The 57671-nt window shown below is 69.7% G+C and carries 51 protein-coding genes and 1 riboswitch (2 of these 52 running past the window's edge); of the genes, 37 read left to right on the top strand and 14 right to left on the bottom strand.

The window, feature by feature from the left end:
• The 8 genes from AB0F17_RS12855 to AB0F17_RS12820 all read left to right on the top strand — a co-directional run.
• Positions 1-10368: the 3' portion of a hemopexin repeat-containing protein gene (locus AB0F17_RS12855; RefSeq protein ID WP_358020788.1), read on the top strand. The gene continues 2670 nt to the left of window position 1, outside the view; only the last 10368 of its 13038 coding nucleotides appear in the window; its start codon lies beyond the left edge, outside the window; its stop codon occupies positions 10366-10368.
• An 8-nt stretch (positions 10369-10376) separates the two neighbouring features.
• On the top strand, positions 10377-10889 hold the full coding sequence (locus AB0F17_RS12850) for a DUF305 domain-containing protein (RefSeq protein WP_358020785.1): 513 nt from the start codon (positions 10377-10379) through the stop codon (positions 10887-10889).
• 91 nt (positions 10890-10980) lie between these two features.
• Positions 10981-11682, top strand: a complete 702-nt coding sequence (locus AB0F17_RS12845) for an FCD domain-containing protein (RefSeq protein ID WP_358020782.1) — start codon at positions 10981-10983, stop codon at positions 11680-11682.
• A gap of 17 nt (positions 11683-11699) precedes the next feature.
• On the top strand, positions 11700-12947 hold the full coding sequence (locus tag AB0F17_RS12840; protein ID WP_358020779.1) for an extracellular solute-binding protein: 1248 nt from the start codon (positions 11700-11702) through the stop codon (positions 12945-12947).
• A gap of 112 nt (positions 12948-13059) precedes the next feature.
• The gene (locus tag AB0F17_RS12835) at positions 13060-13905 is read left to right on the top strand and encodes a sugar ABC transporter permease (protein ID WP_358020776.1); all 846 of its coding nucleotides are present in this window, start codon (positions 13060-13062) and stop codon (positions 13903-13905) included.
• The gene (locus AB0F17_RS12830) at positions 13902-14711 is read left to right on the top strand and encodes a carbohydrate ABC transporter permease (protein WP_214641998.1); all 810 of its coding nucleotides are present in this window, start codon (positions 13902-13904) and stop codon (positions 14709-14711) included. The genes AB0F17_RS12835 and AB0F17_RS12830 overlap by 4 nt, the downstream gene beginning before the upstream one ends.
• Positions 14711-17722 (top strand): glycoside hydrolase family 38 C-terminal domain-containing protein, encoded by a 3012-nt coding sequence (locus tag AB0F17_RS12825; RefSeq protein WP_358020772.1) that lies wholly within the window; start codon positions 14711-14713, stop codon positions 17720-17722. Before AB0F17_RS12830 ends, AB0F17_RS12825 begins: the two co-directional genes overlap by 1 nt.
• The gene (locus AB0F17_RS12820) at positions 17719-18951 is read left to right on the top strand and encodes an enolase C-terminal domain-like protein (RefSeq protein WP_358020769.1); all 1233 of its coding nucleotides are present in this window, start codon (positions 17719-17721) and stop codon (positions 18949-18951) included. The genes AB0F17_RS12825 and AB0F17_RS12820 overlap by 4 nt, the downstream gene beginning before the upstream one ends.
• Here the strand turns inward: AB0F17_RS12820 and AB0F17_RS12815 are convergent.
• Positions 18948-19856, bottom strand: coding sequence for an aminoglycoside phosphotransferase family protein (locus AB0F17_RS12815; RefSeq protein WP_358020766.1), 909 nt, complete (start codon positions 19854-19856; stop codon positions 18948-18950). The two genes, AB0F17_RS12820 and AB0F17_RS12815, sit on opposite strands and share 4 nt — an antisense overlap.
• A gap of 66 nt (positions 19857-19922) precedes the next feature.
• Positions 19923-20519 (bottom strand): TetR family transcriptional regulator, encoded by a 597-nt coding sequence (locus AB0F17_RS12810; RefSeq protein WP_358020763.1) that lies wholly within the window; start codon positions 20517-20519, stop codon positions 19923-19925.
• Between the two features lie 95 nt (positions 20520-20614).
• Here AB0F17_RS12810 and AB0F17_RS12805 point away from each other — a divergent pair, with 95 nt between their 5' ends.
• The 6 genes from AB0F17_RS12805 to AB0F17_RS12780 are packed head-to-tail and all read left to right on the top strand — an operon-like array spanning position 20615 to position 24801.
• A complete protein-coding gene (locus AB0F17_RS12805; RefSeq protein WP_358020760.1) occupies positions 20615-21478 on the top strand; it encodes an oxidoreductase in 864 nt (287 codons plus the stop codon).
• 39 nt (positions 21479-21517) lie between these two features.
• Positions 21518-22129, top strand: coding sequence for a TetR/AcrR family transcriptional regulator (locus AB0F17_RS12800; protein ID WP_358020757.1), 612 nt, complete (start codon positions 21518-21520; stop codon positions 22127-22129).
• Entirely contained in the window at positions 22126-22800 is a 675-nt protein-coding gene (locus tag AB0F17_RS12795) for a VC0807 family protein (RefSeq protein WP_358020754.1), read from the top strand. Before AB0F17_RS12800 ends, AB0F17_RS12795 begins: the two co-directional genes overlap by 4 nt.
• Positions 22797-23165 (top strand): DUF6069 family protein, encoded by a 369-nt coding sequence (locus tag AB0F17_RS12790; protein WP_358020751.1) that lies wholly within the window; start codon positions 22797-22799, stop codon positions 23163-23165. The genes AB0F17_RS12795 and AB0F17_RS12790 overlap by 4 nt, the downstream gene beginning before the upstream one ends.
• Positions 23166-23209: 44 nt before the next feature.
• The gene (locus tag AB0F17_RS12785) at positions 23210-24175 is read left to right on the top strand and encodes a GlxA family transcriptional regulator (RefSeq protein ID WP_358020748.1); all 966 of its coding nucleotides are present in this window, start codon (positions 23210-23212) and stop codon (positions 24173-24175) included.
• Between the two features lie 2 nt (positions 24176-24177).
• Positions 24178-24801: a DJ-1/PfpI family protein gene (locus tag AB0F17_RS12780; protein ID WP_358020745.1), complete on the top strand. Its 624-nt coding sequence runs from the start codon at positions 24178-24180 to the stop codon at positions 24799-24801.
• Here the strand turns inward: AB0F17_RS12780 and AB0F17_RS12775 are convergent.
• Genes AB0F17_RS12775 through AB0F17_RS12765 form a run of 3 tightly spaced genes read right to left on the bottom strand, consistent with a single transcriptional unit; the run spans position 24790 to position 27736 of the window.
• On the bottom strand, positions 24790-25560 hold the full coding sequence (locus tag AB0F17_RS12775) for an SDR family oxidoreductase (RefSeq protein ID WP_358020742.1): 771 nt from the start codon (positions 25558-25560) through the stop codon (positions 24790-24792). The two genes, AB0F17_RS12780 and AB0F17_RS12775, sit on opposite strands and share 12 nt — an antisense overlap.
• Positions 25557-26570 (bottom strand): DUF4432 family protein, encoded by a 1014-nt coding sequence (locus AB0F17_RS12770; protein ID WP_358020739.1) that lies wholly within the window; start codon positions 26568-26570, stop codon positions 25557-25559. The genes AB0F17_RS12775 and AB0F17_RS12770 overlap by 4 nt, the downstream gene beginning before the upstream one ends.
• Positions 26567-27736, bottom strand: coding sequence for a DUF4185 domain-containing protein (locus tag AB0F17_RS12765; protein WP_358020736.1), 1170 nt, complete (start codon positions 27734-27736; stop codon positions 26567-26569). The genes AB0F17_RS12770 and AB0F17_RS12765 overlap by 4 nt, the downstream gene beginning before the upstream one ends.
• Before the next feature lie 167 nt (positions 27737-27903).
• Here AB0F17_RS12765 and AB0F17_RS12760 point away from each other — a divergent pair, with 167 nt between their 5' ends.
• Complete coding sequence (locus AB0F17_RS12760; protein ID WP_358020733.1) at positions 27904-29295, top strand: serine/threonine-protein kinase; 1392 nt, start codon at positions 27904-27906, stop codon at positions 29293-29295.
• A 25-nt stretch (positions 29296-29320) separates the two neighbouring features.
• Here the strand turns inward: AB0F17_RS12760 and AB0F17_RS12755 are convergent, their stop codons facing one another.
• A complete protein-coding gene (locus AB0F17_RS12755; protein WP_358020730.1) occupies positions 29321-29518 on the bottom strand; it encodes a hypothetical protein in 198 nt (65 codons plus the stop codon).
• A 152-nt stretch (positions 29519-29670) separates the two neighbouring features.
• On the bottom strand, positions 29671-30132 hold the full coding sequence (locus AB0F17_RS12750) for a hypothetical protein (protein ID WP_358020727.1): 462 nt from the start codon (positions 30130-30132) through the stop codon (positions 29671-29673).
• Positions 30133-30389: 257 nt separating this feature from the next.
• On the opposite strand from AB0F17_RS12750, the gene AB0F17_RS12745 reads away from it, so the two are divergent.
• From AB0F17_RS12745 to AB0F17_RS12725, 5 genes are all read left to right on the top strand, one after another.
• Complete coding sequence (locus AB0F17_RS12745; protein ID WP_358020724.1) at positions 30390-32000, top strand: ATP-binding cassette domain-containing protein; 1611 nt, start codon at positions 30390-30392, stop codon at positions 31998-32000.
• A 93-nt stretch (positions 32001-32093) separates the two neighbouring features.
• The gene (locus AB0F17_RS12740; RefSeq protein ID WP_358020721.1) at positions 32094-32894 is read left to right on the top strand and encodes a hypothetical protein; all 801 of its coding nucleotides are present in this window, start codon (positions 32094-32096) and stop codon (positions 32892-32894) included.
• 172 nt (positions 32895-33066) lie between these two features.
• Positions 33067-34500, top strand: coding sequence for a sigma factor-like helix-turn-helix DNA-binding protein (locus AB0F17_RS12735; RefSeq protein WP_358020718.1), 1434 nt, complete (start codon positions 33067-33069; stop codon positions 34498-34500).
• Positions 34501-34510: 10 nt separating this feature from the next.
• Positions 34511-35182, top strand: a complete 672-nt coding sequence (locus AB0F17_RS12730; protein WP_358020715.1) for a hypothetical protein — start codon at positions 34511-34513, stop codon at positions 35180-35182.
• A 54-nt stretch (positions 35183-35236) separates the two neighbouring features.
• Positions 35237-36358 (top strand): NlpC/P60 family protein, encoded by a 1122-nt coding sequence (locus AB0F17_RS12725; RefSeq protein WP_358020712.1) that lies wholly within the window; start codon positions 35237-35239, stop codon positions 36356-36358.
• A gap of 118 nt (positions 36359-36476) precedes the next feature.
• Here the strand turns inward: AB0F17_RS12725 and AB0F17_RS12720 are convergent, their stop codons facing one another.
• A complete protein-coding gene (locus AB0F17_RS12720; RefSeq protein WP_214641977.1) occupies positions 36477-36971 on the bottom strand; it encodes an inorganic diphosphatase in 495 nt (164 codons plus the stop codon).
• Positions 36972-37043: 72 nt separating this feature from the next.
• On the opposite strand from AB0F17_RS12720, the gene dacB reads away from it, so the two are divergent.
• The 11 genes from dacB to AB0F17_RS12665 all read left to right on the top strand — a co-directional run bounded on the left by dacB (position 37044) and on the right by AB0F17_RS12665 (position 46752).
• Complete coding sequence (gene dacB / locus AB0F17_RS12715; protein WP_358020708.1) at positions 37044-38465, top strand: D-alanyl-D-alanine carboxypeptidase/D-alanyl-D-alanine-endopeptidase; 1422 nt, start codon at positions 37044-37046, stop codon at positions 38463-38465.
• A 149-nt stretch (positions 38466-38614) separates the two neighbouring features.
• Positions 38615-39691 carry a zinc-dependent metalloprotease gene (locus AB0F17_RS12710; RefSeq protein ID WP_358020705.1) on the top strand — a complete coding sequence of 359 codons (1077 nt, stop codon included), beginning with the start codon at positions 38615-38617 and terminating at the stop codon, positions 39689-39691.
• Between the two features lie 4 nt (positions 39692-39695).
• The gene (gene tilS / locus AB0F17_RS12705) at positions 39696-40691 is read left to right on the top strand and encodes a tRNA lysidine(34) synthetase TilS (protein WP_358020874.1); all 996 of its coding nucleotides are present in this window, start codon (positions 39696-39698) and stop codon (positions 40689-40691) included.
• An 11-nt stretch (positions 40692-40702) separates the two neighbouring features.
• Positions 40703-41254 carry a hypoxanthine phosphoribosyltransferase gene (gene hpt / locus AB0F17_RS12700; protein ID WP_358020702.1) on the top strand — a complete coding sequence of 184 codons (552 nt, stop codon included), beginning with the start codon at positions 40703-40705 and terminating at the stop codon, positions 41252-41254.
• Positions 41255-41480: 226 nt separating this feature from the next.
• Complete coding sequence (gene ftsH / locus AB0F17_RS12695) at positions 41481-43475, top strand: ATP-dependent zinc metalloprotease FtsH (protein ID WP_358020699.1); 1995 nt, start codon at positions 41481-41483, stop codon at positions 43473-43475.
• Positions 43472-44050: a GTP cyclohydrolase I FolE gene (gene folE, locus AB0F17_RS12690; RefSeq protein WP_214641972.1), complete on the top strand. Its 579-nt coding sequence runs from the start codon at positions 43472-43474 to the stop codon at positions 44048-44050. Before ftsH ends, folE begins: the two co-directional genes overlap by 4 nt.
• Positions 44051-44169: 119 nt before the next feature.
• Complete coding sequence (folP, locus tag AB0F17_RS12685; protein ID WP_358020871.1) at positions 44170-44976, top strand: dihydropteroate synthase; 807 nt, start codon at positions 44170-44172, stop codon at positions 44974-44976.
• Positions 44973-45416, top strand: a complete 444-nt coding sequence (locus AB0F17_RS12680; RefSeq protein ID WP_358020696.1) for a nuclear transport factor 2 family protein — start codon at positions 44973-44975, stop codon at positions 45414-45416. Before folP ends, AB0F17_RS12680 begins: the two co-directional genes overlap by 4 nt.
• A complete protein-coding gene (folB, locus tag AB0F17_RS12675) occupies positions 45406-45771 on the top strand; it encodes a dihydroneopterin aldolase (RefSeq protein ID WP_214641970.1) in 366 nt (121 codons plus the stop codon). The genes AB0F17_RS12680 and folB overlap by 11 nt, the downstream gene beginning before the upstream one ends.
• A gap of 25 nt (positions 45772-45796) precedes the next feature.
• Complete coding sequence (folK, locus tag AB0F17_RS12670; protein ID WP_358020692.1) at positions 45797-46300, top strand: 2-amino-4-hydroxy-6-hydroxymethyldihydropteridine diphosphokinase; 504 nt, start codon at positions 45797-45799, stop codon at positions 46298-46300.
• Positions 46297-46752: a DUF3180 domain-containing protein gene (locus tag AB0F17_RS12665; RefSeq protein ID WP_358020689.1), complete on the top strand. Its 456-nt coding sequence runs from the start codon at positions 46297-46299 to the stop codon at positions 46750-46752. Before folK ends, AB0F17_RS12665 begins: the two co-directional genes overlap by 4 nt.
• Here AB0F17_RS12665 and AB0F17_RS12660 read toward each other — a convergent pair.
• Genes AB0F17_RS12660 through AB0F17_RS12645 form a run of 4 tightly spaced genes read right to left on the bottom strand, consistent with a single transcriptional unit; the run spans position 46737 to position 49522 of the window.
• Positions 46737-47054, bottom strand: a complete 318-nt coding sequence (locus tag AB0F17_RS12660) for a type II toxin-antitoxin system PemK/MazF family toxin (protein WP_358020686.1) — start codon at positions 47052-47054, stop codon at positions 46737-46739. The two genes, AB0F17_RS12665 and AB0F17_RS12660, sit on opposite strands and share 16 nt — an antisense overlap.
• Positions 47051-47251 (bottom strand): hypothetical protein, encoded by a 201-nt coding sequence (locus AB0F17_RS12655; RefSeq protein WP_358020683.1) that lies wholly within the window; start codon positions 47249-47251, stop codon positions 47051-47053. Before AB0F17_RS12655 ends, AB0F17_RS12660 begins: the two co-directional genes overlap by 4 nt.
• 22 nt (positions 47252-47273) lie before the next feature.
• Positions 47274-48380 (bottom strand): acyltransferase, encoded by a 1107-nt coding sequence (locus tag AB0F17_RS12650; protein WP_358020680.1) that lies wholly within the window; start codon positions 48378-48380, stop codon positions 47274-47276.
• Positions 48377-49522 (bottom strand): NADH-quinone oxidoreductase subunit D, encoded by a 1146-nt coding sequence (locus tag AB0F17_RS12645; protein WP_358020678.1) that lies wholly within the window; start codon positions 49520-49522, stop codon positions 48377-48379. The genes AB0F17_RS12650 and AB0F17_RS12645 overlap by 4 nt, the downstream gene beginning before the upstream one ends.
• Before the next feature lie 121 nt (positions 49523-49643).
• Between AB0F17_RS12645 and AB0F17_RS12640 the strand changes: the two genes are divergently transcribed.
• A complete protein-coding gene (locus AB0F17_RS12640; RefSeq protein ID WP_358020675.1) occupies positions 49644-50234 on the top strand; it encodes a DoxX family protein in 591 nt (196 codons plus the stop codon).
• Positions 50235-50236: 2 nt separating this feature from the next.
• Here the strand turns inward: AB0F17_RS12640 and AB0F17_RS12635 are convergent, their stop codons facing one another.
• Positions 50237-51532, bottom strand: coding sequence for an aminotransferase class V-fold PLP-dependent enzyme (locus AB0F17_RS12635; protein ID WP_358020672.1), 1296 nt, complete (start codon positions 51530-51532; stop codon positions 50237-50239).
• 42 nt (positions 51533-51574) lie between these two features.
• Positions 51575-51690, bottom strand: a riboswitch (SAM riboswitch).
• A 101-nt stretch (positions 51691-51791) separates the two neighbouring features.
• On the opposite strand from AB0F17_RS12635, the gene AB0F17_RS12630 reads away from it, so the two are divergent.
• Both AB0F17_RS12630 and AB0F17_RS12625 read left to right on the top strand, forming a co-directional pair.
• Complete coding sequence (locus AB0F17_RS12630; RefSeq protein ID WP_358020670.1) at positions 51792-52517, top strand: TerC family protein; 726 nt, start codon at positions 51792-51794, stop codon at positions 52515-52517.
• A gap of 9 nt (positions 52518-52526) precedes the next feature.
• A complete protein-coding gene (locus tag AB0F17_RS12625) occupies positions 52527-53717 on the top strand; it encodes a cytochrome P450 (protein ID WP_358020667.1) in 1191 nt (396 codons plus the stop codon).
• Here the strand turns inward: AB0F17_RS12625 and AB0F17_RS12620 are convergent.
• On the bottom strand, positions 53714-54676 hold the full coding sequence (locus AB0F17_RS12620; RefSeq protein WP_358020664.1) for an SAM-dependent methyltransferase: 963 nt from the start codon (positions 54674-54676) through the stop codon (positions 53714-53716). The two genes, AB0F17_RS12625 and AB0F17_RS12620, sit on opposite strands and share 4 nt — an antisense overlap.
• 282 nt (positions 54677-54958) lie before the next feature.
• Between AB0F17_RS12620 and AB0F17_RS12615 the strand changes: the two genes are divergently transcribed.
• From AB0F17_RS12615 to AB0F17_RS12605, 3 genes are all read left to right on the top strand, one after another.
• On the top strand, positions 54959-55849 hold the full coding sequence (locus AB0F17_RS12615) for a DUF2520 domain-containing protein (protein WP_358020661.1): 891 nt from the start codon (positions 54959-54961) through the stop codon (positions 55847-55849).
• On the top strand, positions 55840-56676 hold the full coding sequence (panC, locus tag AB0F17_RS12610; RefSeq protein ID WP_358020658.1) for a pantoate--beta-alanine ligase: 837 nt from the start codon (positions 55840-55842) through the stop codon (positions 56674-56676). Before AB0F17_RS12615 ends, panC begins: the two co-directional genes overlap by 10 nt.
• 79 nt (positions 56677-56755) lie before the next feature.
• Positions 56756-57671 carry the start of an L-aspartate oxidase gene (locus AB0F17_RS12605; RefSeq protein WP_358020655.1) on the top strand. Its footprint extends 1685 nt past the window's final position, so 916 of the gene's 2601 nt are visible here — the first part of the coding sequence; the start codon lies at positions 56756-56758; its stop codon lies off the right edge, out of view.

Raw genomic sequence — 57671 nt, 5'->3', positions numbered from 1 at the left:
GGCTTCGAGCTCCCGGGGCTGGAGGACTACGCCACGGAGCTGTTCTTCCTGCTGCACCCCGTGGCCAAGGAGCTCGCCGCGGCGGTCAACGAGATCACGGACACGCTGCAGGAGCAGGCCGGACAGCAGCAGGCCGCGTTGTGGGCGGTGCTCGCCGACTCGTTCGGCGTGCCCGCGGCGACGGCCGAGGCCATCTGCGTCGCGGTGACCGGCGGCGTGCGGGAGTCGCTCGACGTGCTGGCCGCGCCGGCGCTCGTCGCGGCCGTGGAGACCGGCGAGGTCACGGCCGTGCCGCCGGATCCGCACTTCCGGCAGGCGTACCGGCGGATCCGGCGCTTCGCGGTGCTCGCGGCGAAGCTCGGCCTGGACCCCACCGAGGTGGCCGTGTCCTTCCAGGACCAGGACCTGGTCGGCAAGTACCCCGAGCCGCTGGTGCTCCCGCCGGGGCTCGACCGGTTCGACGCCCTGCTGGAGAGCTCCGACGGCACCATCTACCTGTTCGGCGAAGGCGGCTACTGGACCTACGCGCGGGCCACGTACGCGCCGGCCGACCCGCGGCCGAAACCGCTCACCGAGCTGTCAACCCGGTTCACCGGCCTGACGGGCGTGGACGCGGCGTTCACGCACCCCGACGGCACCGAGTGGATCATCGGCCACGGCGGCGACGGCGTCTCACACGCCTTCGTCAGGGAGCGGGGCGGCACCCGCTGGGCGGCGAAGGAGCAGGTCTGGGGGAAGGTCAGGAACAACTTCGACGACCCCCGGCGGATCGACAGCGCGTTCGTGGACGAGGACGGCAAGACGTATCTCTTCTCCGGCGACCAGTACGTCCGCTACACGACCACCGATTACACGGTGGTCGACGAAGGCTATCCCCGGGGCATCGACGAGTGGTGGGAGGGGGAGGGCCACGACACCCCGCTGCCTGCGGCGTTCAAGAAGTCGGTCGACGCCTCCTTCCAGGACCGCGACGGCCGGATCCACCTCTTCGCGGGACAGCGTTACCTCGCGGTCGGGGGCGCGGACCAGGCGATCGCCGACCGGTGGGGGCGGGTCCGCAACACCTTCGACGGCGCGGAACAAGTGGACGCGGCCTACGCCGACGCGAGCGGCTACCACCTGTTCGCCGGCAACCAGGTCATCCGCTATTCCGGCAGCATCGAGAACGACGACGTCCGCGTGGACGACGGCTACCCACGGCGGATCGAGTCGCGCTACCCCGGCATCCCCGGGCAGTTCGAATCGGGCGTCGAGGCGGCCTTCGCCGACGGGGACGGGGTCGTCCACCTGTTCAAGGACGGCCGGACGGCCAAGGGCGACAGCGCCGCCGTCCCGACGGCCGAGCGCTGGGGCGTGCCCGCGCCCGTGCTGCCCAGCGGTACGGTCGACGCCGCGTTCACCGGGCTGGACGGGAAGACCTACCTGTTCAGCGGCGGGAGATACCTCAGATACTCCGGCGCCGACTACTCCGTCGTGGATCTCGGCTACCCGCGCGCGATCGCCGCCGACTGGGGCGGGCTGCGCGAGGTGGGCACCTCGTTCGTCATGGACGGCAAGACGTACCTGTTCGGCACCGGCGGCGAGCTCTTCGACGTGCCGCTGGAGCAGGAGGGCGAGCTGAACGCCGGCCGCCTGTCACCCGCGCTGCGGCGGCGGTTCGTGGAGCACGGACTCACCTTCGCGGACGGCGTGACCGTCAGCGGCACGGCCACGGACTGGCACGTCGTCACCGAGCAGCGGATCGACGTCACGCTAGTCCGCGAGGCGCGGCGGATCAGGGTCCAAGCCGACGCGGGCCACTTCTACGTCCGCTATTCGACCAGGAACTACGCCACCCCGGACCCCGGCTATCCCAAGCCGGTAGCCGACAACTGGTGGAACCTGCCCGCGACGCTGGCGGACGACCCCGCCTTCACCACGATCGACGCCGTCTTCAGCGCCGGGGACGGCCAGACGTACCTCTTCTCCGGTGACCGTTTCGTGGTGTTCGACCACCGGCACCGCTGGTGGTCCGAGCCCCGCACGCTGCGGGAGCACTGGGACAGCATCCCGTTCGCCAGGGTCGACGCCGCCTTCGTCGGCAAGGACGGCAGGACGTACGTGTTCTCGGGCGACCGGTACGCCCGCTACTCGACCGGCGACTACACCAGGATCGACGACCGTTATCCGGCCACCGTCTCGGCGTTCTGGGGCAACGTGGTCAGCAACCTGGCCAGGACGGGCCGGGTCGACGCCACGCTGGTCATGGACGCGACGGAGCTGGTCGAGGGCGTCGAGGTGACCCGTACGTACACGTACCTGTTCTCCGGGAACCAGTACGTACGGTACGAGGGCCACGACTACACGACCGTGCAGGAGGGCTACCCGCGCGCGCTCGCGGACCTGTCCCGGGAGCCGAGGCTGGGCAGGCTGAGCGTCCCGCTCGACGGGGTGGACGCGGCCTTCGCCGACCGGCGCAACGTCTACCTGTTCAGGGGCACGTGGTGCCATGTCGTCTCCAGCGAGCTGTACCGGCGCTACGACGACCTCCCGCAGGTGAGCTGTGCCTTCATCGAGGACGGCTCGGTGCTGGTCGAGGGGCCGGACGGCTGGCGCCGGTTGTCCGCGATCGAGGGGACGGCCGTCACGGCGACGCCGGTCCGGCCGCGTATGCTGCGCCCGGTGCCGGAGGAGTTCAGGACCGGGCTGGACGCCGTCCTGGAGGGCGCCGACGGCAACACGTACCTGTTCAAGGGCCAGACCTGCGTCAACACCCACCTGAACCGCGCGTACCCGCTCACGGAGGAGTGGGGCAGACCCCGTAACACGATTTATCAGGACAACGCGGTGGATGCGGCGTTTGTTGGCCAGGACGGGAAGACCTATCTGTTCAGCGGCGATCAGTTCGTCGTCTACACCGGCACCGGCGACACCATCGACGGGGACCCGCGGCCCATCGGCGAGCACTGGGCCGGGCTGACCGGCGTGGCGCTCGCCTACGTGCGTGACGGCAAGACCTATGTGTTCGAGCCGCCGGATGACGACGGCATGCTGCGCTACCTCGTCTATTCGGGGGAGGACTACCGGCAGCCCGACGACGGCTACCCCATGGTCACGGACGCCGGCTTCTGGGAGATCCCCGCCGCATACCGAGACGATGACGTCACGGTGCCTGACGCGGTGCTGTTCGACGGCGACACCATGCTCCTGCTGCACGGGGAGCGGTGCGTGCCGTTCGACGAGGCGACCCGGCAGTGGTCGTACCCCCGGCCGATCGGGCGGATCTGGCCGGACTTCGGCCGTGGCCTGGAGCCGGGCGACGCCCTCAGGACCGCGTTCACCGCGGCCGACGGCGCGACGTACTTCTTCTTCGAGGACAGTTATGTCCGCCACGCCGACCACGCCTTCTCGCCGCCCGCCCCGATCCGCGACCGGTGGGGCCGCGCGCTCCACCCCTTCACCACAGTCGACGCCGCCTGCGTGTGCGGGGACGAGACCACGTTTTTGTTCTCGGGCGACCAGTACGTCCGCTACACCGGCTCCGAATACCGCTACGTGGACCCCGGCTACCCGAAGAAGATCGTCGGGAACCTGCGTCAGGAGGAGGCGTTCACCGGCCTGACCGAGGCCTTCGACGAAGCGGTCACGGACCGGGCGCTGGACGCGGTGCTCGCCAACCGGCGCAACGTGTACCTGTTCGTGGCCGGCGCCTGCCACGTCGGGTCCGCGACGGCCGAGGCCGACTACGACCTCGAACTGCTCGGCAGCGTGCGCAACACGCTCGTGGAGCGCCAGAAGGTCGACGCGGCACTGGTCAGGGGCCCGCACACGTTCCTGTTCTCCGGCGATCAGTACGTCCGCTATTCGGGCACCGAGTACGACACCGCCGATGACGGCTACCCCCGGACGATCGACGGCTCGCTCAGCGCGGATCTGGATCTCCCGGCCCTGCCCGACGCGTTCGCGGACGGGTTCGACGCGGCCTTCCGGGGGCTCGACGGCGGAACGTACCTGTTCAAGGGCGCCCGATACCTGCGTGCGGACCGGACCGAGCCGGACCAGCCGGTCAACAGCCTGTGGGGCAAGGTGGGCAACGCGTTCGCCGACGGGCAGGGCATCGACGCCGCCTTCGCCGCGCCGACCGGCGAGCTGTACGCCTTCAAGAACGCCCAGTACATCCGATACCAGCCGGGCGACCTGGAATACGTCGCCACCGGCTACCCCCGGACCGTCAAGGACGACTGGGGCGACCTGCCCGCCGCCTTCGAACAGGCGGGACCCGACGGCGCCTTCGTCTTCGAGGGCCGGACGTACCTGCTCAGGGGCGACGAGTACGTCCGCTACTCGGGCGCCTACGACGCCGTGGACCGCACCTTCCCGCAGCCGATCAAGCACCGCTGGTCGGACACCGCCGACTACCGGCTGAGCGATCTGCGGACCATCGCCGGCTTCGTCGAGCTGGCCCGCTCGCGTCCTGACGGCCTGGCCGCGTTCCTGCTGAACGGCCCGGCGGCCGTCGAGGACCCGTACCGCTACCTGGCGGACCTGTTCGGCTGGGACGCCGACGAGCTGCGGTGGGCCAAGCGCAACGCCGCCCTCCTGATGGCGGGCACGCCGGAGGAGGACCGCTTCGAGATCGAGTTCGTGCTGAAGCTGGTCGAGGTGTTCGAGGTCGCCGGCACGTTCGACACGGGACCGTCCACGCTCTACACCGACGTCTGGTCCCGCGTCTTCGGCGCGACCGCCGCGCCCGAGGCCGCCGACACCGCCCTGTACGGCCTGCTCGAACGGATGTACGCCCCGCAGGACTGGGCCACGCTGTCGGGACGGCTCCACGACGAGCTGAACCTGCTCAAGCGTGACGCCCTGGCCCCGTCGGCGATCACCCGGCTGGACGGCTTCAGGTCCACCCGCGACCTGTACGAGAAGTACCTGATCGACGCGGACATGGGCGGGGCCGGCCGGACCTCGCGCATCAGGGAGGCCATCGCGGCCACGCAGCTCTTCGTGCACCGCTACCTCCTCGACCTGGAGCCGGTCACCCTCCCGGCGGGCCGGGACGAGGACGAGGTCAGGCGGCGGCTGAAGACGTGGTGGGGGTGGATGAAGAACTACCGGCTCTGGGAGGCCAACCGGAAGGTCTTCCTCTACCCCGAGAACTACCTGCGCCCCGAGCTCCGCTCCGGCAAGACGCCCGCGTTCGAGGAGCTGGAGAGCGACCTGCTGCAGGGCGAGATCACGCAGGAGACCGTGCAGCGGGTCTACAAGAAGTACCTGGACGAGTACACGGAGGTCTCCAGGCTGGCGATCGCCGGCGGGTACGTCTACCCCGAGGACGGGGCCGACGAGGGCACCCGGCGGCTGGTCCTGTTCGGCCGGACGAGGACCGAACCGCGGCGCTACTACTACCGGGGCGCGGAGTTCAGGGACGGCGAGAAGCTCTCCGCCACCTGGGAGCCGTGGCTCAAGGTGGACGTCCAGATCGACGCCGAGCGGGTGCACCCGGTGCACGCCTTCGGCCGCGTGTTCGTCTTCTGGACGGTCGTGGAGACGGTCGCGCCCGCGAACACGTCCCGCACGGCCATCGTGGCCACGAAGACCGGCGACACCCAGCACGTCAAGGCCCCGGAGACGCCGCACCGCGTCAAGATCTACTACTCCTTCCGCAACCTGAACGGGGAATGGGGTGCCGCGCAACCGCTGGCCGCCGACGACGTCAAGCAAGGGCGGATCACCGAGGTCCGGCTCTACGTGCAGGCGTCGAGAACGGTGCCGGGCGGGCCGGACGGCCTGCACGACTCGATCGTCGTCACCTGCTCCTACAAGGTGGTGAAGCTCGCCGACCCCGCCGCGACCGGGCCGGAGGCCGAGCGCGAGGTGACCGTCTCGGACGGGTCGGCGTTCGCGCTCACGCCCGAGCTGTACGCGGTCAAGGCGGACGGCGTGGACGAGCCCCCGATCGCCGTGCGACTGGACAGGATCTTCGCCGAGCCCGGTACCAGCTCGGTCGACGAGGCCGGGGCGGTCCGGTTCAACATGCCGGCCGGGACCCAGGACCGGCCGTGGCTGAGCGTCGACCACAAGGGCGGCAGCTTCCTGTGCCGGCCGGTGACCGCATCGGAGGAGGAGGACGAGCCGCTCACGCTGAGCGGCAACGACGACGGGCTGCCGAAGTGGAAGCGGATCGACGCCGCGTTCGAGCTGCGCGGCGGGCCGCGCTGCTTCTTCGACAACACGCGCAAGATCTTCAAGCTCGGCACCCAGGCCATGAGCCTGACCAGGGACCGGTGGGGGATCGTCGGCACCGGCCTGCTCAGGAACGGCGTCGTCGACGCCGTCCTCGTGCGTGGCGGGCACAGCTACGTGTTCTCCGGCTCCGAGTACTACCGGTATTCGGGCGAGCCGTTCGGGCCGCTCGACACCGGATACCCGAAGCAGATCGCGACCAACGCCGAGAGCCTGCCGAACTGGCAGAAGGTGGACGCCGCGTTCACGCTCGACGGAAAGGAGTACTTCCTCTCCCTCGACCAGAACGAGTACGTCGACTCATCCAACCTCCGCGACCGCAAGCGGATCGACCGCCGCTGGCACCTGCCCAAGGGCACCACCATGGACTCGGCCTTCGTCCAGGACGAGCGCCTCTACGTCTTCGCGGGTGACCAGTACATCCGCTTCATCGCCGACCACCCCGACGAGGAACTCCAGCCGCTGAGCGAGAACACGGAGGGCCTGCCCCAGAGCGGCCCGGTGGACGCGGCGTTCTCCTACCAGGACGGCGCCTACTTCTTCGACAACACGGCGGGCACCTACCTCGCCCGGGACGGCCGGACCTACGAGAGCAGGGAGCTCGGTCGCATACCCACGGCCATCACCACGACCGGGACCGTCGACGCCGCTTATCTCGATGGCGGCAGGCTCTATCTGACCAGCGGCCTGGAGCTGGTCCGCTACACGCTCCCCGAGGACGGAACCGTTCCCGACTTCATCGACGACGGCTACCCGAAGGAGATGAAGCGTCCGGTCCACGCCGTGATCCAGCGGAACCGGCAGCGGTACGTCCTCGGCGCGAGCGAGTACGCCGTTCTGGAGCCCAAACAGGAGCCGACGGGAGAGCTGGTGTACCGGCCGGTCCCCGGCAACTGGGGCGGCCTGCCCGTCGGGTTCCAGCCCAAGTTCACCGGCGCGCTCGACGGCGGCAAGCTGTACCTGTTCCTCGGCGACGAGTACGCCGCTTACCCGTCGGATTCGACGATCCAGCGGCCGTACGAGTTCGCCGGGCTGCCGCACGAGATCGTCCGGCTGACGTCGAGCACGGCCTACCGGCTGAACAAGGAGCTGCTGACCGGTGGCGTGGCGGCCCTGCTGGCCCCCGAGACGCAGGAGATGGACGAGCTGCCCGCGTTCAGCGTCACGGATTCCGACGCGACCACCATCAAAGTGGTCGAGGCACAGGTGGCCGCGATGCCGACCAGCTCGCACCTCGACTTCCAGAGCGCCAACGGCCTCTACTACTGGGAGATCTTCTTCCACGCCCCGCTGCTCATCGCGCAGGCGCTGAACAACGCCCAGCGCTTCGAGGACGCGCGGATCTGGTACGAGTACGTCTTCGACCCGACGGAACGGGCGAGGTACTGGCGGTTCCTGCCGTTCCTGGCGATTGACGTACAGGCGCTGGTCGACCGCTGCCGCGCCGAGCTGGGCCTCGCCGGCTCGGACGTCGCGACCCGGCTCGAACCGACCCTCGCCGGGCTGGAGGCGCTGGTCCCGGTCTTCCAGCAGGTCCGCGGCCTCGAATCGGGGGAGGAGGATTTCCTGGCCGAGCTCGCGGGCGACCGGCTGAAGGAGATCGGGAAGACGCTGGCGGCCCTGCCGGGGACGTCCGGCCTGCGGGAGCGGATCGCCATGATCGCCTCGCTCCGGCGGCAGTACGACCTCATGGGCGACCGCGAGAAGCTGATCACGGCGTACATGGACGATCCGTTCGACCCGCACGCGATCGCGGAGCTGCGCCCGGCCGCCTACCGCCGCGCCGTGGTGATGGCCTACATCGACAACCTGCTCGACTGGGGCGACCTGCTCTTCCGCCAGTACACGGCGGAGAGCGTCGACGAGGCCAGGATGCTCTACATCTTCGCCTATGACCTGCTCGGCGAGCGGCCGGACAGCCTCGGGCCGCGCCCGCTGCCGGCCACGCGGAGCTACGACGACCTCGGTCAGCTCGCGCTGGACGAGCTGGACGACGACCTGAAGGCGCTGACCGCCGGGGGAGAGCTGCTGACCGGGCCCGGCGAGGTGCACGAGAGCGTCGCGAGCCCCTACTTCTACGTGCCGGAGAACAGCGTCTTCTTCGACTACTGGACCCGCGTCGAGGACCGGCTGCGGAAGATCAGGCAGTCGCTCGACATCATGGGCGTCAGCCGGCCGCTGCCGCTGTTCGAGCCGCCGGTCGATGCCATGGCGCTGGTCCGCGGCGCCGCCTCCGGAGTCCCGCTCGACCAGCTCGCGCAGGGCGTGACGGCGCCGGTCCCGCACTACCGCTTCGCCTTCGTGTTCAGGAAGGCCCAGGACCTCGCCGACAAGGTACGGCAGTTCGGCAACGACCTGCTCAGCGTGCTGGAGCGGCGCGACGCGGAGGAGCTCGCCCTGCTGCAGAACCGGCAGGAGGGCACGATCCTGGCCCTGACGCGCGGTATCAAGGAGGCGCAGATCGACGCCGCCACGGAGAGCCTGGCCGAGGCGGAGGCGAGCAGGGATGGCGCGACCGCGCGGGTGCAGCACTACGAGAAGCTGATCGCCGACGGGATCTCGCAGCTCCAGAAGGACCAGCTCGACCGGATGAAGCGGGGCTCCGACGCGCACTTCGTCGCGGGCGGCCTGAAGATCGGCGCGGCCATCGCGCTGGGCGCGCCGCAGGCACTGCTCGGCCCGTTCATCTTCGGTACGGAGTGGGGCGGCAAGCAGGTCGGTGACGCGCTCGACAAGGTGGCGGAGGTCTCCTCGACGCTGGCCGAGGGATTCAGCACGCTCGGCGAGCTGCTCGGCGTGCGGTCCGAGCAGGAGAGGGCGGCCCAGGACTGGAGTCTCCAGCTCGGCATGGCCAGGAGTGACGTGACCCAGCTCGGCCACCAGGTGGCCGCCGCCCAGCTCCAGGTGACGATCGCCAGGCGCGAGCTCGACGTCGTGACGCAGGAGATCGCGAACCAGGAGTCGGTCGCCGCGTTCATGGCGGACAAGTTCGCGGGCGCCCAGCTCTATCACTGGATGGCCGGGCGGATGTCCGGGCTGTACTTCCAGACGTACAACCTGGCGTACGAGATGGCGCGGTCCGCCGAACGGGCCTTCCAGTTCGAGCGGGGGGTCACCAACGGCGACGGCGGCTACATCCAGCCGAGGTACTGGGAGAGCCTGCGCAACGGCCTGCTCGCCGGCGACAGTCTCGGCTTCGACCTGGAACGGCTCGGCAGGGCGTACGTCGACACCGACGGCCGCGGGATGGAGATCACCAAGAAGGTGTCGCTGCTGGACCTGGACCCGCTCGCCCTGCTGGCCCTGCGGGGCGAGGGCCGCTGCGAGTTCGCGCTGACGGAGGCGCTGTTCGACCGGGACTTTCCCGGGCATTTCCGGCGCCGGATCCGGACGCTGTCGGTAGCGTTCCAGGGTGCGGACGGGCCGCTCGGTGTCTACGCGACGCTGACGCAGCTCGACAGCAAGACCGTATTGGCGGCCGACCCGAAGGCGGTGAAGTTCCTGCTCGATCCGAAGGGCGCGCCGCCGGACACGCTGCGCGCGGACTGGCGCTCCGGCCAGCAGATCGCGCTGTCGGACATCGAGGAGTACAAGGAGAACAACGGGCTGTTCGAGCTGCGCATGGACGACGACCGCTACCTGCCGTTCGAGGGCACGGGCGCGATCTCGCGATGGCGGCTGCGGCTCTCGGGCCCGGCCCCGGCCGACCTGGGCGACGTGGTCGTCACCGTCAAGTACACCGCGGACCAGGGCGGGGACGCCTTCGCGAACGCGGTCAAGGGCATGCTCAAGCCGTATCCGGCGGCCCGCTACTTCGACGTGGCGCGCGAGTTCCCCGGTGAGTGGGCGGAGTTCCAGGAGGGCGAGGACGACCGGCTCGTCCTGTCGTTCACGCAGGACCGGTTCCCCGCCATGAGCGGGCGTCAGATCACCGGCATCTTCCCCAGGTACGAACTGGCCGGGAGCGGTTCGGTGCGCTTCCTGCTCAACGGCGACAAGAGGCTCGCGCTCAACGACGGCAAGCTCCTGCGCACCGTGGGGCTCAGCGTCGGCGGGAACCCGTGGACCCTCGTCCTGGAGGGCGACAAGACGGTCCTCACCGATCTCGGCCTGGTGCTCACGTATCGGGCGAGCGTCCAATGAGGCACCTCATGGCGGTCTTCGCCCTGCTGCTGATCGCGGCCTGCGGGAGCTCCCCGCCGGCCGCCGATCCGGTCAACGCCGAGGACGTGATGTTCGTGCAGATGATGGTCCAGCATCACCGCCAGGGCATCGAGATCGCCGGCGTGGCCGCCGGCCGGGCGACCACGCCGGAGGTGCGGACGCTGGCGGCGGCGATCGAGAGCACGCAGCAGGACGAGGTCGAGATGATGCTGCGCTGGCTGTACGAGTGGGGTCAGCCGCTGACGGCCGCGAAGGGAGCGCACGACCACCACGGCGGGATGCCCGAGACCGACCGCAAGCAGATCGCCGCGCTGCGCAGGTCGAAGAGCTTCGAGCGGGACTTCCTCAACCTGCTGATCGCCCACCAGGACGACGCCGTGCAGCTGGCCACCGGCGAGGAGGCCGGCGGCGCCAGTCCCAGGGTCAAGACGTGGGCCGGTCAGGTGGAGACGTCCCGGAGGGGTCAGGTGAAAATGATGCTGGACCTGCTCAAGCGCTGAACCTCATGGCGGAGCCGCGCATCCCCCCGGAAAAATACTCGCCTCATCAGACGATGGACGGCAGTCGCCGCGAGTGATTAGATGACTTGATATGTCCGAGGTAACGCGGCCAAGCCTTTCCGACGCTCTGACCGAGCGCATGCTGGAGCTCATCCGTACAGGTGGGCACCGGCCGGGCGACAGGCTGCCCTCGACCAGGGAGCTCTCCCAGCGTTTCGCCGTCACCACCCCGACGCTGCGTGAAGCGCTGCGCAGGCTCGAGGCCACCGGGGCCATCGAGATGCGGCATGGTTCCGGCATCTATGTCGGAGCCGACATCGAGCGGCTCGTGCTCCCGAACCCCAACATGCGGGACATGCGCGGCGCCCAGCTCCTCGAGCTTCTCGGCGCGCGCATCGTCATCGAGCCGCCGCTGGCCGCACTGGCCGCGGGGCGCGCGACCGGCGAGGAACTGGCCGCGCTCCAACGCGTGCTCGTGGACGCCGCCAGGCACCTGCGCGGCCAGGACGCCGAACTGCACGACGCCAACATGACCTTCCACCGGGCGACCGCCCGGCTGGCGGGCAACCGCGTGCTGCACGAGGTGGTCGACTCGCTGCTGACCGTCCACGGTCCCGAGCAGCGGGAAATACTGCAGATCTTCGACGACCGGCGCCGTGACTACGACGAGCACCTGGCGATCCTGGAGGCCATCGAGGCGCGTGACGCCGCGGCGGCCGAGGAACGGATGCGCGCTCACCTGGTGGACGTCAAGACCGTAATAGAGCAGAGGCTGCAACACCCCCCCAAGTGAAACAAGGAGGCCGGGGCATGATCCGGTCACGCGTTGCCACGCTCGGCGTGGCAGCCCTCTTTCTCGCCGCCTGTGGCGGCAATACCGAGGCGCCGCAGAAGAAGTCCGAACTGTCGCTGTACAACGACAAGGGCGCGTGGAGCAAGTACTTCGACGAGATGGGCGCTCTGTCGAAGCAGCAGATCAGCTTAGGCATGAAGCCGGTCGGCTACACCGATTCGGCCCAGTACCAGGCGTTCATCAAGGCGTCGTTCCGGACGAACGTCAAACCCGACCTGTTCACCTGGCAGACCGGGGGGATGCTCGAAGAGATCGTCAAGCAGAAGCAGGTGGCCGACACCACCTCCATCTGGCAGGAGGCGATCAAGGCCGGCGATCTGTCACAGGACCTGGCGCCCTATTACACGGTCGGCGGCAAGCAGTACTGCGTGCCGATGAACGTCGCCTACTGGGGCATGTTCTACAACAAGAAGATCTTCGACAAGTACGGCCTCCAGCCGCCCACCACGTGGGACGAGCTGGTCAAGGTGGCCGACACCCTGAAGAAGAACGACGTCAAGGCCTTCTACCACACCAGCGTGCTGTTCTCCTTCGTCTGGTTCGAGCAGCTCATGGCCGGCATGGACCCCGACCTGTACGACCGCCTGTCCACGGGCAAGGCCAAGTACACCGACCCCGGCGTGGTCCAGGTGATGGAGAAGTGGAAGCAGCTCATCGACGCCGGATATTTCATCAACCCTGGTGACAAAACCGACCCGGGGGATGTGATGAAGAACGGCAAGGCGGCGATGATCTCCTTCGGCACCTGGTTCAACACCAGCATGACCCAGCGCGACCTGAAGGCCGGCACCGACTACGGCTTCTTCGCGATCCCCAACGTGAACGCCGCGCTGCCCAAGACCTCGATGATCTTCGAGAGCGGCCCGCTCTGCTCGCTGACCAAGGCGGCCGACCCCGAGGCCAGCCAGAAGTACCTCAAGTGGTGGACCACGCAGCCGGCCCAGGACAAGTGGGCCACGACCCGCGGCGACGTCAGCGCCAACCCCAAGGTGACGATCAAGGACGAGGCGCTCGGCCAGGTCACCAAGGACGCGGGCAGCGGCAAGTACCGCCTGGTCAACCGCTACTTCGAGGCCACGCCGCCGCCCATCCTGACGGCCGCGCTCGACGGCTTCAGCAAGTTCGTGACCGAGCCCGGCACCTACAAGGAAGTCCTCGACACCATCCAGAAGGCCGCCGACGACTACTGGAGCACGCACCAGTGAGCCGGCGAGGGAGCGCCGTCGCCTGGAGGAGGAGCGGCGGGAGCGAAGCGACCAGAGCGACGGGGGAAGGCGGCGGCATTGGGCGACCGAGCCCGCCTCACGGAGTGAGGCCATGAACAGGCGCGCACCTATGCTCGGCCGTTTCCGGCACGGCTATGTGGCTCCCGCTGCTCTGCTCGTCGCCGGGTTGCTCTACGTGCCGTTCCTCTGGACGGCGTACCTGAGCTTCACCAGCTATGACGGACTCGCGCCACCCGAGTGGGTCGGCCTGCGTAACTTCGGCAAGCTGCTCCAGGACCCGGCACTGATCACCTCGCTGGGCAACACGCTGCTCTGGGTGGTCGGCACGATGGCGCTGCCGGTCGGGCTCGGCCTGCTGGTGGCGGTGCTGTCGTACGACATCAAGGGCGGCGTCTGGTACCGGGTGCCGTTCATGCTGCCCTACGCGCTCAGCGGCGCCGGGCTGGCCATGGTGTGGAGCCCGATCCTGTCGCACGACGGCATCGCGAACCTGCTGCTCGGCGTCGACACCGCGTTCCTGCAGAAGGCGCCGCACAACACGATCGCCATGCTGCTGGTCTGGACCTGGCAGCAGCTCGGCGTCAACACGCTGCTGTTCGTGGTCGGGCTGCAGTCCATCCCCAAGGCGCCGATCGAGGCGGCCCGGCTCGACGGGGCCTCCGGGTGGCAGCTGTTCCGGCATGTCATCTGGCCGCTGATGGCGCCGCTCACCGCGGTCGTGGTGGGGCTGGCGCTGGTGGCGAGCCTGAAGACGTTCGACATCGTCTGGGTACTGACCCAAGGTGGCCCCGGACGCAACTCCGAGACGCTCGCGGTGACCATGTACAAGGACACGTTCGTGGCCAGCCAGTACGGGTACGGCGCCTCGGTGGCGGTCGTGCTCACCGTGGTCACGGGGCTGGCGTCCTACCTCTACCTCAGGAGGCAGGTGCGATGATCCGGCGTGCCGTACTGATCGTGCTCGGCCTGATCTGGCTGGGCCCGACCTACCTGCTGCTCGTCAACGCCGCGCGGCCCGCGGCGTCGTACGACCCGTCGAAGGCGTGGCAGCCGTCCGGCAGCTTCGCGCTGTTCGACAACATCTCCCGGGCCCTGGACAGCGCGAACCTGTCCGACAGCCTGGCCAGCACCGCGCTCTACAGCGTCGTGTCGCCCGCGCTCGGCGTGCTCATCGGGGCGCTGGCCGGGTACACCATCGTGGTGCTCCGGCTGCGGCACGGCTTCTGGTGGTTCCTGCTCATCTTCGGCGGCACGATCTTCCCGTCGCAGATGCTGCTCGTGCCGCTGTTCGTGGGCTACAGCGATCTCGGGCTGTACGACACCAGGGGCGGCCTGCTCCTGGTCTACACGGCGATCAACGTGCCGCTGGCCGCTTTCGTGCTGCGGAACTTCTACAGTGGAGTGGCGTTCTCGATCTTCGAGGCGGCCCGCATGGACGGCGCCACCACCTGGCGGATCTTCTGGCGCATCTACCTGCCGCTGTCGGTCAGCGCGCTGGCGGCCGTGTTCATCCTCGAGTTCACCTTCATCTGGAACGACCTGATCTTCGGTCTGACACTCACGCAGACCGAGGACGTACGGCCGGTGATGACCGCGCTGGCCGGGCTGATGACCGACGTCTACGCGGGCACCCCGGTGCCCGTGGGCCTCGCGGCGGGGCTCATGGTCTCGCTGCCGACGGTCCTGCTGTTCCTCGCCACCCAGCGGCTGTTCGCCCGTGGCCTGTCTCTAGGGAGTGTCTGATGACCAGCCGGTTGCTGCAGCGGAGCCTCGGCTCGCCCGACTACGACGGGATCAGGCAGGCGCTGCGCAACGACACCTCGACACCGGTGGTCGGCGTGCGCGGCGCGGAGGTGCGGGTCGCGGTGCTGCCGCTGTTCACCCATGACGGCCGGCAGGCGGTCCGGGTGTCGAGCACCGTGCCGCTGACGCACGTGCTGGTGGGCGAGGACAGCGCCTCCGGCACCGACGTCACGCTGCTCGTGCCCGAGGTGACCGCGCCGCGCGTGCTGACCCTGGAGTCACGCGACGACGCCGGGCTCGTCGGCTCCGCGGAGATCACGATCACCCCGCAGCGCAAGTGGAGCGTGTTCGTCGTCCATCACTCGCACCTCGACATCGGCTACACCGACCCGCAGGGCACGGTGCTCCGCCACCACCTCGACTACCTCGACGCGGCGCTCCGGCTGGCCGAGGAGACCGCCTCCTGGCCGGACGACGCCAAGTTCAGGTGGACGGTCGAGTCGTCGATGCCCGCGCTGAAGTGGCTCGACGCCCGGCCGGCCGACCAGGTCGAGAGGTTCGCCGCGCTGGCCCGCGCCGGCGTCATCGAGGTGACCGCGCTGCCGTTCCAGTTGCACACCGAAGCCTGCTCGACCGAGGAGCTCTACCGGCAGCTCCGCTTCACCACGCGGCTCAAGGAGAAGTACGGCTTCGCCACCAAGTCGGCCATGCACACCGACGTGCCGGGCGCGGTCGTCGGCGTGATCGACGCGCTGAACGCCGCCGGGGTGCGCTACCTCGCCGCGGCGCACAACTGGGCCGGGCGGTCCGTGCCGTACCTGCACGGGGGCGACAAGCTGACCCGGCCGTTCCGGTGGCGGGCGCCGAGCGGCCAGGAGGTGATCGTCTGGTTCACTGACACTCCCCACGGCATGGCGTACATGGAGGGCAACACGGTCGGGCTCACCGACTCCTACGAGCTGGCCGACGACCTGCTGCCGAGGTACCTGTCGGCGCTGGCCTCGCGCGGCTACCCCTACGGTCCCGGCACGTTCGGCTGGCAGGGCCCGGACGCGCCCCGCGAGCCGTACGAACTGGACGTCCTGCACCTGCGGGTCCAGGGCGCGCACGCCGACAACGCCGGACCGTCGATCGTGCCCGCCTCCATCGCCCGCCGGTGGAACGAGCAGTGGGCCTTCCCCCGGCTGCGGTCCGCGGTCAACAGCGACTTCTTCGAGCACGTCGAAGAGCGCTACCACGACCGCCTGGCCGTGCACGAGGGCGACTGGACCGACTGGTGGGCCGACGGGCTCGGCTCCGGCGCGCGTCCCCTCGGGTACGTACGCCGGGCGCAGTCGGCGCTGCGGGTGGCCGAGACGCTGCACACGATCGCCGGCGCCGACGCGACGGAGCAGATCGACGAGGCCTACGACAAAGTGGCGCTGTTCAACGAGCACACCTGGGGCGCGGCCAACCCCTGGGAGGACGCCGAGGAGGCGGGCGACTCGGGCGGGCTGCAGTGGACCCGCAAGTCGTCGGGCGCCTACGACGCCCAGGACGACGCGGCCGACCTGCTGCACGCCGCCGCCCGCCGGTTCGGCGCCGCGCTCTCCGACCGCGGCGCCGCCGACCCGTCGGCGCTCGCGTCCTTCGCGGTCTTCAACCCGGGGACGGCGAGCAGGACCGACGTCGTACGCGCGTTCCTGCCCCGGGACGTGGTCCAGACGGACATCCCGATCGCCCTGGTCGACGCGCGCACCGGCGAGACGGTCCCGCACCACGAGGAGTTCGTGGACCCGGCCGACTGGCCGACCAGGCCGATCGGGCGGCACCTGCACGCGGTGGTGCCGGAGGTCCCCGGCTACGGCTACGCGCGGATCGACGTCGTCAGGCGCGAGAGCCAGGCGCCCGATCCGGTCGAGCCCGACCTGGGCGGGGTGATCGAGAACGAGTTCTACCGGGTCACCTACGACGTCAGCGAAGGCGTGATCCGCTCGATCTTCGACAAGGCGGCCGGGCGGGAGCTGGTCAACGACGGCGCCGCCGCCGGTTTCGGTCAGTACGTTTATGATCGATATGCCACCGCCCCGCACTTCAACCACTTGTCCGGGCATGTCGGGGCGCACGACCGGACCCTGCTCGGTGACCGGGCGATCGGCAGGAACGCCACGATCGTCAAGGCACAGCGGACCGCCGTGGGCGAGAAGCTGGTCGTCGAGCTGCAGGGCAAGGGCGTCGACTGGCTGCGCACCACGATCGAGCTGCACAACGGCGTCGCCCGCCTCGATCTGACCTACCAGCTCGCCAAGCAGGGCACGCCGGCCAAGGAGGCCGTCTTCCTGGCCTTCCCGTTCGCCTCGGGCTCCGCGACGGCCTGGGAGCTGACCGGCGGCGTCGGCGGGCCGGACGTGCCGCGGGTGCCGGGCTCCGCCGAGTACATGCTGCCGATCAGGCACTGGATCGCCTTCGAGGACCCCGAGCTGACCGTCGCCTGGGCCACGCTGGAGGCGCCGTTGGTGCAGCTCGGCACTATCCACATGCCGTACGCGCCGTTCCCGCCGACGCTGGAGGAGGAGCCGGGCACGGTCTACTCCTGGGCGCTGAACAACATCTGGGACACGAACTTCCCCTCGCAGCAGCAGGGGGAGACCACGTTCCGCTACTCGATCATGTCGGCCCCGGGGATCGAGGGCAGGCGGCTGGGCACGCAGGCGGCCGCCGGACTGACCGACCAGTTCGTCGGCGCGCTGCTCACCAGCTCGCCCGACGCGGTCAGGTCGTTCGTCTCGGTCGACCACCCCGACGTGCTGGTCACCTCGCTCGGGCAGAAGGGCGGCAACGAGATCGTGGTACGGCTGCAGTCGCTCGCGCCCGAGCCGGTCGAGGTTACGGTCCGGCTGCCGGGGCTCCGCCACGCATCGGTGAGTGCCGGTTTGGAGCGGGAACTGAGATCATTGGTGGTTTCGGCGGAATCGGTCAAGGTACGGCTGCCCGCGTGCGGTGTGGCCGCTATTTGGGGGACGTGCGAGTGAAGATCGTTGACATTCGGGCCACCACGGTCGCCGTTCCGCTGGAGGCGCCACTCCGGCACAGCAACGGCGCCCACTGGGGCCGGTTCGTCCGCACGATCGTCGAGGTCGAGGCCGACAACGGGCTGGTCGGCCTGGGGGAGATGGGCGGAGGCGGGGAGAGCGCCGAGGCGGCGTTCAGCGCGCTCATGCCCTACCTGAGGGGACACGATCCGTTCCAGTTGGAGGCGCTGCGGTTCAAGATCGCCAACCCGACCGCGTCGCTCTACAACAACCGCACCCAGCTCCTGGCGGCCATCGAGTTCGCCTGTCTCGACCTGATCGGGCAGCAGCTCGGCGTGCCCGCCAGTGACCTGCTCGGCGGGCGGCTGCGCGACTCCGTGCCGTTCGCCTCGTACCTGTTCTATCGGTACGCGGCGGAGGGCTACACCGAGGTACGCACGCCCGACCAGCTCGTCGAGCACACCAGGCAGCTCAAGGCCGCGCACGGGTTCACCGTGCACAAGCTCAAGGGCGGGGTGTTCCCGCCGGACTTCGAGCTGGAGTGCTACCGGGCGCTCGCGGCGGCCTTCCCCGACGACCGGCTCCGCTACGACCCGAACGCGGTGCTGTCGGTGGCCGAGGGGCTGCGGTTCGGGCGGGCCATCGAAGGGCTGAACAACGAATACCTGGAGGATCCGGTCTGGGGGCTCGAAGGGCTCAGGGCCATCCGCGAGCAGGTCCGGGTGCCGCTGGCGACCAACACCGTGGTCGTCAACTTCGAGCAGCTCGCCTCCAACGTGCTGCGCCGGGCCGCCGACGTGGTGCTGCTCGACACCACGTTCTGGGGCGGGATCCGGCCGTGCGTCAAGGCGGCCGGGGTGTGCGAGACCTTCCAGCTCGGGGTGGCCGTGCACTCCTCCGGCGAGCTGGGCATCCAGCTCGCGACCATGCTGCATCTCGGCGCGGTCCTGCCCAACCTGACGTACGCGGCCGACGCCCACTACCACCAGCTCCGCGACGACGTGATCGAGGGCGGCAAGCTGGCCTACGCCGACGGAGGCATCGCGGTGCCGACCGGCCCGGGGCTGGGCGTCCGGCTCGACAAGGACCGGGTCGCCCAATACGCCGAGCTCTATCGCGAACTGGGCGGATACCCGTACGACCGGGACCCTGGGCGGCCCGGCTGGTACGCCCAGGTACCGAACGAACGCTTCGCCGACCCCGCCGTGTCCGTGGAAGTCAGCACCTAGACGAAATCGGCGATGATCTCGCCGAGATGGCGCAGAGCGGCGTCCCGGCGTCCCGGGACGTCGAAGTAGGGGTCGTCGAGGACGGGCAGGGACGACGCCAGCCCCCAGCCACGGCCCCGCGCCCAGGTGGCGTCGTCGACGTCGACGGTCGCGCGGAACGCGCCCCGCGCCTCGGCCGGCAGGAACCTCCACGCGGGCAGCAGATCGCAGGCCGGATCGCCCACGGCCAGCGTCCCGAAGTCGATGACGGCGCTCAGGTGGCCGTCGACGGCCAGCAGATTGCCCTGCGCGAGGTCACCGTGGACCCACACCGGCGGACCGTCCCACGCGGGCGCCGCCAGCGCGTCCTCCCATACGGCCGTCACCGCGCCGATGTCGATCACCCCTCGCAGGCCCGCGATCTTGGGACGTACGCGGGCCTCGACGGCTATGGAGTCGCGCTCGTCACCCATGGGCACGCCCCGGAACGCGTTGCTCCACTCGGGCCCCGGTCCGCCGGTGGCGTCGATCTTCCATAGCGCCACGACGAACTCGGCCAGCTCGGTGGCCGTTCGTACGGGATCGGCGAGCCCCTCGGTGGTCGCGGTCTCGCCGGGCAGCCACCGGTAGACCGACCAGGGAAACGGGTAGCCCTCGCCGGGCGTGCCCATGGCGAGCGGCTCGGAGACCGGCAGCGGCAGGTGCGGGGCGAGCCTCGGGAGCCACCGGTGCTCGCGTTCGACCTGCCCGACCCACCGGGGATAGCGGGGCAGTCGTACGGACATGTCCTCGCCCAGCCGGAACGTCGCGTTGTCCATGCCGGACACCGGGACGGGCGAGACGGGCAGGTCCGCCCACTGCGGGAACTGCGCGGCGAGCAACCGGTGAACCAGGGTCTCGTCGATGGATACGTCGTCGGATGACACGCGCTCTCCTCGCCGTGGGCAACGACGCCTCATCCCACAGGTCCGGGCCACCGCCTGTCCAACGAATTACTGGCGTGGCGGTCGAGCGAGTCGCTGTGCCGCGCGCACCACACTCGCGCGGCGGCGGGCGTGCTCTGCCCGGTCGTCGTCGGCCCCGGTGAGCATGCGGGCGAGATGCGGCACGGAGAACCACCACGCGGACAGTCCGATGATCATGAACACCAGGTGCTCGGGGTCGAGGTCGTCGTCGACGACGCCGGCGCGCTGGGCGGCCGCGTAGGCCCGCGTCTTGTGCTGGTAGTGGGCGGCGCGGCTCGCTTCGTCGGCCACGGGGCCGCCCGCCAGGCCTTCCCAGAGCAGCAGGCGGACAAGATGGGGATGCGCCGCGTGGTAGTCGAAGGTGCGCCCGGCGAACTCGCCGATGTTCTCGAAGTCCGCCCCCGCGGGTAGCGGCACCGAGGCGGCGAGTTTCTGGAGCTCGTCGGTGAGCACGGTCTCGAACAGCGCCTGTTTGTCGCCGAAGTACTTGTACAGGCGCTCCTTGTTGATCCCGGCCCGCTCGGCGATGCGCGCCATGGTCGTGCCGTCCGGCCCGCGCTCGGCGAACTCGACGGTCGCCGCTTCCTTGAGCCGCCGCCGCGTCCCCTCGGTGTCCCACGCCATAGCGACACCTTACGCTAATCCATCTGCAACGTTGCGGTTGGAATTGTTCGGCGCTAGCCTCGAAAGAGCAACCGAACCGTTGGAAAGGTACGGATATGGCGGACACTGTTCCCGGTGGGACCCTCACGCTCGCGCACGACCTCACCATCACCCGCATGGGCTTCGGCGCCATGCAACTGGCCGGGCCCGGGGTCTTCGGGCCGCCCAAGGACCGCGACCAGGCCCTCGCGGTGCTGCGCGAGGCCGTCGAGCGGGGCATCACCCACATCGACACCAGCGACTTCTACGGGCCCTTCGTCGTCAACGAGCTGATCAAGGAGGCCCTGCACCCCTACCCGGCGGATCTGCGCATCGTCACCAAGGTCGGCGCCCGCCGCGGCCCGGACGGCAGCTGGAATCCCTCACATGAGCCGGAGGACCTCAAGGCCCAGGTTCACGAGAACCTCCAGCGCCTCGCCCTGGACGCCATCGACGTCGTCAATCTGCGCCTCTCGGAGGAAGGCACCGGCGAAGAGTCGATCGCGGAGCAGTTCGGCGCCCTGGCCGAGCTGCAGAAGGAGGGCCTGATCCGCCACCTCGGCCTCAGCGCCGCCTCCGCGGCCCAGCTCACCGAGGCGCAGGCCATCGCGCCCGTCGTCACGGTGCAGAACCTCTACAACCTCGCCAACCGGCAGGACGACGCCCTCGTCGACCGGTGCGCGGCCGAGAACATCGCCTATGCCGCGTTCTTCCCCCTCGGCGGCTTCACCCCGCTCCAGTCCGAGACGCTCACGAACGTGGCCGCCCGCCTGGACGCCTCGCCGCAGCAGGTCGCCCTGGCCTGGCTGCTCCAGCGCTCGGCCACGACCGTGCTCATCCCCGGGACCTCGTCCGTGGCCCATCTTCGCGAGAACATCGCCGCGGCGAGCCTGGTCCTGCCGGCCGACGCGCTCGCGGAACTCGACACCATCGGCCGCTGAGGGCTTGCCAAATTTACTCGGCTAAGTTAAAAATTACTCGTGCAAGTAAGGAAGGAAGGCTCCGTCACGACCTCCGCCCGGCGGGCGCAGATCGTGGCGGCCACCATCGAGACGATCGCCGACCTGGGCTACCACCAGGCGACCTTCGCCCGCATCGCCGAGCATGCCGGGCTGAGCAGTACGCGGCTGATCTCGTACCATTTCGACGGCAAGGACGACCTGATCGGCCAGGCGATCGTCACGATCTACACGGAGATCGGGACGCTCATGGCCGAGCGGGTCAGCGCCCAGACCAGCCCCGGCGCCGCGCTCGACACCTACATCCGCTCGCTGATCGCGTTCATCAGGGACCACCGCCGTGAGATGCGCGCGGCCACCGAGATCTTCCTGAACTACCGGCCGGAGAAGGGGACCACCGCGCAGGAGGCGGCCATCGACCCGGCCTCGCTCCAGCACATCGAGCGGCTGCTGTCCTGGGGGCAGGAGTCGGGCGAATTCCGCACCTTCAACACCCGTGTGGTGGCGATGGCCATCCAGCGGGCCCTGGACGGCCTGCCGTTCCTCCTGGAGGGCGACCCCGGCGCCGACCTCGACGTGTACACGGAAGAGCTGGTCGAGCTCTTCCGCCTGGCGACCCGGGCCAGGCAATGAGCTCACGGAGCAAGGCACTGCTGCTCGTGCTCATCGACCTGGTCCTGCCCATCGGCCTCTACTACGTGCTGCGCGCGGCCGGTGTGAGCTATCACGCCGCGCTGCTGATCAGCTCCCTGCTTCCGGGCCTGAGCGTCGTCGCCAACCTGGTCCGCCTGCGCAAGCCCGACGGGCTCGGCCTGTTCATGACGGCCATGATGGTGGGCAGCGCGGCGATCTCCCTGCTCGTCCACGACGCCCGCTTCCTGCTGGCCAAGGACGGCTGGGTCACCGCCATCTCGGGCCTGTGGTTCCTGGCCAGTGTCAGAGGCCCGCAGCCGCTGGTGTTCGCCTTCACCCGCTTCCTCCTGGATGGACGCGTCGGTCCCCTGGCCGGAGACGGCGGCTCCCGTCGCGAGTCCTGGGACGTCCTGTGGACCCGGCTGCCCGCCTTCCGCAGGATCTGGCGGGTGGCGACGGTCATCTGGGGCATCGGGCTGCTGGCCGACGCCGCCGTCCGCGTGACCATGGCCTACACCCTGCCGCCGGACGTCGTCCCCGGCCTGGGCGGCCTGCAGTACGCCGTCTTCATGGTGCTGATGCAGGTCGTGATGGCCTGCTACCTCGTCCCCACCGGCCTGTACAACCGCTGGTCCCCGCTCTACTCCCCGCTCAAGGAGATACCCGCGTGAACGTCCCCCGCCTCCTGGCCGTGCTCGGCGCGATCGCCGCGGCCCTGGCCGTCTGGGCAGTCGCCCATCTCCTCGGCGGCGTCGCCCTTGTCTCGACCTCCGGTGAGGTGACCGCGGGCTCCGTGATCGTCGCCGCGCTGGTCGCCGGTCTGGCCGGCTGGGGCCTCCTGGCCGTACTCGAACGCGTCACGGCACACTCGCGCACGGTCTGGACCTGGATCGCCGCGGTGTTCCTCGTCGTGTCCCTCGCCGGCCCGCTCACGATGGGCACGACCGGTGCCGCCAAGGCGACGCTGGCCGCGCTGCACGTGGTCACCGCGGCCGTGCTCATCGGGCTCCTGCCTCGTTGGCGTAATCTGCAATAGTCGTGTCATTGACGCCATAGTGGCCGCTGACCAGCATGGAAGGCATGGACCGCCGCGTCGTCATCGTGATCTTCGAGGGCTTCCAGCTGCTCGACATGGCAGGTCCGGCCGACGTGTTCTCGGTGGCGGACCTGCTGGTCAAGGACGGCGGATACCGGGTCGAGGTGACCGCGGTCAGCGCCGGGCCGGTGGCGGCCGGGCACGGGATCGCCACCCTGGTGCCGACGCCGCTGCACGAGATCGAGGGGCCGATCGACACGCTGCTGGTCGCGGGCGGGTTCGGCACGATGACCTGGCTACGCGACCGCCGGATGATCGAAGGCGTCACCCGCCTGGCCGCGGCCGCTCGCCGTACCACGTCGGTCTGCAGCGGAGCGCTCATCCTGGCCGAGGCCGGGCTGCTCGACGGCCGGCGGGCCACCACGCACTGGCTGGTCGCCGACCAGATGCGCGAGTGGTACCCGCGCGTGGAGGTGGACCCCGACCCGATCTACATCAAGGACGGCGACGTGTGGACCTCGGCGGGGGTCAGCGCGGGCGTGGATCTCGCGCTGGCCCTGGTGGCCGCGGACCACGGGCACGAACTGGCCCGGCAGGTGGCCAGCGGGCTGGTCGTCTACCTGCACCGACCCGGCGGACAGAGCCAGTTCAGCACCTCGATGAGCGCCGTCGCGCCGCGGAGCGAGCCGCTCAGGGAGTTGCAGGCCTACATCGACGCCAACCCGGACGCCGACCTGAGCGTGCCCGCGCTCGCGCGCCGCGCCGGGATGAGCGAGCGCCACTTCTCCCGCGTCTTCACCGAGCAGGTCGGCCTGTCGCCCGGCCGGTACGTGGAGCGCAGCAGGGCCGACGCCGCCCGCCGCCTGCTGGAGATCACCGACCGGCCGCTCGACCGGGTGGCCAGGGAGTCGGGGCTGGGCCGTCCGGAGACCCTCTACCGCGTGTTCCGCCGCAACTGGCGGGTCTCGCCCGGCGACTATCGCCGCCGGTTCCAGGCAAAGGAGAGTTGATCATGCATGTCGCGATTCCCCTGTACGACGGCTTCACCGCGCTCGACGCCGTCGGGCCGTACACGACCTTGGCCTACGCGCCCGGTGTCAAGGTCACGTTCGTCGCAGCAGAACGCGGGCCCGTCGACGACGACCGCGGCACCCTGACGATCACGGCCACCGCGACGTACGCGGAGCTGCCGGACCCGGACGTGGTGCTGGTCCCGGGCGGGTTCGGCACGCTCGCCGCGCTGTCGGACCAGGCGCTCGTCGGCTGGATCGCCGCGGCCGGCGGGCAGGCGCGGTGGACGACCTCGGTCTGCAGCGGTTCGCTGCTGCTCGGTGCCGCGGGCCTGCTGGAGGGACGCAAGGCGACCAGCCACTGGGCGGTGCTCGACCTGCTGGCCGAGTACGGGGCGGAGGCGGTGAGCGAGCGCGTGGTCGTCGACGGCACGGTGGTGACGGCCGCCGGGGTGTCCGCCGGGATCGACATGGGCCTGACGCTGCTGGCCCAGACGAGCGACGTGGAGACGGCCGAGGCCGTTCAACTGCTGATGGAGTACGACCCGGAGCCGCCGTTCAACGCGGGCTCGCTGAAGACGGCTCCCGAGGGCACGCTGGAGCGGGCGATGGCTCTATTCGGGTAGCGCGGCCGGGTTGCGGGCGAGCAGCCCGCCGTCCACCCGGTGCTCGGCGCCCGTGATGAACGACGAGCGCGGCCCGGCCAGGAACGCCACCAGCTCCGCCACCTCCTCCGGCCGGCCCACCCGGCCGAGGGGGTGCGCCCGGCCCCACTCCGCGACCTGCTCCTCCTGTGACCGCTGCCCGCGCCACAGATCGGCGGCCCAGCGCAGCATCGGCGTGTCGACCGAGCCGGGACAGACCACGTTCACCCGGATGCCGTCGGCCGCGTGGTCGAGCGCCATCGCCCTCGTCAGGCCGTTCAGCGCGGACTTGCTGGCGGTGTAGGCGGCCACCTGCGCCTGCGAGGCGAACGCCTGCACCGACGACATCACCACGATCGAGCCGCCGCCGCGCGCCCGCATCCTGGGGATGGCGGCCTTGCAGGCCAGGTAGACGCCCTTGAGGTTGATGTCGAGCACCTCGTCCCAGACGTCCTCCGGCGTGTCCTCGACCGTGCCGTAGCGCTGGACGCCCGCGCACGTCACCACGATGTCGAGCCCGCCGTACCTGGCCACGGCCAGGTCGACCAGGTCCCGCATGTCGCCCGCCCGCCGTACGTCCGCGATCCGCCCGGTCACGTGCTCGCTGTCGAGCACCGCCTCCTTGTCCACCCCGCAGAACACCACGGACGCTCCGCCGTCGGCCAGCCGGTCGACCACCGCCCGCCCGATGCCCATCGAACCGCCCGTGACCAGGGCCACCTTGCCGTCGAACTCACTCATGTCAGTACCTCCGCGCGCAACCTCAGCACCTTCGTCTCGTGCGGGCCCAGGGTGAGCGCGGTGCCGTTCGCCACCGCCTCGGCCAGGCCGTTGGTGGGCATGCTGGAGAACGGTTCGAGCCCGACCGTGTAAGCCCGCCCCCACCAGGGGTAATCGGTGGTCGCGCCGACCTCCTGCCACATCCACAGGTACGGGAGGACCGAGGCATCCCACTCCACCCGCATGCCGACATCACCGGAAATTTCGTACCAGCCCTCGGTGAATCCGGTGAGGTAGACGACCTCGCTCGGCGACCCGGGCTCCGGCACCACGCTGAGATCCGTCTCGCCACCGCCGTCGGCGGGCACCACGGGCCACGTCCACGGCCCGCCCGCCCTGACCCGGCGGCCGAGCGGGTTGATGGCGCTCTCGTGCGGGATGACCGTCACGCCCTCCGGCAGCCGGATGCGGGCACCCGGTTTCAGGAACGGCCGGCCGTACACGATGTGCTGCCCCCACATGGCGTGCAGCTCGACGCCGGACTCGTTGGTCACGCGCCCCTCGATCTCCAGCGCGGCCGTCCCCGCCGCCAGCCGGAACGTCTTCTCCACTCGGTACGGCAGGCGCCGGGTGCGCACGCTCAGCCGTACCGCGACCTCCTGCTCGGAGTCGGCCACGATCTCGGCCTGCCACGGCAGCCCGGCGACCTCCCCGTGCTGCGCCAGCCGGGCGCCTCGGTACTCGCTGGGCGCGCCGCCGCTGGGGAAGATCTCCTGCCAGCCGCCCTCGTAGTGGTCGATGAACTGGGCGACGTCGTCGGCGGCGCCCTGCAGATGATCGTGCGGGTTGCGCAGCCCCTGCGGGGAGAGCCACACGAAGTCGGTGTCGGTTGGCTTGTGCAGGAATTCGATGACATCGCCGCCCTTGTCGGGCACGACGGTCACGCGGAGCCGCTCGTTCTCCAGCACGACCGCCCGCAGCCCGTCGATCACGACAGGCCGCAGGCGGGCCGCCCAGTTCCGGGTGCTCACCCGAACGTCACGTCGATGAAGCGCGGCCGGTAGATCGAGGAGTCCCGGTAGTGGTCGGTGTTGACGAAGCTGTTGACGTTGTAGGAGACCACCAGCCCGTTGCCGGACACGTCGGGGTGCGCGTGGGCGTTGTAGGTGAAGATGTTCCCGCCGGTCTCGGGGGTGGTGTAGACGGCCTGCTTGCCGGTGAACGGGCCGAACGGCGAGCACGAGGTGTACGCCACGATGTGCGAGCTGAGCACCTCGCTGGTGTCATGCGTGATCAGCACGTACGCGTTGCCGACCTTGGTGACGCTGTACTCGTTGGCCACGTCGCTCATGATCCGGGCCGAGTCGGCCTCGTTCGCGGACCAGGTGCCGTCGGCCTTGAGGTACTGCCACTGGCCGAGCAGGCTCTGGCCGGGCACCCGGGCGATGTGCATGTACTTGGGCGAGCCGAGGTCCTCCACCCCGTAAACGTAGGTGTAGCCGCCGTCCTTGAGAATGCCGGAGGCCCACGACACGCCGGACGAGGATGGCAGGTCGGTCACGCTGAGCGGCTGGTCGAGCCGGCCCGGCGCGAACCTGGCCAGCACATTCCGGTGCCAGCGCCAGTCCCACGCGCCGGTGCCGTACCGCTCGTACTCCTGGTAGGTCACCTCCACGATGCCGCCCGCCACGGTGCCGTCTCCGGCCCAGTACCAGTGGTTCTGGTCGCGCGGCGGCATCACCGCGGTCGGCTGCGCGGTGGTGCCGGCGTGGATCGTGGACAGCTTGCCGTTGCGCTCCACAGCGAAGGAGTTGTTCAGGAAGACGGTGTCGCCGCCCTCCCCGACCACCGGCGGACGGCTGCCGTCGGCGTTGATCTTGCCCAGGAAGGTGTCGGAGAAGATCCACACCTCACGCCCGTTGGGCAGCTTCAACGAGTAGGTGCCGTCGGCGCCGGTCCAGTCGTCGACGCGGCTGTTGTCGTTGCCGTACGCGGTGAACAGGCTGGTCAGCCTGGCGTCGACGGACGCGCCCCGCACTGTCGGCGCGCACGCGGCGCGGGTGGTCGCCTGCTGCGTCGTGGCGGCGGCGACGGACGGCACCGGTTTGGGCGGTGCGGCCAGCGCCTGCTGGGGCACGGCGGCGAGGCTCAGCAATCCGATGGCGAGGGGGATGAGGGCGGACCGGAATCGCGTCATCACACGTCCTAAGGGAGGGGGGTACCCTACAGTTCTAGTCATTTGATCACTTGGTGTCCAGAGGCTCACAGCGCACTGATCGGAATGTTGCGGAAGTGACCGGACTGTGTTGTGGTTTTCGCGGCTTTTGGTGGCGTGAGGCGATGATGATCGGGTAGGCCGGTGCCATGTCCATTACGCGCTACGAGGGATGGCTGCTGGCCGGGCGCTACCGGTTGCTGTCCGAGCTGGGCCGGGGCGGCATGGGCAGGGTCTGGCGGGCCCATGACGAGCTCCTGGATCGCGAGGTGGCGGTCAAAGAGGTCATCATCTCCGGCCCGCGACCCGAAGAGCTGGCCGGACGGACGATGCGGGAGGCGCGCATCGCCGCCCGATTAAGCCATCCGCACATCGCCGCCATTTACGACGTGGTGCTGGCCGACGAGCGCCCGTGGATCGTGCTGCAACTCATCCCCGCCCGCAGCCTCGCCCAGGTGATCGACGAGCGGGGCCCGCTCCCCGTGGCCACCGTCACCCGCATCGGCCTGGAACTTCTGGACGCCTTACGCGCCGCGCACGCCGCCGGCGTCCTGCATCGCGACATCAAGCCCGCCAACATCCTGCTCACCGACGACGAGCACGCGGTCCTGACCGACTTCGGCCTGGCCACCACCGTCGACGAGGAGTCCCACGTCACCCAGACGGGCATGGTCGTCGGCACGCCCGCCTACATAGCCCCTGAGCGGGCCAGCGGCGGACAGTCCACCCCGGAGGCCGATCTGTGGTCGCTGGGCGCCACCTTGTACGCGGCCGCCGAAGGCCAATCGCCCTTCGCCCGCAGCACCGAGATGGCCTCGCTGACCGCGGTGCTGACCGGCCCGCCCGCCCCGTTCCACCGGGCCGGGCCGCTCGCCCCGATCATCTCCGGCCTGCTGGAAAATGACCCCACCCAGCGCAGCGACGCCGACCGCGTCCACAGGCAACTGCTGCGAGTGGCCGCCCTGAACGAGCCGCGACCCACCTCACCCGCCCTCCTCGACGCGTACTGGCACCACGAGGCCCAGTCGATGGGAGGCCTGAGGGCCGCGCGCCGGCTGACCACGGCGCGTCGGCTGAACGCGGTGCGACCGCCGAAGACCCCGCCATCGCTGAAGGCGGTGCGCCGGCAAGGGATGGCACGGCGGCTGAAGGCGGCGCGGCGGCTGATCGCCGTGCGCTGGCGCGAGACGGCCGTCATCGTCGCCTTGTTCGCCAGCGTCGTCGCCACCGGCTCCTGGTGGACCGCCGCTCCCACCGCCGTTCCCATCGCCGACCCCGTCGCGCCCACCCCGACCGAGGTCGCCGCCGACCCGGCATTCGACCTGACCGGCGTCCCGCAGGTCCACAGCGTGTCCCGCAAACGACTCCCCGACACGTCCGACGGACCCGAACAACCCGCCGTCCACCCGGCCACCTCCGCCGGCAAGGCCGCCGCCGCACTGAAGAAGGCCCAGAAAGCCGCCGCCAAAAAGGCAGCCAAACTGGCCAAAGCCAAACCGGCCAAGCCCGTCAAGGTCCACGGCAACGGCAAGAAGTCTTAGCTCGGCTCACCCTGAGCGATGACCCTCATCGGCCACGCCGTGAGTCGGTCTGCTTCGGGTGCCCAGCCCCGGCACGGGTGATCCACAGGGTGCGGCTCTCGTCGTCGATCGCGTACCAGACCCGGCCGCCCGATGTTGCTTCGTACTGCCATTGCTCCAGCGATTCACCGCCCACCTTCACGATGCCGAGAGCGCCCTTGAGCGGGTGCTGGCGGCTGTCCACTTGTCGTGGATCACTGGTGATGGCGACCCAGGCCCGGTCGAGGTTCTCCCGGGCGTGGGCGAGCAGATGGCCCCAGCCTTCGGCGGCACGTCGGTCGGCGAACTACACGTGCCATGGGTGAGGCCGGGGAACATCATCACCTCGTCCTGCCATCATGACTCGCCGGTCGGACGAGGGACGTCTGGCCCGTCGCCGGGGAAGGGGCCTTGGAGCTCGCGGGCGAGTTGCGGATCGCTCCAGACCACGGCAGTGGATCGCCAGGAGGTCAGGGCACGTCCGAACGGCAGCAACTCGCCCGTGTCCGCTCCCGCGATCAGGTGGTCGAGGAGTTCGCGCACGCATTCACGGCGCTCGGCGTCGGGCAGCCAGGTGACCCAGGGGAGCTCCTCGGTAAGGACCTCCTCGGCGAGGCCGACGTTACGACGCGCGACGATGGCCAGCGCACGGGCGGCGATGCGCAGGCTGGCCGTCCCCGCCTCGAAACGCTCCGCGCGCATCAGGATGAGATTCTCCTCGTCGCGCCGCTCAAGGATCACGTCGGCGTGGTCGAGTGAGGGAAGGATCTTCGAGGGACCGCGCAGAAAGGCGCTGTAAGGAAAACTCTTCGTCGCCATGGGCACAGCATATCTGAAGTAGTTCAGATGTTTGGTGAGCAGGCTTGTCGCTGACGCTTGAGCCCCTGACAGCGTTGGAGCAGCAGCAAGCGTGGGATCGGCCTCATAGATGCATGCTGCTATGCATCTATAGCAAGCCCGGCATCCTTTGTGACGATGTCCATTCACCCGGTTACGCGGAGTTGGGCGAGGAAAAGGAGGTGCCCTTCGGCGTTCTGGATGGGTAGCCTGCGCGGAGGTATGCGAAGGGAATCGCCGTGGCACACGTCGAAGTGGGACATCTGACATACGTGCTGCCCGATGGGCGGCCGCTGCTCAACGACGTGTCCTTCCGGATCGGTGAAGGCGTCAAGGCCGCGCTCGTCGGGCCCAACGGCGCAGGCAAGACCACGCTGATGCGGCTCGTCGCCGGCGATCTGCAGCCGGTCGCGGGCAGTGTGGCGAGCTCCGGCGGGCTGGGGGTGATGCGGCAGTTCATCGGCAGCGTGCGTGACGGGAGCACGGTGCACGACCTGTTGCTCAGCGTCGCCCCGCCGGCCGTGCGGCAGGCGGCCGAGCGGCTGGATCGGGCCGAGGTGATGATGATGGAGCGCGACGACGAGAAGGCGCAGATGCGCTACGCGCAGGCCATCACCGACTACACCGACGCCGGCGGTTATGACATCGAGGTGCTCTGGGACACGTGTACGGTGGCCGCGCTCGGCGTGCCGTACGACAACGTGAAATATCGGGATGTGGCGACGTTGTCCGGCGGCGAGCAGAAGAGGCTCGTGCTCGAGGCGCTGCTCCGCGGGCCGGACCAGACGCTGCTGCTCGACGAGCCCGACAACTACCTCGACGTGCCGGGCAAGGAGTGGCTGGAGCAGGCGCTCAGGGAGACGTCCAAGACGGTCCTGCTGGTCAGCCACGACCGGCAGTTGCTGGCCAACGCGGCCGATCGCATTGTCACCGTCGAGTCCGGAAATATCTGGATCCATGGGGGCGGGTTCGCCACGTACGCCGAGGCTCGCAAGACCCGCAACGAGCGCCTCGACGAGCTGCGCCGGCGCTGGGACGAGGAGCACGCCAAGCTCAAGGCCCTGGTCAACATGCTGAAGAACAAGGCCAGATACAACGACGGCATGGCCGCCCCGTACCACGCGGCCCAGACCCGGCTGCGTAGGTTCGAGGAGGCGGGCCCGCCCGAGGAGGCCCCCGCCGACCAGAACATCAAAATGCGCCTCAAAGGCGGCCGCACCGGCAAGCGCGCGGTCATCTGCGAGGGGCTGGAACTGACCGGCCTGATGCGGCCGTTCGACCTCGAGGTCTGGTACGGCGAGCGCATCGCGGTGCTCGGCTCCAACGGCTCGGGCAAGTCCCACTTCCTGCGGCTGCTCGCGGACGAGCCGATCGGCCACTCCGGCGTCGCCAGGCTCGGCGCCCGGGTGGTCCCCGGCCACTTCGCCCAGACGCACGCCCGGCCCGACCTGCACGCCCGCACGCCGGTGGAGATCGTCATGGCCGAGCACGCCAGGCTGAAGAACGAGGCCATGAAGATCCTGGCCCGCTACGAGCTGGCCGGGCTGATCGCCGAGCAGCGGTTCGACACGCTCTCGGGCGGTCAGCAGGCGCGGTTGCAGATCCTGCTGCTGGAGCTGTCCGGCTCGACGCTCCTGCTGCTCGACGAGCCGACCGACAACCTCGACCTGGCCAGCGCCGAAGCGCTCCAGGTGGGCCTGGACGCGTTCGAGGGCACGGTGGTGGCGGTCACGCACGACCGCTGGTTCGCCGCGGATTTCGATCGTTTCCTGGTGTTCGGCGCAGATGGCACCGTTTACGAGTCCGCCGAGCCGGTTTGGGATGAGGCCAGGGTCGTACGCCCCCGGTAAATGCGTCGTTGAAGAGCTGATCGCGTTAAAGAGTTGGTACGGCAGGCGCGTGTCCCGTCTCTGCCGTGCCCATAGACCAGTTATTACGGCAAAGTGATCCCGCGTAGCCGAACCGTCAGCCTCCTCGCACTCGGGGCGATCTGCCTAGCCGGGTGCTCGAGCGAGGAATCGCCAGTACAGCAGCTCAAGCCGCTCGCCCTCAAGGAGCAGGTGGCCAACATCGTCAAGTCCTCCGACGGCTACGCCGTGAACTGGGCAGGAGTCCTCAACAACGTCAATCCGTGGCACTTCGGCGAACACGTGGTGGCGACGGTCATCGGGCGTGACGCCGCCGGCACCGAGGTGGTCCGGATGGACCAGTCGCTCGACGCCGTGCCGCCGGGCGGCTCGCTGGCCTTCACCGGCCAGGTCAACGCGGCTCAGAAACCGGCCAAGGTGACGATCGAGTATCGCCCCGCCCAGTGGCGGCCGGCCGCCCGCATCGCGTCGGCGTTCAAGGAGTTTCCCGTTTCGCGGGTGCAGACGCTCCGACAAAAGGACCATTCTTATCTCATCACCGGCTATGTCGGAAATCCCTATCAGCTTTCCGCCAGCAGCCTCGTGGTCAACGTGTTGCTGCGCGACAAGGCGGGCAAACTGCTCGGCGGCGGCAGCACGTTCGTCGACGACGTGAAGGCGGGCAGCCCGCCGCGGTTCATCCTGACCGTCGGAGGGCTGCCTGCGGGCAGCGAGGTGGACAAGACCGAGGTGACGGCCCGGACCTGGGGCTCGACCGCCCGTCCCTTCGAGGATCTGGCGCTGGGCGGCGCGGTGCCGGTGCACACGATCAAGCCGACCAGCCCACCGTTCGCCGTGGACCGCGGCAGCCAGGCCATGACCGAGCACCAGCAGTAAATTGCTCATCAAATATCAATCAAATAAGCCGACAAATCGGGCGGAGCGGCCATTCGTCACGGGCTGGCAGCGCTAAATGTACGGGCTTTCCGCCAAAGTCGCCGACGACAAGCGCTGCCATTCCCGCAGAATCGGTAGAACTACAAGTTACTAATCCATTACCTTCGGTCATATGAATGACCGCGCCCTGGTCGAGTCCCTCCGCGCCCGCGCCCCGGGTGCTCTCGCCGCGCTCTACGACGCGCACGCCGAGGGCATCCACAGATACTGCTGGTCCCTCCTGCTCAGCTCCGACGGAGCCCAGGTGGCGCTCCGCGACACGATGATCGCGGCGGAGGCGCACGCCGGGTCCCTGGTGGATCCCGGCCGCCTGCGCCCATGGCTGTACGCCCTGGCCCGCGCCGAATGCCTGCGCCGACGGATGGCCGAGCCGCCGGGCGCCGGCAAGGCACTGGCGCAGGCGCCGCCACCTGACGACCCGGCCGACGCCGACCTGCGGGTCATGGCCTGGAACGCGATCCAGAGTCTGCGCCCCGGCGACCGTGAGGTGCTGGAGCTGTCGACCGCGCACGAGCTGTCCACCCCGGAGCTGGCCGCGGTGCTGGGGACGGCGCCGCGCCACGTCGAGGCGGCGCAGGAGGAGGCGCGCGAACGGCTGCGTGACGCGATCACCGCGGAGATCCTGGCCAGGAAGGGCCCCTACGACTGCCCGCGGCGGGCCGGCATCCTGACCGGCTTCTCCGGCGAGCTGACCGCCGAGATGCGCGCCCAGTTGGTCGGCCACCTCCCACGCTGCCTGACCTGCTCCCCGCATCGCACCCGCCAGGTGTCGGCGGCCAAGGTGTTCGAGCTGCTGCCCCGGATCCCGCTGCCGGAGTCGCTCGGGGTCAGGGTGAAGAGCTGCTTCGCCGACCCGGAGCTGCTGCCCTATCGCCGCTACGTGGCCAGGAGGTCGGGGGCGCTCGACGCCGCCGGATTTCCCGTTGCCGCGGCGCGGAACTCTCGGAAGTGGCCTCAGGCGCTGGCTGGCGCGATGGCGGCAGTCGCGACCGTGGTGGCGATAGCGCTGATCTTCCAGCAGTTCGGCCGGGTCGACGGCGGGGTGCCGGGCATCGCGTCCGCCGCCTTCCCCGCGCCGGGCGAGCCGCCCGCCATCAGGCTGCCCTGGCAGTCCGAGCCCCGGGACGTATCGATCAGCGTCGAGCCCATCCTGGACAGCAGGGTCACGGTCCCGCTGGGAGCCCTCACCCCGACGACGCCGGCCACCGGCTCCACCTCGCCCGCCCGAAGTACACCGGAGACCCGAGAGACCCCCGAAACCTCCACGATCAAGCAGCCCAAGGCCACCCCCACGCCCGACCACCAGTCCGCCGAGCCCGCGCAGGACCCGGACAAGCAGCCGGACAAACAGCCGGACAAGCGGCCCGGCGACCACCCGGACAAGGGGCACCACCCCAGGCGCACGCCCTGCCCCACCGACAGCCCGACCCCCGCCGCGCCACCGACCCAGACGCCGATCGCCACCCCGATTGCCACGCCCATCGCCACGCCGACCGTCGTACCGGCACAGACGCCGACCCCGCCCGCCGTCGTCCCGGCCGGCTGAGCCCTTCCCCATGGAGTTGTACCAACTGCGCGAGGACCCCCAACTGGGCTGCCGGGTCTGCCCTCTTCCGGTCAGCGAGGGCCTGGCCGAGCTGATGGCCAGAAGCCATCACATCGCCTGGCCCACCTGGCTCGACCAGGGCCCCCGCATGCTCCGCGACATCCTCGAACTCTGCCGCCTGCGCACCGCCCGCGGCCTCGCCGTCCTGTCCTGGCTGTCCGGGAGCGAGCCGCCGGCCGGACCGCCGGCCGAGCTCGGCTGGCTCTGGACCTCACGCCGCCTGACCGGCCAGCGCCAGGAGCGCATGTACGGCGCCGCGGCCGCGGTGCCGGAGCCCGTGCTCGGCCTGGTGCTCGCCAACTGGACCTGGGCGCTCGGCACCTGTCATGGCGGCCGGGTCGCCGCCCCTTACCTGGCGGGCACCGCCTTTCCCGGCGACGGGTCGGTGGCCGCCGCCGCCACGATGACCCTCTACCAGACCTTCGACCGGCATCCGGAGTCCCGTCCGGCCATCGCGGCGGCCTGGGCCGTGGCCCGGGCGGGCGCCGACTGGTGCCGGGCGGCCGAGCTGCACGCCGCCTATGGGACGCAGACGCCGGTGTTCACCTATCCCCGGGGGACGGGCCCGGTCCCGGTGGGTCTCCGGCCGTGGATAGAGCGCCTGTTCCGGTTGCGTGGATGATGTTACGAAAGAGGTCAGGGTTACACAGAGTGACGGACGGGAACTGTGTGCACTATGCACGCCATAAGAGCCGGACTCATGGTTGTCTGCCTGCTCGTCACCCTGTGCCCGCCGGCTGACGCTGCTCCCGGGCCTTCCCGGCGGAAGGTGCATCAGGCTCGCCACACCGTACGGGAGCGGACCAAGGAGCTGGGGACGGCCAGCGCTCGGCTCGCCGAGGCCGAGTCGCGGCTCGATGACCTGGCGGCGGGGGTGGAGCGGCTGGTGGAGGCGTACAACGGAGAGCTCGTCCACCTCCGGCACGCCCAGCAGGGCCGCGAGCAGGCGCAGGCGCGGCTGGCGCTGGCCGACGCCGAGGTGGAGAAGGCCCGCGCGCCCGTGGCGCTGCTGGCCGTGCAGGACTACAGCGGGCTCGACATGATCAGGCCGATCCTCGGCATGCTGACCGACACCGGCGACAGCGACGGTTTCCTGCACCGGGCGAGCATTCTGCAGGAGCTCGGCGGCGAGGTCGGCATGGTGCTCGACCGGATGCGGGACGCCCAGGAGGTCTCCGCCATCCTGCGGAGCCAGGCGGCCCGCGCGTACGCCGAGCAGGAGGCCGCGTCCGAGCGCGCCAGGCAGGCCAAGATCGCCGCGGAGGAGGCCGTCGCCGCGCAGAAGCAGGAGACCAGGGAGCTGAAAACCGAGCAGGCCGCGTGGCAGCGGCGGGTCGACGCCGCGCGCACCCACGCGAACCTGCTGGCCAGACGCCGTGCTGCGGCGTTGGCGCAGGCGCGGCTCAGCCGCGGGCTGCACGCGTCCGGGTCGCTCATGGGCGACGTCGCGGCCAACTGGGCGCTGACCCAGCTCGGCAAGCCGTACGTGTGGGCAGCCGACGGCCCGGACAGCTTCGACTGCTCGGGCCTGACCATGCGGGCCTGGGAGCAGGCGGGCGTCGGCCTCGACCACTGGACCGGCACCCAGTGGAGCTCGGGCCCGCACGTGCCGCTCGATCAGTTGCGCCGCGGCGACCTGCTGTTCTTCGGCTACGTCGCCGACGACCCGGACACGATCCACCACGTCGGCATGTACGTCGGGGACGGGCTCATGGTGCACGCGCCGCAGACCGGCGACGTGGTGCGGGTCGCCTCGATGTGGCGGGGGGACCTGGTGGGCGCCACCAGGCCCCAGTGACGCGAAGGAGCGCCGGTGTCTGGAGTGAGGAGTGAGGGAGCGTAGCGACTGAACGACGAGTGGAAGACACCGGATTCCAGCGACTGAGCCGCGATCCGCAGGATCGCCATCAACTCGGTCAGTGGGCGTGCCCCTCGTCCTTGGCGCGCTGGAAGGACCGCTTGATCTCGACCTCGGCCTCCATCCGGCCCACCCAGTTGGCGCCCTCGACGGACTTGCCGGGCTCCAGGTCCTTGTAGACCTCGAAGAAGTGCTGGATCTCCAGCCGGTCGAACTCCGGCACGTGATGGATGTCGCGGATGTGCTCCATCCGCGGGTCGGTGGCCGGGACGCAGAGGACCTTGTCGTCTCCGCCCTTCTCATCCGTCATCCGGAACATGCCGACCGCGCGGCAGCTGATGTAACAGCCAGGGAAAGTCGGCTCCTGGAGCAGCACCAGAGCGTCGAGCGGGTCGCCGTCTTCGCCTAGCGTGTTCTCGATGAACCCGTAGTCGGCGGGGTACTGCGTAGAGGTGAACAGCAGCCGGTCAAGCCTGATGCGACCGGTTTCATGGTCCACTTCGTACTTGTTCCGTTGTCCCTTGGGAATCTCAACGACAACGTCGAACTCCACCGCGGTTCCTCCGCTCACGCCGAGTGGGCGTTAATGTCTCGTAGGCGAACACCAGGAGAGAGGTCAGGCGACGTGGCGCGGCACGAGCGGTGGGTGATGCTGACCACTCTCGTCATGCTCCAGGTGCTGACCATCGTCATCGGCGTTTATGCGATGACCAATGAGTTCAGTCTGGGTGCGTTGACGAGGGGGTCGTCACCGACCGAACCGACACCGTCTCCCGAAGGGTCTCCCCCCGTCCCCGTGATCACCGCGGGGCCGGTGCTGGCCCAGCTTCAGGTGAAGGCCGGAGACGGACCTCTCGCCGCCAAGCGTACTTTGACCCGGCAGCTCACCGATGCCCTGGGTGACAAAGAGCTGGGGGACCGGGTGGGCGCGGTGGTCATCGACGCCGCCACCGGTCAGCGGATCTTCGCCTCCAACGCCGACATCGGCATCACCCCGGCCTCCACCACCAAGCTGGTGACCTGCACGGCCGCGCTGGCCTCGCTCGGCCCCGACGCGCGTCTGTCGACCCGGGTGACGCAGGGGCAGTCGGCCAACTCGATCGTGCTGGTGGGCGGTGGCGACCCGACGCTCGCCGGGCCGTCGGCCAGGTCCCTGCAGTACCCCAAGCAGGCCTCGCTCGTCACCCTCGCCTCGCGCACCGCCGCCGCGTTGAAGGCCAAGGGCATCACCAAGGTCACGCTCTCCTACGACGCCTCCCTGTTCACCGGTTCCACGCTGGCGCCCGGCTGGAAGCCCGGCTACGTGCCCGACGGCGAGGTGGCGCCCGTCTACGCGCTGGCGATCGACGAGGGGCGGCGCGACCCAGCCGCGAGGCAGCCGCGCGTCTCCAACCCGCCGCAGTACGCCGCCGCCGCGTTCGCCAGGCTCCTGGGCAGGTACGGCGTGCGCGTCGCCAGGTCCGTACGGCCGGGCAAGGCGCCCGCCGGGGCCGCCGAGCTCGGCAGGGTCGACTCGGCGCCGGTCTACTCCCTGGTCGAGCACACGCTGACGTTCAGCGACAACGACCTGGCCGAGGCACTGGCCAGGCACGTCGCCATCAAGGAAGGGCAGCCGGCGTCCTTCCAGGGCGCGACCGGGGCCGTGCTCGCGGTGCTGCAGCGGATCGGCGCGGCCAAGGGCATCCAGGTCTACGACGGCAGCGGCCTGTCCGCCCGCAACCGCATCAGCGCCGACGGGCTGGCCCGGGTCATCTCGACCGCCTCCGCCGCGGCCCACCCCGACCTGCACGCCATCGCCTCCGGCATGCCGATCGCCGGATTCAGCGGCACGCTCGGCAACGGCCGGCGCTTCACCGGCAGCGACAGCAAGGGTCAGGTCGGCCTCGTACGCGCCAAGACCGGCACGCTCAACAACGTCAACACCCTGGCCGGCATGGCCACCACCAAGGACGGCCGGCTGGTCACCTTCGCCTTCCTGGCGGACCGCGTACCGGCCTCCGCCGAACCCGTCCTGGACCGCCTCGCCGCCATCGTCGCAAGATCCTGAGCCTGCTTATGGCGATCCTTCGGATCGCGGCTCAGTCGCTGGAATCCGGTGTCTTCCGATCGTCGTTCAGTCGCTTCGCTCCCTCTCTCCTCACTCCAGACACCGGCGCTCCTTCGCGGGTCGACCGTGAACCACGTACGGTGGACGTTATGCAGGTGATCGACTGGGATCTGGCCGTCACGACCGGCACGCGCCTGGTGCGCCCCGGTCCTCAGGTGAGCCGGGAGGAGGCCAGGCAGGCCGTCACCGAACTCCGCGCTCTGTCACGCGAGGCCGAGGGACACGTACGCGAGTTCACCAAGATCCACACTGAGACCGCGCCAGAGGCGGCGACCATCGTCGACCGCCCCGGCTGGATCAAGGCCAACGTCGAGGGCTTCCGCGTGGTGCTCGAACCGCTCACCCAGCGGGTCGGCGCCGGAGCCAACCCGCCACCGGCATTCGTCACGGCCGTGGGCTCCCGCATCACCGGCGTGGAGGTGGGCGCGGTGCTCGCCTTCCTCGCCTCGCGGGTGCTCGGCCAGTATGAGCTGTTCCTGCCGCCCGACCCGACCGGCCGCGAGCCGGCGGGGCGTCTGACGCTCGTCGCGCCCAACATCGTGCACGCCGAGCGCGAGATGAACGTCGACCCGCACGACTTCCGCCTCTGGGTGTGCCTGCACGAGGAGACGCACCGCGTGCAGTTCACCGGGGTGCCGTGGCTGCGCGAATACATTCGCTCGCAGATGACCGAGTTCCTGCTGGCCTCCGACCTCGACCTGGGCACGCTGCTGGAGCGGCTGCGCAGCGCCGCCGACACGGTGGCCGAGGTGGTGCGCGGCGGCGAGGGCAACCTCATCGACGCCATCCAGACGCCTGCCCAGAAGGAGATCCTCGACCGGCTCACGGCCGTGATGACACTGGTCGAAGGGCACGGCGACTACGTCATGGACGCCGTCGGCCCTTCGGTGGTGCCGTCGGTGGCCGACATCCGCGCCAAGTTCGCCCATCGCCGCGAGGGCGGCTCGCGCATCGACCGCACGGTCCGGCGGCTGCTGGGCATCGAGGTCAAGATGAAGCAGTACGCCGAGGGCTCGGCCTTCGTCCGCGCGGTGGTGGAGCAGGCCGGCATGGACGGCTTCAACCGCGTCTGGACCTCGCCCGAGACCCTGCCGACGACAGCCGAGATCACCGACCCCAGCGCCTGGGTACGCCGTGTGACCGGCAGCAACGCCCTGCCCGCCTGACCTGATCATGGGCCCGCACCCGGCAGTCGCGGACGTCCGCAGGGCCGTCCGCGAGGCGCTGGCCGACGTAGGCGACGGCGAGCTCGTGCTGGTGGCGTGCAGCGGGGGAGCCGACTCCCTCGCGCTCGCCGCCGCGCTCGGCTTCGTCGCGCCGCGCGCGGGCCTGAGGGCCGGGCTGCTCACGGTGGACCACCAGCTCCAGGAAGGCTCCGCCGCACGCGCGGAGACGGTGGCCGCACTGGCCCCGGCCCTGGGCCTCGACCATGCCGACATCCTCACCGTGGACGTCGGTACGACCGGCGGCCCGGAAGCGGCGGCCAGGGACGCCCGCTACGCCGCTCTCGCCGAGGCGGCCGACAAGCGCCAGGCCGCGGCCGTGCTGCTCGGCCACACCAGGGACGACCAGGCCGAAACGGTGCTGCTCGGCCTGGCCAGGGGGAGCGGGCTCAGGTCGCTGTCCGGCATGGCTCCGGTGACCGGCCGCTATCGCCGGCCGCTGCTCTCCCTCTCCCGCGCCACCACGGTCGCCGCGTGTACGGCGCTCGGCCTCAGCCCCTGGGACGATCCGCACAATGAGGATCCCCGCTACACCCGCGTCCGGGTACGCACCAGGGTGCTCCCGCTGCTGGAGTCGGAACTGGGTCCCGGCGTGTCCGAGGCGCTCGCCAGGACGGCCGATCTCGCCAGAGACGACGCCGACGCCCTCGACGCATGGGCCGAAACGGCCTATCAGGATTGCGCTCTAAGCGATATCGCCGGTTCGGTGACACTGGCCGTACCCGAGCTGGAACGTCTCCCAGGCGCCGTCCGGCGGCGCGTGCTGCGACGGGCGGCCATCGCGGCGGGAACACCGTCCGGGGCCCTCTCCGCGACCCACGTGCGTGCCGTGGACCGGCTGATCACGGCGTGGCGCGGGCAGAAGGCCGTGGATCTACCCGGGGGGCTGGCCGCTGTGCGGCGGTATGACACCCTGATAGTCGCCATGAGTCCCATCGCGTAAGGAACCATCAGGTGGATGCTGCCGATATGGGCAAGGACCTCGAGAAAGTCCTGATTCCCCAGGACGAGCTCCAGGCCAAGATCAAAGAGCTTGCCGGGCGGATCGACGCCGACTACGCGGGCACGGACATCCTGCTCGTGGGCGTGTTGAAAGGCGCGGTCATGGTGATGGCCGACCTGGCCAGAGCCCTGCACGTGCCTGTTCAGATGGACTGGATGGCGGTGTCGTCCTACGGCGCGGGCACCAAGTCGTCCGGCGTCGTACGGGTGCTGAAGGACCTCGACACCGACATCATGGGCCGCCACGTGCTGATCGTCGAGGACATCATCGACTCAGGACTGACCCTCCACTGGCTGCTGGAGAACTTGAAGTCGCGCAACCCGGCGTCGCTGGAGATCTGCGCCGCGCTGCGCAAGCCCGACGCGGTGAAGGTGCCGATCGAGGTGAAGTACGTCGGTTTCGACATTCCCAGCGAGTTCGTCATCGGCTATGGGCTCGACTACGCGGAGCGTTATCGCAATCTCCCCTTCATCGGGACGCTGGCTCCCCATGTTTACAAGTAGTCGCCGGGAACACCGCGCCACCTGACGTACGTTGGTAGGGCAAGACCGGTGTAGCGGGCGGTCCCTCCGCTCGCTTCCCCGGTGTACCTTCTGACTCCGGGAGGGTGACCAAGCGTCCCCTTCGGGTAGTCAGAAGTCGCGGCGTCGGATGCCGCGGCCCCGGGACATTCCCGGGGTTCCAGGCCATGGTCAGGAAGGGACGGGCCCGCAAGGGGTTCCGCATCGGATGGATCTCAAGCGATTTACACGTGGGCCACTGCTGTGGATCCTGGGCATCGTCGTGCTACTCCTGCTCGTCACCCAGCTCTGGAGCGGCGGCGGCAACTTCAAGCAGGCCGACACGTCCACAGTCCTCCAGCAGATTCGCGACGGCAACGTAAGCAACGCGAAGATCGTTGACAAGGATCAGCGGATCGAGCTGACGCTGAACAAGCCGATCACGGTCAGGGCGGGCGACACGCCGACCAACATGATCCAGTCTGACTGGGTCGCCGGCTACGGGCCGAAGCTGACCGAAGAGCTGCAGGCGCAGGTTCAGGCCAAGACCACCAAGAGCTTCACCACCGAGGTGCCCCAGGAGAACTTCCTGATCAGCATCCTGGTGAGCTTCCTGCCGATCGTCATCATCGTGCTCATCTTCCTGTTCATCATGAACCAGATGCAGGGCGGCGGCTCGAGGGTGATGAGCTTCGGCAAGTCCAAGGCCAAGTTGATCACCAAGGACACACCGAAGACCACCTTCTCCGACGTCGCGGGCGCGGACGAGGCCATCGAGGAGCTCCAGGAGATCAAGGAGTTCTTGCAGGCCCCGGCCAAGTTCCAGGCGATCGGTGCGAAGATTCCCAAGGGCGTGCTGCTGTACGGCCCGCCCGGCACCGGCAAGACGCTGCTCGCCCGCGCGGTCGCGGGTGAGGCCGGCGTGCCGTTCTACTCGATCTCCGGTTCCGACTTCGTCGAGATGTTCGTCGGCGTCGGCGCCTCTCGTGTTCGCGACCTGTTCGAGCAGGCGAAGGCGAACGCACCGGCGATCATCTTCATCGACGAGATCGACGCCGTCGGCCGGCACCGCGGCGCGGGCCTGGGCGGCGGCCACGACGAGCGCGAGCAGACGCTCAACCAGCTGCTCGTCGAGATGGACGGCTTCGACGTCAAGGGCGGCGTGATCCTCATCGCCGCGACGAACCGGCCCGACATCCTCGACCCGGCGCTGCTGCGTCCGGGCCGCTTCGACCGGCAGGTCACCGTCGACCGCCCCGACCTGGAGGGCCGCAAGGGCATCCTCAGGGTCCACGGCCGCGGCAAGCCGTTCGAGCCGGACGTCGACCTCGACGTCATCGCCCGACGGACCCCCGGGTTCACCGGCGCCGACCTGGCCAACGTGATCAACGAGGCGGCGCTGCTCACCGCGCGCGCCGACAAGAAGCTGATCTCGATGGACATCCTCGAGGAGTCGATCGACCGCGTCATGGCAGGACCCGAGCGCAAGTCGCGGGTCATGTCCGACAAGGAAAAGAAGATGATCGCCTATCACGAAGGCGGTCACGCGTTGGTGGCGCACGCGCTGCCCAACTCCGACCCGGTCCACAAGATCACGATCCTGTCCCGTGGCCGCGCCCTGGGTTACACCATGACGCTGCCGATGGAGGACAAGTTCCTGGCCACCAGGTCCGAGATGATGGACCAGCTCGCGATGCTGATCGGCGGTCGCGCGGCGGAGGAGCTCGTCTTCCACGAGCCCACCACCGGTGCCTCCAACGACATCGAGAAGGCCACGGCGGTCGCCCGCCGCATGGTGACCGAATACGGCATGAGCGAGCAGCTCGGCGCCCGTAAGTTCGGCTCCGGGACGGCCGAGGTCTTCCTGGGCCGCGAGATGGGCCACGAGCGCGACTACTCCGAGAAGATCGCTTCGACGATCGACGAGGAGGTCCGCCGGATGATCGAGACGGCGCACGACCAGGCGTGGGACATCCTGGTCGAATACCGCGACGTGCTCGACAACCTGGTGCTGCAGCTCATGGAGAAGGAGACGCTCTCCCGCGCCCAGGTGCTGGACATCTTCGCCTCGGTCGTCGTCAAGGAGCACCGCCCGTCCTACGCGGGTTACGGCAAGCGGCTCCCCTCGGACCGCCCGCCGATCCTGACCCCGAAGGAGCTGTCGGCCAACGGCTCGCTCACCGCGAGCCACCATGATGCGCTGCCCTCTGGAGACAGTGCGTGAAGTCGCACGACGTAGACCTGGGCCGGATCGAGAAGGCCGTCCGCGAGATCCTGTACGCCATCGGCGAGGATCCCGACCGTGACGGCCTCCTCGACACCCCTTCCCGGGTGGCCCGGGCCTACGCCGAGCAGTTCTCCGGCCTCGGACAGACGCCGGAGGACGTGCTCAACAAGGTGTTCGACGTCGACCACGACGAGATGGTGCTTGTCAGGGACATCGAGGTCTACTCCACCTGCGAACACCACCTGGTGCCCTTCCACGGGGTGGCCCACGTGGGCTACATCCCCAACGAGCGCGGCCAGGTGACCGGGCTGTCCAAGCTGGCCCGCCTGGTGGACGTGTTCGCCCGCCGCCCGCAGGTGCAGGAGCGGATGACGTCGCAGATCGCCGACGCCCTGATGCGGGTCCTGGAGCCGCGCGGGGTGATCGTGGTGGTGGAGTGCGAGCACCTGTGCATGACCATGCGCGGGGTTCGCAAGCCGGGTGCCAAGACGGTGACGTCGGCGGTGCGCGGTGACTTCCGTACGAGTGACAAGACCCGCGCCGAGGCGATGGCGCTCATCCTGCACCGATAAAGAGCCAGATGGCGCGGATCGGATTGTTATTTTCGTGTGGGCACCCTCCACAGACCCCACCAACCACGACCGCCTAGGCTTGGGGCATGGTTGTCGGAGCTGGGGCGCGGTGCCTCGTCATGGGCGTGGTCAACGTCACGCCGGACTCGTTCTCCGACGGCGGCCATTGGTTCGACGAGGCGGCCGCGATCCGGCACGGTCTGGAGCTGGTAGGTGAGGGGGCCGACATCGTCGACGTGGGCGGTGAGTCCACCCGCCCCGGCGCCGCCAGGGTGCCGCTCGACGAGGAGCTGGCCCGCGTCGTGCCGGTGATCAGGGCGCTCAGCGCCGAGGGAGTGACGGTCAGCGTCGACACCATGCGGGCCGAGGTCGCCAAGGCCGCGGTGGAGGCGGGGGCGAGTCTGGTCAACGACGTGAGCGGCGGCCTGGCCGATCCGGCCATGCCGCGCGTGGTGGCCGCCACCGGCGTCGACTACGTGGTGATGCACTGGCGCGGCCACAGTCACGACATGGAGCGCCGGGCCGTCTACACCGACGTCGTGACCGAGGTGCGTGAGGAGCTCGCCAAGCGGGTCGACCTGGTGCTGGCCGAAGGCGTGGCCGAGCAGCAGATCGTGCTCGACCCCGGGCTGGGCTTCGCGAAGAACCCCGCGCACAACTGGGCACTGCTCGCCGGGATGGGCGAGCTGGCCGAGCTGGGCTATCCGCTGCTGATCGGGGCCTCGCGCAAGCGGTTCCTGGGGCGGCTGCTCGCCGACGCCGACGGCACGCCGCGCCCGTTCAGCCGCAGTGACGACGCCACGGTGGCCGTGACGGCGCTGGCCGCGCACGCCGGCGCCTGGTGCGTACGAGTGCACGAAGTAGGTCCCAATGCCGATGCCGTGCGCGTGGCCGCCGCATGGAAGAGACCCGGAGCCAACACATGAGTGTCGACACCGCCGCGATCGAGACGGTCAACCAGGACTTCTATCTCGCGATCGAGGACGCCAACCTGGACAAGATGACCGAGATCTGGGCGGAGGACTCCGCCGACGAGCAGGTCAGCTGCGTGCATCCGGGCTGGACCCTGCTGTCCGGGCGGTCCGAGGTACTGCGCTCCTGGGCGCTCATCATGGCCAACACCACCTACATCCAGTTCGTGCTGACCGACGTCAACACCACCGTGCTGGGCGACGTGGCCGTGCTCACCTGCGTCGAGAACATCCTCACCGCCGGCGAGGAGGGCGAGTCCAGCTTCGCCGCCGGCAAGGTGGTGGCCAGTAACGTCTACGTGCGCACGACGCAGGGCTGGCGGCTGTGGATGCACCACGGTTCGCCGGTGCTCCAGGGTGACGACGACGAGGAGGAAGGCGAGCTTGAGGTCTGATCGCATCGCGCTGAAGGGCCTGCGGGCCCGGGGACGACACGGCGTGCTGGCGGCCGAGCGTGAGCTGGGGCAGGAGTTCGTCGTCGACGCGACGCTGTTCCTCGACACCGCGCCCGCCGCCGCCTCCGACGACCTCACCAAGACGGTCCACTATGGCGAGCTCGCCCAGGCACTGGTCGGGGTCGTGGAAGGCGAGCCGGTCGAGCTGATCGAGACGCTCGCGCAGCGCCTCGCCGACGTATGCCTGGCCGCCGGCCTGGTGGAGTCGGTCGAGGTGAGTGTGCACAAGCCCGCGGCACCGATCCCGCTGCCGTTCGACGACGTGGTCGTCACCATCCAACGGAGTCGCGAATGAACGTCGTGATCGAGGGGAGCAGCAGGTGAACGTCGTACTGTCTCTCGGCAGCAATCTCGGGCGGCGCTTCCAGACGTTGCAGGGCGCCATCGACACACTGTTCGACGCGCCGGGGCTGTCGTTCGTCGCGGCCTCGCCCGTCTACGAGACCGACCCCGTCGGCGGTCCCGCCGGGCAGCGCCCCTTCCTCAACGCGATCGTCATCGCCGAGACCACGCTCCAGCCGCGCGCGCTGCTGGAGCGGGCGCTGAACGTCGAGAACGCCTTCGGGCGGGAGCGCAAGGAACGCTGGGGCCCCCGTACGCTCGACATCGACCTGATCACCGTGGGCGGCACGATCTCCGACGACCCCGACCTGACGTTGCCGCACCCGCTCGCGCACGAGCGGGCCTTCATCCTCGTCCCCTGGTCGGAGGTGGACCCGAACGGCGTGCTGCCCGGCCAGGGTCAGGTCGCCGACCTGCTCACGGACCTCGACCAGAGCGGCGTACGGCTGCGTGAGGATCTCAAGCTGCAGAGGCCGGATTGAGGCCCACCCGCCCCGGCCTGCTGGTCGGGATCATCGTGATCGTGGCGTTGGTCTCCTGGATGGTGGTCCGGAAGTTCTACGCCGACCTCCCCATCGTGCCGTGGACCGCCATCCCCACCGTCCTGCTGCTGGCCGTCGGTGAGGCCTACAGCGGATGGGTGACGAAGGCCAGGATCGACCACAAACCTGACACCAAGCCGGTCGAGCCCCTGGCGGTGGCCCGGCTGGCGGCACTGGGCAAGGCGTCGGCCTACGTGGGGGCGGTGTTCGCGGGCTTCTTCGGCGGGTTCGCCCTGCACACGGTCCAGTTGTTCACCAGGGAGACGCCACGGATCGAGTTCTTCATCGCGGCGGGCTCGCTGCTGGCGTTCGTGGTGCTGATCTGCGCCGCCCTCTTCCTGGAGCACGCCTGCCGCATCCCGAAGGATCCTGAGGATCAGAGGCCCAGGTAGTGCATGACCGCATGCTCGACTTCGGCCATTTCGTCGCGGCCCAGGTAGTAGACGGGCTCTGCATGGATGAAGCTGGCGTCGATCGTGCGGATCTGGTCAACGAGCAGCTTAGTCCGCTGCCCGCCGAACTCCACCTCGGGGCGGAAGAGGGCGGCATTCGCGCTGGTGGAAGTGGGGATCACCGTGGCCACGCTCCACGACATGTCCGCAAGGCTGAGCACGAGGCCGTAGCGGCGACCACGCTGCTCGTGTCCCCTCTTCGCGTCGCCTAGGTCGATTCGGTAAATGGCGCCGCGAATCACCAGGCATCCTCTTCCTCGGACAGGTCCTCGTCGGCCAGCCGCTTGGCGTCGGCGCGTGCCTGCATGACCCAGACCTCCCGCTCGAGCAGGCGGAGCGCGCGCCGGATCACGTCGCTGGTCCGCTCGCCCTCCCGCATGGCGGTTTGGATGATGCGTTCGTCTTCGGGGGTAGCTCGGAACCCGATGTTAGCCATCATGTGCTCAGTGTAGCGGCCATGTTCAACTCTTGTCATGCACATGTTCGGCAGAGGCTCGTCGGCGGCCGAAGAGGTAGACGACCGGGAGGGTGCAGACCAGCGGGCCCAGGATGGCGAGCGGGCGCTCCAGCCACCATCTGAGGTCCGGTGGCACCTCGCCGCCGAGCGTGCCGAAGAACCACCACAGCAGGCCCAGCGCGATCGCCATGCCGGTGGTGTGGAAGAGGAACAGCGGCAGGGCGAAGCGGTTGATGGTGTCGTTGACCCGGCGCCATCCGGGCTTCTCCAGAACCCGCTCCATCGACGGCCGCAACACCTCCACCAGCCCGATCTGGAAGAGCAGCAGAGCCACGATGACGAAGGTGGGCGGGGCCATGTTCGACCACTTGTCGCCGGGCACCCCGACCATCGAGCCCGGGTAGATGCCGGAGTAGACGAGGCCGAACAGGGCGAACAGCCCGGTCCACAGGATGCCCACGTCATAGCGCCGGGGCAGGATGACGACCCGGTCGTAGAAGAAGCCGGCCTGGTGGGCCAGCCCCCACACGATGATCATGTTCAGCCAGCCGACCCAATCGACGCCGTACCGGAAGCGGACCACGTCGACCACCAAGGCGGCGCCGCCCAGCCAGATGAGCACCAGCACGTCGTAGTGGCGGTGCAGCCACAGCGCCACGGGCAGCAGCGCGATCAGCACCAGGTAGACGCCGAGGAACCAGAGCGGGCTGAGCACGAGCAGCACCACCCGCCACATCCACTCGACGTGGAACACCCAGGTCACGACCGCGCCGATGGCGATCCACACGCCCGCCAGCACGAGCGCGGGGGCGGACAGCGCGCGGATGCGCCGAAAGACGAACCGGCCGATCCCGACGCCGCGGGCCTGCGCGCGGTTCCACGACAGCAGGTGAACGTGGCCGCCGACGTAGAAGAAGAGCGGCAGCACCTGAAGCAGCCAGGTGAGAATCCACAGCCCCGAGGTGAAGCCGAGCGGGCTGGTCGGCTCGGGCCCATCCGGCTTCCACTGCAGGATGGTGAACGCCCAATGCCACACCACCACGACGATCAGGCTGAGGGCGCGCAGCCAGTCGACGTATTTGTCTCGCTGCGGAGTCACGACGGCGGTCACTTGTCGATGTCACCCACGACGAAGAACATCGAGCCGAGGATCGCCACCATGTCGGCCACGAGGTGCCCCGGCAGCATCTCCCGGAGCACCTGGATGTTGCTGTAGGAGGCGGAGCGGAGCTTGAGCCGCCATGGGGTCTTGTCTCCCTTGGATACGAGGTAGTAGCCGTTGATGCCGAGGGGGTTCTCGGTCCAGGCGTACGTGTGCCCTTCCGGCACCTTCAGCACCTTGGGCAGCCGCTGGTTGATGGGGCCCGGCGGCAGCGAGCGCAGCCGCTCGACGCAGGCGTCGGCCAGCTCCAGCGAGACCTTGAGCTGCTCTAGCAGGATCTCGAAGCGGGCGTGGCAGTCGCCCGCGGTGCGTGTGACGACCTTCACCGCCAGCTCGGGATAGGCGAGGTACGGCTGGTCGCGGCGCAGGTCGATGTCGACGCCGGAGGCGCGGGCGATGGGGCCGCTCACGCCGTACTGCAGGACCTGCTCGCGGGACAGGACGCCGACGCCCTTGGTGCGGGCGAGGAAGATCTCGTTGTTGAGGATGAGGTCCTCGATGTCCGGCACGCGGCGCCGGGTCTCGGCGACGGTCTCCGACACCCGGTCGAGCCAGCCGAGCGGCAGGTCCTCCTTCAGCCCGCCGACCCGGTTGAACATGTAGTGCATCCGGCCGCCGGAGATCTCCTCCATCACGGCCTGGATGCGCTCGCGCTCGTTGAAGGCGTAGAAGATCGGCGTGATCGCGCCCAACTCCAGCGGGTACGAGCCGAGGAACATCAGGTGGCTCAGCACCCGGTTGAGCTCGGCCAGCAGCGTACGCGCCCAGACGGCCCGGACCGGCACCTCCATGCCCAGCATGCGCTCGGCGGCCAGGACCACGCCCAGCTCGTTGGCGAACCCCGCCAGCCAGTCGTGCCTGTTGGCCAGCATGATGATCTGCCGGAAGTCGCGGACCTCGAACAGCTTCTCCGCGCCCCGGTGCATGTAGCCGATGATCGGCTCGGCCGTGGCGATGCGCTCGCCGTCGAGGGTGAGCCGCAGCCTGAGCACGCCGTGCGTCGACGGGTGCTGTGGGCCGATATTGAGGATCATGTCCTCGGTGGCCAGCTCTTTCGCCCCGACGCCGATCCCGACCACGCGTTCCGTCATATGGCAATGCTGCCACCAGCAGTGGTGGTGATCCAGCACAGGACAGGGTCAAGGAACGTTATGCCGGCGCATCCTGCCTACCGGACAGGGGAGGAATACCGGGAACGGGGGGAGATGTACCGTGCAAAGAATTGGCTTTGATCTGGCCGCCCTGATCGCGCGAGTGGCGATCGGCGTGATCTTCGTGACTCACGGGTGGCAGAAACTGCAGGGCGGGGTGCCGGCCACGGCCGCCGCCTTCGCTCAGATCGGTGTGCCGCTGCCGCAGCTCTCGGCCTTGTTCGCCATCGTCGTGGAGAGTCTCGGAGGGGTTCTGCTGATCCTCGGCCTGCTGGTCCGGCTGGCGGCGCTCGGGCTGCTGATCGACATGCTGGGCGCGATCATGTTCGTCCACGGCGGGCACGGCGTCATGGTGCAGAACGGCGGCTGGGAGCTCGCCGGCGCGCTGGGCGTGGGCTGCCTGCTGCTCGTGGCGCTGGGCGGTGGCCGGATCGGGATCGACGGCATCCTGCACAGCACGTACCGGCGGCGCGCCGAGCGCCGCGCGGCCGAGCAGGATCTCGCCGGTCACGCCCCGCCCACCTCCATCAGACCGGAGGCGGACACCACCAGGCCCATGTCCACGCGCCCCGCCGGCCGGGACGGTGACACGAGGAACTTCGATGACGCCGTCGCCGACGAACCGTCACGCAGACGCCCACCGACCGGCTGACCTCAGCGGGCGGCGAGGTCCCGGAGTGCGTCGACGAGGCGGTCCACGTGCTCCTCCGTGGTGCCGATACCGATCGAGGCACGCACCGCGGACGCCGTGTCGTCCTCGCATCCGCCATCCGCGGTGCCGAGCAGGTGCCGTACGAAGGGATGCGCGCAGAACTTGCCGTCACGCACGCCGATCCCGTACTCGCCGGACAGCAACTCGGCCACCTCACGCGCCGAGTGCCCGTCCACGACGAACGAGACGATGCCCACGCGCGGCTGGTCCGGCCCCCAGAGCGACAGCTCGCGCACGCCCTCGATCGTGGCCAGCCCGGCCCGGAGCCGGGCGATCAGCCGCTCCTCCTCGCGCACCAGCGCGGTCCAGCCGGTCGCGCTGAGCGCGTCGCAGGCAGCGGCCAAGGCGATGGCGCCCAGCACGTTAGGGGTGCCCGCCTCGTGCCGCGGCTCGGCGTCGTCGTGCCACTCGATGCCTTCCTGGACGTCCGCGGGGACCGAACGCACCGCGCCGCCGCCCTTCAGGTACGGCTCGCCGGCCGAGAGCCAGTCACGGTGGCCGACCAGCACCCCGGCGCCGAAGGGGGCGTAGAGCTTGTGCCCGGAGAAGGCGACGTAGTCGAGGTCGAGCGCGGTCAGATTGAGCCGCCGGTGCGGCACCAGCTGGGCGGCGTCCACCAGGATCCGGGCCCCGTGGCGGTGCGCGATGTGCGCCAGGGCGGCGATCGGCCAGAGCTCGCCGGTGACGTTCGAGGCGGCGGTGACGACCAGCAGCTTGGGGCCGTCGATCGTGGCCAGCGCCTCGTCGGCCGCGCGGACGGCCGCACCGGGGAAGGCGGGCGGCGCCAGCCGTACGGACCGCTTCCAGGGCAGGAGCGAGGCGTGGTGCTCGGTGTCGAAGACGACCGCGGTCGTGCCCTCGGGCAGGCAGCGGGCCAGCAGGTTCGTGGCGTCGGTGGTGTTGCGGGTGAAGATCACGGCATCGTCGGGTCGGGCGCCGACGAAGGCCCTGACCGTGTGGCGCGCCTGCTCGTAGCGGGCGGTGGTGAGCTGGGAGGCGTACCCCGCGCCGCGGTGCACGCTGGAGTAGGCCGGGAGCGCGGCGGTGACGGCGGCGCTGACCGGCTCCAGACAGGGGGCGCTCGCCGCGTAGTCGAGGTTCGCGTACGTCACGAGCCGGCCGCCCTTGACCGGAACCTCCAGATCGGCGCCGAGCACGGCGGGGATCGGGCGGCTGTGCCGGACCGGCGTCTCGGTGGCCTGGGCGGGCAGGGAGCTGAAAATCGTGAAAGTGGACATGGGGTACCTCTCGGGGACATCGGACCCCTGGAGCGCCCAGCGAGCCCGCGCTTGCCCGCCACACCTCGTGACGGACCAGGTCTTCACCCGGGGCACCCCGCCGCGGACGCGAGGGTTGCCGGCCAGCAAGCCGGGGCTGTGCGCTGGCACTCATGACCTACACCCGCACTATAACCGACACTCGGCAATCAATCACAACCGTGAACTTCTGCGGCCGTTGCCTCGTTGGTACCTGAAACCCCTGCTGTGAGGAGTACTAATGCTTGACTGGGTGACCGACCCTCAGATCTGGATCGGGTTTTTCACCCTGGTCGCACTGGAGATCGTGCTCGGCATCGACAACATCATCTTCATCTCCATCCTGGCCGGGAAGCTGCCGCCGGAGCAGCGTGACAGGGCCCGCGTCATGGGCCTGGGCGCGGCGCTGATCAGCCGGTTGCTCCTGCTGCTGGCGTTGTCGTGGGTGGTGCGGCTGACCGCGCCGCTGTTCGAGGTCTTCGGCCACGAGATATCGGGGCGCGATCTGATCCTGCTGCTGGGTGGCCTGTTCCTGCTGGCCAAGAGCGTCACCGAGATCGGGCACAGCATGGAGCTGAAGGAGGAGGACGGCAAGACGCGGGCCGTCACGTCGTTCGCCTCGGTGATCGCGCAGATCATGGTGCTGGACGTGGTGTTCTCGCTCGACTCGGTGATCACCGCCGTGGGCATGGTGGACGAGCTCGGCGTGATGATCGCCGCAGTGATCGTGTCGGTGCTGGTCATGCTGTTCGCGTCGGGGCCGATCAGCAGGTTCGTGGACAAGCATCCGAGCATCAAGATGCTGGCTCTGGCGTTCCTGGTGCTGATCGGGGTGGTGCTCATCGCCGAGGGGCTCGGCCAGCACATCTCGAAGGGCTACATCTACTTCGCGATGGCCTTCTCGATCGTCGTGGAGCTGCTCAACATCCGGATGCGCAGCAGACATGCCAAGCAAGCATCCTCATAAGATGAAATAGTGCGCTTCGACCCCTGGAATCCGGATTTTGTCGCCTATCCGTACGGCGCCTACGCGGCGCTGAGGCGTGACGCGCCCGTCAGCTACTTCGAGCCGACGGGACAGTGGCTGATCTCCCGGCACGCGGACGTGAACGCGCTGCTCAGAGACCGCCGCCTGGGCCGCTCCTACCTGCACGTGGCCACGCACGAGGAGTTCGGCAGGCCGGCCGAGCCGGAGTTCCAGGAGCCGTTCTGGCGGGTGACCAGGGCGGGCATGCTCGACGTCGAGCCGCCGGTGCACACCAGGCTGCGCCGCCTGGTCTCCAAGGCGTTCACGCCGCGCATGGTGGAGTCGCTGCGCCCCCGGGTCAGGTCGATCGCGGAGGGGCTGGTCGGCGCGTACATCGAGAAGGGCGGCGGCGACCTGATCGCCGAGGTGGCCGAGCCGCTGCCGGTGACCGTCATCGCGGAGATGCTCGGCGTGCCCGAGGCGGACCGGCACCTGCTGCGTCCCTGGTCGGCCGACATCTGCCGCATGTACGAGCTGAACCCGAGCCTGGAGTCGCAGCACGTGGCCGCCAAGGCGGCGGCGGAGTTCGCCGCCTACCTCGCGGACCTGGCGCGCGAGCGCGCCGTGCGGCCGGGCGACGACCTGATCAGCGCGCTCGCCGCGATCGACGAGCTCACCGAGGACGAGCTGGTCGGCACCTGTGTGCTGCTGCTCAACGCCGGTCACGAGGCGACCGTGAACGTGACCGGCAACGGCTGGTGGTCCCTGTTCCGGAACCCCGCCGAGCTGGCCCGGCTGCGCGCGGACCGGAGCCTGCTGCCCACGGCCGTCGAGGAGCTGATGCGCTGGGACACCCCGCTGCAGATGTTCGAGCGGTGGGTGCTGGAGGACATCGAGGTGCACGGGGTCGAGATCCCGCGCGGGGCCGAGGTGGCGCTGCTGTTCGGCTCGGCCAACCGGGACGAGACGGTGTTCGACGACCCGGACCGGCTCGACGTCGGGCGGCCGGAGAACCCGCACATCTCCTTCGGGGCGGGGATCCACTTCTGCCTCGGCGCCCCGTTGGCCCGCATCGAGCTGATCGAGTCGTTCGGCGCCCTGCTGGATCGGGCGCCGAAGCTGGAGCTCGTCAGCGAGCCGGAGTGGAAGCCGGGCTACGTCATCCGCGGCCTGAAGTCCCTCGACCTCACCACCGGTTAGCGGTCCTGGGTGAGCCAGCCGAAGCCGCCGAGACCCTTCGCGTCGATCAGTTCGCCCTCCTCCGAGGCGCGGGCCAGGGCCCGGAGATAGCCCGGCGGATCGACGTGGGCGAGGTCGATGGGCGGACGCGTGCCGGTGACCCCCAGAGCCCTTAGCGCATCACGCTGTGTGGACAAGCCTGTGGATATCGCACCGGCCCGCCGACCGGCCTCGGCGCACGCGTCGAGCGCCACGTGCGCGGTGATGTCGCAGGTCCCGTCGGGTATGGCCGCCACGACCGCACCGTCGCGGTACCCGGTGAGCGTGCCGTGACAGGGACGGTTATCCACAGGGTGTGCATAATCAATGGCCACCGCGCGCCCCTTGCTGAGCCGGGTCAGAACCGCCGCCCAGGCGGCGTCCCGAGGGCACCCGATCTCCCTGCGCGAACCGATGCGGCACAGCGGCCACCACCGGTCGAGCCAGGCGCGGTCGGTGCCGAGCACCGGGTCGCCCAGCCGTTCCGCACCCGTCTTGGTCTCGACCAGAACCAGCCGCGGCCCGTCGGCCGTCTGCTCGGCCACGTCGAGCGGGATGTTGTCCAGCCACTCGTTGGCGATCGCCAGCCCGGTGATGCCGTACGGGATCCGGGAGCGCCAGGCGATGCTCTCGGGCAGGCCGTCGGGGCGGGGCGAGAGGTCGACGGCGGTGATGTTGAGCCGGGCGCGCAGCGCGGGGTCGGCGGCGTCGAGCACGCGGGCGACCAGGACGCCCTCTCCCGCGCCGATGTCGACCAGGTCGAGGCGATCCGGAGAGCCGAGCTCGGCGTCGACCTGGGTCAGCAGCGCCAGCACCGCCTCGGCGAAGGCGGCCGAGGTGCTGACCGAGGTCCGAAAGTGGCCCGAAGGGCGCTCGCGAAGGTAGAAACCGTCCTCGCCATAAAGCGCGTGCCGCATCGCGGCGCGCCAGGTGAGCCACATGCCCTGGACTATCTCATGACTCGCCGAAGTCAGGACCTGGCCCGCCAAGTCCGCACCTCCGAGAGGCTCGCATTTCTATGCGGGCGTCGGGTCGCAACTCGGCGCCCGCCACCAATGCGATGACCCCTCTCCTCATCTCTTCCGACAGGGGGTGCATGGTTTTATATGCCCTTGTCCCATTTGTCAGTAACTCAACATGCAGCAAAAGCCTGGTCACGTACGTAGTCTCGAACGGCCGTTACGCTGGGCGGCAGTGCCATCAGGTCGACAGGGGTGGACGGCATGGACGCAGGGGATCGCCCGGGGCGGTTGGCCGTGGGTGTGCTGGGCGCGGGCAAGGTGGGTTCGGTGCTCGGTGCCGCACTGGCGCAAGCCGGGCACCACGTGGTCGCCGCCAGCGGAGTTTCCGACGCCTCGCACCGGTGGGCGGCGAAGCGGCTCGGCGTGCAGCCGACCCGACCCGAGGAGGTCGTCAAGGCCACTGAGCTGATCCTGCTCACCGTGCCCGACGACGCGCTGCCCGATCTGGTCAACGGGCTGGCCACGACCGGCGCGGACCTGCAGGGCAAGCTGCTCGTGCACACCAGCGGCGCGTACGGGCTGTCGGTGCTCGACCCGGCCGCCAGGGCGGGCGCGCTGCCGCTCGCGCTCCATCCGGTGATGACGTTCACCGGGCGGGACGACGACCTCAACCGCATCACCGGCATCTCGTTCGGCGTGACGGCGCCCGATCCGCTCAGGCCCATCGCCGAGGCCCTGGTCATCGAGATGGGTGGCGAGCCGGTCTGGATCGCCGAGGCCGACCGTGCCCTCTACCACGCGGCCCTGGCCGGGGCGGCCAACCACATGGTCACGCTCATCGCCGAGTCGCAGGAACTGCTGCGGGGGATCGGCGTCGAGCATCCGGGCATCATGCTCGGCCCGCTGCTCGGCGCGGCGCTCGACAACGTGCTCCGGCTCGGCATCGCCGGGCTGACCGGTCCCGTGGTGCGGGGTGACGCGGGCACCGTGCGCAAGCACGTCGACGCGCTGATCCTGGCCGCCCCCGAGGCGGCCGACGCCTACATCGCCCTCGCTAGGCTCACGGCGGACCGCGCGCTCGCCGCAGGGCTGCTGAAGCCCGAAGAGGCCGAGCGCCTGCTCGACGCGCTCGGAGGCAACATATGGACCTGATCGTCGCCAGAAACCGCATCGACCTGGTCAAAGCACGCGGCCAGGGGAGTGTCGCCCTGGTGCCCACGATGGGCGCGCTGCACGAGGGCCACCGCTCACTGATCCGCGAGGCCCGCGCCCGCGCCGACCAGGTCGTGGTCAGCATCTTCGTCAACCCCCTGCAATTCTCCCCAAACGAGGATTTTTCCCGCTATCCACGGACGTTTGACGCGGACCTGGAGGCGTGCCGGGCCGAAGGCGTGGACGTCGTCTTCGCACCGGCCGCCGACGACATGTATCCCCCCGACCGCCAGGTCAGCGTCCGGTCCGGGGAGATGGGCACGATCGTCGAGGGCGCGGTCCGGCCCGGCCACTTCGACGGCGTGCTCACGGTGGTGCTCAAGCTGTTCAACCTCGTCCAGCCCGACGTGGCGATCTTCGGCCAGAAGGACGCCCAGCAGCTCGCCATGATCCGCAGGATGGTCGCCGACCTCGACCTGCCGATCGACATCGTCGGCGCCCCCACGGTCCGCGAGCCCGACGGCCTGGCGCTGTCGAGCCGCAACCGCTACCTGTCCGCCGACGAGCGGCAGGTCGCCCTCGCGCTCTCCACGGCTCTGCGGGCGGGCACGGCGGAGTCCGTCCCGTCGAAGATCCGCGCGGCGGCGCTGACCGTACTCGAGGCCGCGGCGCCCCGGCTCGCGCTCGACTACCTGGTGCTCGTCGACCCGGCCACGTTCACCGAGGTGTACGAGTCCTACCAGGGCGAGGCGGTGCTCGCGGTCGCCGCCAAAATCGGCACCACCCGCCTGATCGACAACGTCGTCCTGTCGCTGCGCCCTGCTTGACAGACCCACCCCCGGAATCATCGCATCCTCCGATGGCGTTATCGTCATAGTGACGAAATCGCCTCTATGAGGAGACTCCATGAGCGCACCGGCGATTCCCCTCCGACTGACGGCCCCCGATCCCGGCTGGATCGCCGAGGCCGACGTGGTCGTCGTCGGCTCCGGCATCGCGGGGCTGACCGTGGCCCTGCGCTACGCCGAGCTGGATCCCGCGGCCAAGGTCCTCGTCGTCACCAAGGACGTGCTCTCGTCCGGGTCCACCCGCTGGGCTCAGGGCGGGATCGCGGCGGTGCTCGACCCGCGCGACAGCCCCGACGAGCATCTGAACGACACCTTGGTCGCCGGGGTGGGCCTGTGCGACGTACGGGCCGTACGGACGCTGGTGACCGAGGGGCCGGGGGCGCTGCGGCGGTTGATGGAGCGCGGCGCCCGGTTCGACCGGACCCCCGACGGTGAGCTCCAGCTGACCAGGGAAGGCGGCCACCGGCGCGACAGGATCGTGCACGCGGGAGGCGACGCCACCGGCGCCGAGGTGCAGCGGGCGCTGGTCGAGGCGGTCAGGGCGGGCTCGGTCGAGGTCATCGAGCACGCGCTGGTCCTCGACCTGCTGACGGACGCGCGCGGCCGGGCCAGGGGCGTGACGTTGCACGTCATGGGCGAGGGCGCACGCGACGGCGTGGGCGCGGTGCACGCGCGGGCGGTCGTGCTGGCCACCGGCGGCATGGGGCAGGTGTACGCCTCCACCACGAATCCCGGCGTCTCCACCGGCGACGGCGTCGCGCTCGCGCTCAGGGCGGGGGCCGTGGTGCGCGACATCGAGTTCGTCCAGTTCCATCCTACGGTGCTGTGGCTCGGCGAGGAATCGACGGGGCAGCAGCCGCTGATCTCCGAGGCGGTCAGGGGCGAGGGCGCCTTCCTGATCGACCACGAGGGCCGCGCGTTCATGAGCGGCGTGCACGAGCTGGCCGACCTCGCGCCGCGCGACGTGGTCGCCA

It is taken from the genome of Nonomuraea sp. NPDC026600, assembly GCF_040638335.1.
GTDB lineage: Bacteria > Actinomycetota > Actinomycetes > Streptosporangiales > Streptosporangiaceae > Nonomuraea.
The sequence above is the reverse complement of the archived record's forward strand: the minus strand, read 5'-3'. Positions and strand labels throughout refer to the sequence as shown.

Excerpts from the sequence above, each read along its gene's own strand:
- AB0F17_RS12850 (WP_358020785.1), top strand. The coding sequence starts at position 10,377 with ATGGCGGTCTTCGCCCTGCTGCTGATCGCGGCCTGCGGGAGCTCCCCG.
- AB0F17_RS12845 (WP_358020782.1), top strand. The coding sequence starts at position 10,981 with ATGTCCGAGGTAACGCGGCCAAGCCTTTCCGACGCTCTGACCGAGCGC.
- AB0F17_RS12840 (WP_358020779.1), top strand. The coding sequence starts at position 11,700 with ATGATCCGGTCACGCGTTGCCACGCTCGGCGTGGCAGCCCTCTTTCTC.
- AB0F17_RS12835 (WP_358020776.1), top strand. The coding sequence starts at position 13,060 with ATGAACAGGCGCGCACCTATGCTCGGCCGTTTCCGGCACGGCTATGTG.
- AB0F17_RS12830 (WP_214641998.1), top strand. The coding sequence starts at position 13,902 with ATGATCCGGCGTGCCGTACTGATCGTGCTCGGCCTGATCTGGCTGGGC.
- AB0F17_RS12825 (WP_358020772.1), top strand. The coding sequence starts at position 14,711 with ATGACCAGCCGGTTGCTGCAGCGGAGCCTCGGCTCGCCCGACTACGAC.
- AB0F17_RS12810 (WP_358020763.1), bottom strand. The coding sequence starts at position 20,519 with ATGGCGTGGGACACCGAGGGGACGCGGCGGCGGCTCAAGGAAGCGGCG.
- AB0F17_RS12805 (WP_358020760.1), top strand. The coding sequence starts at position 20,615 with ATGGCGGACACTGTTCCCGGTGGGACCCTCACGCTCGCGCACGACCTC.
- AB0F17_RS12795 (WP_358020754.1), top strand. The coding sequence starts at position 22,126 with ATGAGCTCACGGAGCAAGGCACTGCTGCTCGTGCTCATCGACCTGGTC.
- AB0F17_RS12785 (WP_358020748.1), top strand. The coding sequence starts at position 23,210 with ATGGACCGCCGCGTCGTCATCGTGATCTTCGAGGGCTTCCAGCTGCTC.
- AB0F17_RS12780 (WP_358020745.1), top strand. The coding sequence starts at position 24,178 with ATGCATGTCGCGATTCCCCTGTACGACGGCTTCACCGCGCTCGACGCC.
- AB0F17_RS12775 (WP_358020742.1), bottom strand. The coding sequence starts at position 25,560 with ATGAGTGAGTTCGACGGCAAGGTGGCCCTGGTCACGGGCGGTTCGATG.
- AB0F17_RS12765 (WP_358020736.1), bottom strand. The coding sequence starts at position 27,736 with ATGACGCGATTCCGGTCCGCCCTCATCCCCCTCGCCATCGGATTGCTG.
- AB0F17_RS12760 (WP_358020733.1), top strand. The coding sequence starts at position 27,904 with ATGTCCATTACGCGCTACGAGGGATGGCTGCTGGCCGGGCGCTACCGG.
- AB0F17_RS12750 (WP_358020727.1), bottom strand. The coding sequence starts at position 30,132 with ATGGCGACGAAGAGTTTTCCTTACAGCGCCTTTCTGCGCGGTCCCTCG.
- AB0F17_RS12735 (WP_358020718.1), top strand. The coding sequence starts at position 33,067 with ATGAATGACCGCGCCCTGGTCGAGTCCCTCCGCGCCCGCGCCCCGGGT.
- AB0F17_RS12730 (WP_358020715.1), top strand. The coding sequence starts at position 34,511 with ATGGAGTTGTACCAACTGCGCGAGGACCCCCAACTGGGCTGCCGGGTC.
- AB0F17_RS12725 (WP_358020712.1), top strand. The coding sequence starts at position 35,237 with ATGCACGCCATAAGAGCCGGACTCATGGTTGTCTGCCTGCTCGTCACC.
- AB0F17_RS12710 (WP_358020705.1), top strand. The coding sequence starts at position 38,615 with ATGCAGGTGATCGACTGGGATCTGGCCGTCACGACCGGCACGCGCCTG.
- ftsH (WP_358020699.1), top strand. The coding sequence starts at position 41,481 with ATGGATCTCAAGCGATTTACACGTGGGCCACTGCTGTGGATCCTGGGC.
- folP (WP_358020871.1), top strand. The coding sequence starts at position 44,170 with ATGGGCGTGGTCAACGTCACGCCGGACTCGTTCTCCGACGGCGGCCAT.
- AB0F17_RS12680 (WP_358020696.1), top strand. The coding sequence starts at position 44,973 with ATGAGTGTCGACACCGCCGCGATCGAGACGGTCAACCAGGACTTCTAT.
- AB0F17_RS12655 (WP_358020683.1), bottom strand. The coding sequence starts at position 47,251 with ATGATGGCTAACATCGGGTTCCGAGCTACCCCCGAAGACGAACGCATC.
- AB0F17_RS12645 (WP_358020678.1), bottom strand. The coding sequence starts at position 49,522 with ATGACGGAACGCGTGGTCGGGATCGGCGTCGGGGCGAAAGAGCTGGCC.
- AB0F17_RS12635 (WP_358020672.1), bottom strand. The coding sequence starts at position 51,532 with ATGTCCACTTTCACGATTTTCAGCTCCCTGCCCGCCCAGGCCACCGAG.
- AB0F17_RS12630 (WP_358020670.1), top strand. The coding sequence starts at position 51,792 with ATGCTTGACTGGGTGACCGACCCTCAGATCTGGATCGGGTTTTTCACC.
- AB0F17_RS12620 (WP_358020664.1), bottom strand. The coding sequence starts at position 54,676 with ATGTGGCTCACCTGGCGCGCCGCGATGCGGCACGCGCTTTATGGCGAG.
- AB0F17_RS12615 (WP_358020661.1), top strand. The coding sequence starts at position 54,959 with ATGGACGCAGGGGATCGCCCGGGGCGGTTGGCCGTGGGTGTGCTGGGC.
- panC (WP_358020658.1), top strand. The coding sequence starts at position 55,840 with ATGGACCTGATCGTCGCCAGAAACCGCATCGACCTGGTCAAAGCACGC.